Origin of the sequence: Microcoleus sp. B6-A1 (genome assembly GCF_036705085.1) — a bacterium.
Lineage (GTDB): Bacteria > Cyanobacteriota > Cyanobacteriia > Cyanobacteriales > Microcoleaceae > Microcoleus.
Genome location: NZ_JAUBTU010000040.1, coordinates 1 through 57,534 on the forward strand (window position 1 = coordinate 1; position 57,534 = coordinate 57,534).

The window sequence follows — 57,534 nt, forward strand, 5'->3', positions numbered from 1 at the left end:
TCATTATTATCTCCGATGATTCACTTTTACTTCCTCAATCCGCGTATGTGCCAGTTGGGGGTGCGGAATGTGGGTTAGATCCCGATTCAGTGCGCGTTGCCGAATTTCCTTCTGCTAGATCAATCAAAAAACACTGATTTGTCCGGCGTTGGTCGAGCACCCTTTTGAAAGCGTTCCCAAGACTGCTTTAACTGAGCCGGCGCCGGATATTCTTTATCGTAAACCACCAGCACATTCGTCAAATTCCGTCCCGGTGGCAATAAAATCTGCCCCTGATGAGCCAAACCCACCGAAGCGCCCCCGTCCAAATTCATCGCTTCAAAACAGCCGATTGCCTGCATAACTTTAGCTTCTGCTTCCAAAGACAAACTATCAAGAAAAGTCACCAAAAATAACTTATCTCTCGAAGCCGGAAAGCCGATCGCCGTTCTCGAACCCACGCCCAAAACACCAGCATCTTTAAAACCTTCCGACAAAGGAGACAGCCAAACTTTCCCCGCTTTAACCAATCTCGGCCCGCAAGTCAGAGAAAACCAATGTTGACTCCAATCCGGCTTACCTTCAATCCTAGCCGTCACCATTTCCAATTGATTTCCGGCTTTAATTCCCAAAGTCGTGCCGTAATTTTCCCATCGGCTGTATTTCTGAAACTTACCCGCCGCCACCATATTTCCCAGCACAGATTTCTGCTCATCTTTACCAAAAAAAGTCCCGTTAGCAACAACAGCAGCCCGGTAACGCGACACCATATTTTCAAAAGGTTCGTCGCCCCGCGTGACTTTAGAAGTATTTGCAAAGTCTGCATTATTAGCTAACCCAATTGTGAGATAAATTTCGGGGTCTGCGAGGTCAATAGTTGTGAGATAAAAACTTGCGCCAGCTACATTTTGGCTGCTGACTTGTACGGGTTTTGCTTGCTTAGCAGAACGTTTGATAATTTGAGGTTGAGACGGTTGCGTGACCGGAGAATTTTCGGGCGATTTTACAATAGGATTACTCGGCAGAGGTTGATTGGTTTTTGCCCATTTTACAATGGGATTGGTAGGGAGAGGTTGAGGAGTTTGATTTGATTGTATACTTGATAAAAAAGCGAGTGACTTTTGCCACAGTTGAGCCGCCAGAGTCAAGAAAGTATCTCGGTTTTGGGCGATCGCAAAATAGTCAGCCGCAACCCGCGCCAAAGCTATACCCGTTAAAAATAAAAAAGTGCGCCGCAGCATCGGGCGACAACCTTCAGACTGTTTGCGTTTAGACATAAAAAATCTCAGCTAGGATAGCGAACAGATACATTTAACCCGGTAAATTCAGGACTAAGCCAGAATTTGCCGTGTATGGCAAGATAGAGAAAGCTGCAAGCTTTTCTATCAGGGAGGTATCTCTCAAAGCTTTCAATAAAATATTGCAAGCGCCATTGAAATCTCTGTCCAGAGTGTGTCCGCATTCTGGACATTTAAAGATTTTAGACCCGTTTAATTTAGTGTGGATATGTCCACACTTTGAGCAAGTTTTCGATGTGTACTCTTCTGTTACGTCTACTACAAAGCCCCCATGTTTAGCGGCTTGATGCTTCAACATTTGTTTAAAACGATAATGACTCAAAGTTACCATCGCTCTAGCTGTTTTAGTTGCCAGTCTGCGCTTGCCTTTCTTGACCATTTGTTGCGTTTCAAAGGTCGGCAACAAAATTAATTTGTATTTGACTGTCAAATGTTTAGCAGCTTTTTTGTGCAATTCATTGACTAAGTTTTTAATCTTAATCCGAATTTTTGCTGCTGACTTTCTCAAGCAATACCTCAACCGCTTGAGTTGCCTTCCTTTGCTCAACCCTATACGTGACATTAATTTGTCTAGATGTCTTGCCAGTCGATAGATACGACCGATATCATTCTTTCCTATTTCGATAAATTCACTGCCGTCAAAGCCAGTAATAAAAGTTCTCACGCCGGGGTCTAAAGCAATAGCTAAATCGCTTTTAATCGCTTCTATTTTAGGTGCATCAACAGCATAGCAAATAAACCATTGCCCGTCGCTCAAGCTTAGTGTTGGTTCGTGTTGCATTTCTTCAAAAATAGGCTCCGATGCTTTAAAGCTTAACCCCTTAGTAGACAGCGGATAAAAAGTCCCGGATTTCCAATTACACTTTTGGAACCTGATAGTCTGAGATGCGTCGAAACGGCTTCTAAACTTTGCTATTCCTTTTGACTTCTTAGCTGCTTTATGTGCTTCAAAAGCTTGAAATACTGCCATTTGTCGCGGGTTGTAAGGTTGCTCTGATACCCAAGCAGGAGCCAAGTCCATTACTTTTTTTCTTAAGTCGTACTTGCCAATTCTTTCGTTTTTAACAATAGCAATTGCTTGGTTGTAACACCATCTACTTGCTGCAATCCAAGTCCTCCATTTCGCTGCTAGCCCGATTTCCGGGTAAACTCGGATCTTCTTTGATAGCAGATTTGTATTTTCGGAGTCCGTAGAGTCGGCAACTGAAGACGTGGATGATGGCAAGGATATCTTCAACCATTTCTCGCTCTGGAGACAATTCACTTCTACTGAGAACCATGAGTTCGCAATCGTTCTGCTCGCAGATCCATTTGATGAGGTCGCCACCAAACCGGCACAGTCTGTCTTGGTGTCCGACCACAACTGTTGAGATAGATCCTGACATGATTTGTCCCAAAAGGGCAAGCAGTGATTTTCTTTTGAAGTTGAGTCCGCCTCCGATATCTTTGAAGACTTTAGCTTGCGGGTAGAGACTTTGGAGGTAGCCAACTTGTCTTTCGAGGTCTTCTCGCTGTTTGTAGCTGCTGACTCTGGCATAGATAGCTGTGACTCGGTTGTGTTTTGTTCCGAGAACGCTGTCAATGTCGTAGCGGCGCTGGTTGGAGGGAGTTCTGATTGCTGATATTTTGTCGGCAAGCTCCCAGTTTCTAAGCGTTTTTTCTGAGACTTGCAGGATTTTGCAAGCTTCTCGCGGTGTGACATATTTGGTCATCGGTGGCGGTAGAATGTTCTTAATCTAAGTTACCACCATCTACCAGCATTTACCGGAAAATTCCGGAAAATTATTTATTTCACATTAACAGTTTTCTATGGCTGTGACTATAGCGGTTCTCGGAAAGATGAGGTATTCACCAATTAATTAAAAATTCCCCAATCCCCCAATCTAAAATCTAAAATCTAAAATCTAAAATCTAAACTTGTACCTCATCTATCTGAGAAAGGCTATATAATGGGCGATCGCCTGAATTCTGAAACTACCAGTAGCAAGGTGCGCGCTTACGCACCTTGCTACTAATTCAAAACTCACAACTATTTGCCTAGCCGGTATTCCGCATCCCCGCAGCAATTCCATTAATCGTCAGCAGAGCTCCCCGCAACAATTCACCCTTGCTGTAACGCGAGTGAATCACCCCCGGAACCCCGCCACTACCGTGCTGCCGCAAGCGTTTCAGCAACGAAACCTGCAACAAACCCAAAGGCACAATCGTCGCATTTCGCAACTGCACCGATCGCTGCAGCGATGGATCTTCGTCCAACAAACGTTGGTGTCCGGTAATCGTTAAAACCAAATCGCGAATCAAGTGAAATTCGGTCGCAATTTGATCGAATAAAGCCTTAAAACGCTCCTTATCAGCAGGCAAAGCTAACTCCTGCACGTAGTGTTCTGCAATCTGCAAATCCACCTTCGATAAAGTCATTTCCACCTTAGAAATTACCATTCTAAAAAACGGCCATTTCAAGTAGAAATACTGCAAAAGTTTCATGTGTTCTTCCGGTTCCTCTAGCAAAAACTCTTGCAAAGCTGTACCGACACCGTACCAAGAAGGAAGTAAAAAGCGGCTTTGAGTCCAGCTAAACACCCACGGAATTGCTCGCAAACCGCTGATGTCTTTTTTGCCACCGCGACGGGCCGGGCGAGAACTAATTTGCAACTGGCTGATTTCTTGAATCGGGGTAACTTGGTGGAAGAAATCGACTAAATCCGGCTGTTCGTAGATTAAATGGCGGTAGTGCGATCGCGATCGCGCCGATAACTCCTCCATAATCTCATTCCAAGGGTCGATGCCATCAAAACCAGTGTGCAGCAAACTCGCTTGAATTACCGCCGCCGCCACAGTTTCCAAATTGTAAAGCGCCAACTCCGGCAAAGAATATTTAGAAGCCAAAACCTCGCCTTGTTCGGTAATCTTAATTCGCCCGCTAATACTCTTTCCAGGCTGAGCCAAAATTGCCTTGTAAGCAGGCCCGCCGCCGCGCCCTACCGAACCGCCTCTGCCGTGAAAAATCCGCAACTCTACATTGTATTTTTCCGCAACCATTTGCAAAGCCTTTTGAGCTTTGTGAATTTCCCAATTGCTGCTGAGGAAACCCGAATCTTTATTGCTGTCGGAATATCCCAGCATCACCTCTTGCAATTTAATAATTTCGATTGGGCATTTGAGATTTTCTGCGTTTTTTTCCGCTACTTCCTGCGCGTATCCTCCTGTTAGCAAAGCCCGATAAAGCGGCAGTTCAAAGATTTGCTGCATAACTTCCGGCGCTTTTTTCAAATCTTCCACCGTTTCAAACAGGGGAACTACTTGAATGTTGCTAATTCCTGTCGCCGGATCGTAAAGTCCGGCTTCTTTTGCTAACAGCAAAACGGCCAGTAAATCGCTGACATCGTGGCTCATGCTAATCACGTAAGTTTCGCAAATTTCCGGGCCAAACTCCTGCTGCATTTGCCGCAATATTCGGAAGGTATTGATCGTCTCGCAAGTTTTGGGAGAAAATGGCAATTCTGCTGGAATTAAAGGGCGGCGAGTTTGCAGTTCCGTTGCCAGCCAAATAATTCGATCGCATTCCGACATTTGATTGTAAGGCTTGGGCAAAATTTGCAAGTATTCAGCAATTTCGCTCAAAGCCTCGGAGTGTACTGTTGACTCTTGGCGGATATCTAGGTAAGCCAAATTAAATCCGTAAATTTCTACTTGGCACAGCAGATTTTCCAAGTCCCGACAGCTCAAACCTGTTTCCACTAAATTGTGCTCGATGAGCTGCAGCTCGGTCAAAAACTCAGCGCCCGATCGATAAAGGCCCGTCATTCCGGGATGTTCTGACAAAGCTTCGCGCTCCCGCTGCAACTCGTCTCCTTTGTAGAGCCGCCAATTGCGATCGCGCGTATTTTCCAGTCGCTGCTGCACGTAGGCCAGCTTCAACCGATAGGGTTCTTGCCGATAGCGAATCGCCCACTGCTCGTAAACATCCGGGAATTCCGATTTGTCGCGATCGAGAGATTCCAGCAATTCCGGCAGCACGTCGCTCCAGTGCAGCGACAAACTCAAAAGTTCGTTCAGCCGTTTCACCGCGCTGATGTACTTCTCTAGCACTAAGTGGCGCTGATAGCAAGCCGTTTGCCAAGTAACTTTCGGAGTCACAGAAGGATTGCCGTCCCTGTCCGATCCCACCCAAGAACCGAACTTGCAAAAATTGTAACTAGGCGGTTTCAGATAAGGGTAAGAAGCGTGCAGAGCTTGCTTGAGGCGGTGGTAGAGTTCGGGAATAGCATCAAACAGAACTTCCTCGAAGTAGTGGAGAGTGTATTCCACTTCGTCAAGTACAGTCGGCTTGAACTGGTGCAGTTCGTCAGTGCGCCACCAGAGACGAATTTCTTCCATCAGTTGCTCTTGGAGAGCCGCCGCTTCCCAGCAAGACACCGGGTAGGGGCTTGGAGAGTCGGCCCCGATCACCTGAAATTTCTCGTCAACTTGGTCTAGCTGTTGGAGAATCTTCGCCATTCGTCGCTGCTTGGTGCGGATCGTGTGGCGAACAATTTCCGTCGGGTGAGCGGTGAATACCAAGCGGATGTCTAACTGATCGATCAAGCGCTGGATTTGCTGGCTGGGCACGTTCAAGCGCAGCAGCATCGGGAACAGTTGGTGAAAAGTGCCGGCATCTCGGGCGATCGTCTCGCCGCTGTCTGCACCGCGAGGAGCCATTTGGGCTGGGACTGGGCCTTCCCGGTGGCGCGGGCGATCGGGGGCATCAGTTGCTTGTCCTGGCAGCTTAGAAAACATCCGCCCACCAGCATCGTTGCTGCTAGCGTAAGCTAGCTGTTGGTCTCGCTGTTCGTAGTGCTGTTCGACAATGTTGATCAACTGAAAATACAGTGCAAAAGCCCTAGCGGCACGGATGGCGGCGTTGAGGTCGAGCTTTTCGATTAGCTGTACGACATTCGACTCGCGAAAGTGAGTGGCTTGTCCCTCGGCGGAATTGACTGATCGCATTTGTTGGAGCAAATCCACCAATTCCTGTCCGCACTCCTGTCGCAGCACCGATTCCCACAAGTCCTCTACAACTTTGAGGCGATTTCGCAGAAACAGGTCTGATTTTGAGTAAGCGGGAGAATGGGAAATAGATGTTGCATCAATAGCCTGTTCTGAAGACTGGAGGACTGAACTCATCGGGCTGTTCCTCAATAGCTGCGGGTGTCTGTGAAAATTGTATGGTTTAGTTTCGCCTAAAACACTTTTGTTTGCAGTCAAATCTGAGACAACTTATTGCAACGTAGAAAGTAGAAGGCACTTATGTACAAATTATAAGGAAAGATTAATTCTCAAACCACAGATTGTACCTATTGTCAAGCTTTCAGATCACTTGACTTGCGATTTGAGATTTTAGACGATCGGCGTGAGACGATCGGCCAGAAGTGAGTTGAGTCGCGCCAAGTCGAACAATTTGAGATTTACTCCAAAGAAGAATCTGGGAAGTTGAACTAGGGTCGAAAATTTTTATCTGTCCCCGACTCCTGTCGCGGGCTGGTATCCGTTTTTGGGCAGGGTCAATCGATTTGAGATTTGAGATTTTCGATTGACTTGCGCGAGATAAATGCTCTTTCTTGAGGATTTTCGATTTGAGATTTGGGATTGATTCCACGGATAAATCACGTGGCGGGTACCACCTTTGAAATTCCTGGTCACAAAATTTAACTTCTAGCTGCAGCATCCTTCCTTGGGCTTTCTAATCCTGTGATTGAGGAAAGTTGAGTACGGGAAGGCGCGAACCCCGAAAGACTTCTTCGCTTTCAACGCCGATCGACGCAACAAACTCAGCAGCAGCTTTAGCCACCACCAACCCGCCCAGCATGGGTAAGGCGACCAAGCTCAATAAAATGTCTGAGGGAACTGGCAACTTTGGACTGTTAGGTGTTTGAGTTTTGAGCAAGTCTTGGTTTTCCGACGGCATAAATTCCTCCTGTGTCAATCCGTAATCCTCAGTTTACAGGGCAAATAATCATCTTGACCGCTGTTTTCTGACTAATAACTTCTGAGATCAAAATGTGACATCCGACGAAAGATATCCTGCAAGCGATCGTCCCCCCGTAGACAAGTCTATAAATATCTTGTCGCGAGATCATAAGCTCGCACTCGGAAAAAACGCTTTGTATAAAATCGGGATACTCCCCGAAGGCGCTCGTGGGACTCTCTCCGCGGAGCATGGCGAAACCCCAGCACTACAGTCAGAAAATAATAGACATTTCCCGAAAAGCCAGTCTTGAACAGGCATTCTGCCTGTTCCACAAGAATTATGAGAGAGGTTTAATTATTATTCGGATGCAAACGGAAACGATATGACTAATGACGAATAACTTCTTGCTTGGCTTAATTTGGACTTATCTGTGCCAAAATGTCGAGGTATTATCAAAAAAATATTCCCCAACGACTCGAAGCCGAGGGGATACAAGGCAAGACACTAAGTCCAGCATGGCTTAAACCAGACAAAACGGTGAGGCTCGGCAAATCAAATAATTGTCTGTAAAATCTGTAACTGTGCTATTTCTAGAAAACAAAACCAGCTTTGGCAAAATTTAGAGTTTCATGTTGAATGCGAACGGGAGCATATTGGCAGACAATCGATCGAGCGCCTCGCAGTGGGCCGGGGAAGCTTTAGGGCTTCCCGAAGTTCAAGTACAAGCGCGTTTGCGGGGAAATCACCTGCACATTTTGTGCGAAGCAGCGCAGTGTCCGTCTCAAGAATTGGTGACGGCGAGATTTACCAACGCCCTCGAACACACTGATTTAACGCAACTGCTGCCCGATCGACCTAAAATTTACCAGTTGTTTCTGTGCGGCCGCAAAATCGGTTCCCGACAAAATGACTGGACAGTCCGGCTCGATTGCAGCAGTCCCAAGCGACAGCAACAGCCACAGCAACCGGAACCAAAAGTTGCCGAAGTGCCCCCGCCAGCGAGTTCCCCCGACGAACCGCCAGCAAGCCCTAAAAGAGGCGGATTTTTCGGCAAATTTAAGAATGACAACCAGAAACTCAAACAGACACCAAAACCAGTAGAAACAGCAGCCCACCCGCCGCAAGTACGGGAAGAACTGGATTTTGACGCCGACAGTCTGCCCATCGCCTCCCGCATTGAATACCCAGAAGCTTTTGAAACTTCCCCCGTGACGATCGACACTTCGGCTGCTGCGACGCGGGAAGCTTTTAGTTCCGCCGTTCCCCCGCAGCAGAAAGCCAACCGTGGCGCAGTGGCTTTGATTCAATCCCCCCAAGCTGACTCAGGCGAGGGCGATCCTGATGGAACATTAACGGTTTCGCCGGAAACCTTGGCGCGCCGGGGCTATCCAGATGCGATCGCCAGCTATCTCAGCGAAATCCTAGGGCCGATGGGAGTTTCGGTGAAAGTAAGCATTCGCGAAAAAGAACTCAAAACCAGCCGAGAAACCCTGCCGGTGAATGGGCCGGAAAATATCAAGCCCAAGGAACGCCGACTGCTGGTGCTGTGCGAGTCAGCTTACAGCCCAGACCCCTCATTGCTGGCCGAACCCATCGCCGGCAGGCTACGGAAACTGCAACTAGAGGATTTCCGGGAAGCCGTGATCGCCAGCCAAGTCAGCGGCGAAGCGAAGCCGGACTGGCTGCTGCGAGTGGATTTGACTTCGCCGGACAAAATTCTTAAGGAATGGGCCAGGTGGGGAGACGTACAGTCGATCGCCAAACTGCTAAATCAACACTTGGCTGCATCGAGAGTCGAAGTGCGAGCTACCCTCAAAGAAGCAACCCTCCATCTGTTTTGCAGCAAAACTGCCAAAAAAGGACAAAAGCCTAAAAGGCAAGAATACCCCGACAAGCAGCAAACCACCGACGCGATCGCCCCTTTGTTAGCCTCCTTTGCACCCCAAGGCATCCGCGCAGCTACAATCTACGGCGTAGAACCAGCCAAGGACTCTCAGGCGGCGCCGGAGTCCCCCGTGTGGATAGACTGGGTAGACTTGCCAGCAGCCCACCACCCCGACTTGGCTGCGAACGCTAGAACGCTGGCGATCGAGGGCGACCAATTGGCTTTGACTTTTTTATTGAACAGGTTGCTCAACCCCAATCTCAGACGCAAGCTGGAAACAGGAGGGATTCGGGCTGTCGTGCTGCAAAAAGCCAACGTGCTGCACGTCATGACAGAAGCTCTGACTTGCCCTTCTCAGTCGAAGATAGGCCAGCCGGTGGTCAAATTTTTGCGACAGTTACAAATTCCGGGAGTGGCAGGGGTGCGAGTCTACGGACGGCGCGCCGGCCAGAAACTGCCTCTGTGGCGCTACGCAATCGACCTCAGAACGGCTGTTGACGAGGAATCAGCGACGGCACCCGCACCGGTTCCCTCGCCAGTGGCGGTGTTGGAAAAAGAACCGGTGCCGGAGTTTGCGCCGGAGGAGGATGGGAGTTTTTCGGGTTTGGGCGACAATTTGGTGTTCGATGCTCCGATGCCCAACTCCTGGCGGCCGCGTTTCAAAATCAGACTCCCCGGATACAATCTGGGCGAGCAGTTAGTTCAAGCTGCCGTGCAACCGCTTGTCGCTTCGGGTTTGTTTGTTCCCAACGATGGTTTATCCACGAATGCTGCTGCGCCCGGTGGCGTGAGAGCCGATCGCGCCGCAGGCATGGCTGTGATTTGGGCGATCGCCGGCTGTCTGCTGACTTTCAATACCGATTGGCTCCTCGGTCTATTTCTGCAATCTGCGACGGTCAGTCAAGCTCCTAGCGTCTCGGAAGTTTGCAGCGGCCCAAATTGTCAAAATTCAGCTCCCAAGGCTTCTGGCGACGTTACAGCCCGACTTCCGAAGGAAACCCCGAACCCCGTTCCCGCTGCTGAGGAGGTGAATTTGCCTCAAACTCCGTTGCAGCCGTCCCCGGAAGCCAACCAGCAAGAGGCTTTCAATGGCTCTGGGTTTACGAAACCGGGAAATACTAGCGTTCCTGTAGCTGATGTTTCTGCTCCTCCGGTGTTCCCGACTTTGAGGAGCGAGCAGCTTGACGATCAGATAGCGCGCTATCAAGAGTACATTCACCTGCACAAAAAACCGCCGGATATTTTAATTGTCGGTAGTTCGAGGGCGCTGCGGGGCATCGACCCGGCGGTTTTGGAAACCGCTTTGGCAGCTTCGGGCTACCCGGGGCTGAGGGCTTACAATTTTGGGGTTAATGGAGCTACTCTCCAGGTTGTAGATTCGCTCATCCGCCGGATTTTGCCGCCGCAACAACTGCCAAAATTGCTGGTGTTGGCGGATGGGGCGAGGGCTCTCAACAGCGGGCGGCCGGATTTGACTTTTAACGCGATCGCTTCTTCGGAAGGTTACAGACAATTGAGCCGGGGTAGTTTTCTGATCCGCACCAATCAATTAGAATCCGAAACATCGAAGGAAAGCGCCAACAATCCGGTGGCGACTGCGACTGAATTGGTGAACAATTTGGGAGAAGCTCAAGCTAATGTTCAGCAATTGGTGAGTCAAAAGTTGGTTGATGGTTCTGCAACTTACAAAAAGCGCGATCGACTTAAAGGGTTTTTGCGATCGATCGTTAATCCCTCAGCCCCTGTGGCAACCGACAGCCCCCAAACTGTAGCCCTGGGTGAACAAACTACGGAAAATGCCCAGCCCACTGCTATGAGTAAACCAGTCAGCGAGTATCAACCAAATGGCTTTTTGCCGATCGATATACGCTTCAATCCCGAAACTTACTTTCAGAAGCACCCGAAAGTATCTGGTTATTACGACTCCGACTATCAAAATTTTAAATTGGTAGGCGAACAAGCTCTAGCACTCAAAAATCTGATCGAATTTACCAAAGTTCGCAACATCAATCTGGTGTTTGTTAATATGCCTCTGACTGAAGATTATTTAGACCCGGTGCGGACAGGTTACGAACAAGAATTCCGGCAATATATGCAAGAATTAGCAGCTCAAAGCGGACTAATTTTCCTAGATAAGAGTTTATTGTGGCCCCAGGCGCGGGAATCTTTTTCCGACCCCAGCCACCTCAACCGTTACGGTGCAGTTGCAGTTTCTAAGCGCTTGGCTCAAGATCCCATGATTCCCTGGCCGGCGAAACAGTAGTTATAATTTTTGAGTGGTGAGTTATTTTAGAAGTTAAATGCTCCCAACGTTGCGAGTGCGACGCGACTATCTCAAAACTATTCTTTCCTGCGGCTGGACACTGAAAATGAAAAGATTGATATTTCCTGAAAATAGCAAAAATACACAGATAAAAAAGCCTAGAAAAAATCTGCCTTTGATATTTTTTATATTATCTTTAGCATTTTTCTTTTTCAGTTTGTATAAAGGTTTCTTTTTACCTTTAGCTTTATCATCTGGGCCGCCCAGCAACGAACAAAGTAGCGAACAGCCAACTCTGGCACCCTTTGAAGAGGTTGTCAAAGACGCGAAAAAGTTAGAGGGACTATTTACTCTTTACCGCAATCAAGCAACTGATAAAGTATATCTGGAAATTAAACCGCAACAACTCGACAAAAAGTTCCTGTGCTTTGTGACATTGGCATCGGGTTTGGGGGAAGCTGGCATTTTGAGCGGAATGCCGATCGGCGATTTCTTGTTTCAACTGCGGCGCGTCCAAAATAACGTGCAGTTTGTGATACCAAATATAAATTTTCGCACAAGTCCGGGCGATCCGCAAGCAGGTTCGGTAGCACGGGGATTTAGCGAGTCGATTCTCTATTCTTTGCCTCTCAAAAGCATTCATCCGCAAAGACAAACTCTGCTAATCGATTTAGGCGATTTGCTGATGAGCGACAAACGCGATTTACCAGGGGTAAAAGCGATTTTGCCGATGCTTTTGGGCGCTTCGTACTCGATCGATGCAGATAAGTCTTCTTTTAAAGATGTTAAAGCGTTTCCGCTGAATGTGGAGATTGCTTCGGTCTATGGTTTTTCTAGCGATAATGACAGTGAGCTTAACTATTTACCTTCGATTCCTGACAGTCGGGCTTTTAACCTCCGCATTCACTACAGTTTCTCGGAAGTGCCGCTAAATAACGGCTACCGCCCCAGACTTGCGGACGAGCGAGTGGGCTATTTCCTTACAGCATATAAGGACTTTTCTGACAAGAGCAGCCGGGAGCCTTTTGTTCGCTATATCAATCGCTGGCATTTGCAAAAGCAAATCCCGACGGCGCCGATGTCGCCTCCGGTACAGCCGATCGTCTTTTGGATTGAAAATAATGTGCCTCCCGAATACCGAAACGCAATTCGCGAGGGAGTTTTGGAGTGGAACAAAGCTTTTGAAAAGGCAGGTTTTACTGAGGCAATTCAGGTCAAACAAATGCCGGACAATGCTAAATGGGACCCGGCTGACGTTCGCTACAATACTATCCGCTGGTCGAGTTCTTTTGAGCCTCAGTTTGCCGGCATCGGGCCGTCTCGTACTAACCCCTTGACGGGGGAAATTTTGGATGCTGACATTCTGTTGGATGCTAATGTTGTCCGGGAAATCAAACAGGGCTATCGGTCTTTGGTGGAACAAAATCGATCGCTATCTAAGAGTTTTCAAGGGCGAAACGGTTCTAATACCAATCCCTGTCAGTTCGGGATGTATTCTCGCTATTTGAATGTGCTAGAAAATGGGGATTTAGGAAAAAGCAGCGGGGACAATGCTCAAGGTGGAATGGCTGATGATTTGCCGACTTTGGTAGAAAGATACCAAGAGCAAAAGCGCTCGCCTTTATCGCGGTTGATGTCGAGTTCGGATATGTGTTTTGGGTTGGAATCGAGCCGCCAGTTTGCGATGGGGGCAATGTCGATGGATCTGTTGGAAAATGCAGCGCCTAGCAGTGGGGCGATTGACAATTATGTTAATCAATATATCAGATATTTGGCTGCGCACGAAGTCGGTCACACTCTTGGTTTGAGGCACAATTTTCACGGGAGTACGATGCTGCAACCGGAGGATTTGAACAATACTCAGGTAACTCGCACGCAAGGTATGATTTCGTCGGTGATGGATTATGTGCCGATTAATTTGGCACCCCAGGGAACTGTGCAGGGCGACTATTTTCCAACGATTGTAGGGCCTTACGACGATTGGGCGATCGAGTATGGTTACAAGGTGATTGGCGGCCGGGACCCCAACAGCGACTTACCAGCGCTGCAACAAATTGCCAGCCTCGCTGCCCAACCCCAATTAGCTTACGCGCCGGATGAGGATTCTGTTGATATTCTTGACCCCGCTGCAAATACCTTTGATCTCAGCGCCAATATGCTGAGGTATTCGCAATGGCAATTGGATAATGCTAGGGCGATGTGGCAGCGTTTGGAAAAGCGAATTCCGGTTGGGAAAGACGGTTATAACGAACTGCGGGTGATGTTTGATTCGGTGTTCGGGTATTATGTTCAGCAGGTGATGAATGCGACTTTGTATGTGGGGGGGCAGTCGTTTAATCGGATTCGCCCTGGAGATACTAATGGGAAGTTGCCGTTTGTGCCGATCGAACTTTCTGTGCAGCGAGAAGCATTAGCAACCCTTGAAAAGTACGTTTTTGCGCCGGATGCGTTTAGTTTTGCGCCGGAATTGCTGAATAAATTGGCGCCTTCGCGCTGGGAACACTGGGGAAGTCCGGCTTTGGTGTTTCCTCTAGATTACCCGATCGGCGATCGAATTACTTTTTTGCAGCGGTTTGTGTTGCGGGTTTTGCTATCTCCGATGCGTTTGGCGAGACTGCGGGATGCAGAGTTAAAATCCGCGCCGGAAACTGCTTTGAGGTTGCCGGAAGTGTTGAATACTGTGCAAAAGGATATCTGGCAAGAGGTTTTGCAGCCGGAAAAGAAGATGCAAATTTCAACTTTTCGGCGTTCTTTGCAGCGGGAACATTTAGCAATTTTGATCGGAATGGTGCTGCGAAAAACGAGTGTTCCAGAGGATGCGCGGAGTTTGGCTTGGTATGAGTTGCGGCAGTTGCGGGAGGGTTTGAGCAAGAGTATTCGGAATTTGGATCGGAATGCGGATGCTTATACGCGGGCTCATTTGGAGGAAACGCGCGATCGAATTTCTAAGGTTTTGAATTCGCAAATTCAGTCTAATTAATTTTATATAGGGCTTACGCATAGGGGCCCAGAAACCGGGTTTTTTACGAGAATATTTCGTTGCAACCCGCAGATTCGGTAAAAAACCCGGTTTCTTAGAATCTCAGTCAAGTTAAAATAATTAAGTAAAGAAACCAGGTTTTCGCATGATCGGTTTTGACTCAAACACGGAGGAGATTATCCAATGGCAACCACAAATCAACCCGTAGATCAATGGCGTGAAACGTTGGAGAAAATTCTCCAATACTATGCGGATCTTCCTTATACTTATGGGGAGGTGATTACCTATGTGGTGGTCAGCCGCGATTCCTTCGGAAAGCTTCGCTAACGCAACCATTTTATGCTGATACATGAAGGTTGGGAAAATCATCTGCGAGTTCATGGCTATGTGGTTCATGCCGAAATTCGCAATGACAAAATCTGGATTCATTATGATGGTATTGAAGACGGCATCACTGATGAACTCGTCGCCTCTGGCGTACCCAAAGATCGGATTGTTCTGGCTTTTCATCCACCGGAAGTCCGAGAGTACACTGGATATGCGATCGCATAGTTTCTCCTCCCTCTTGACGAAAATTTTAGATAATATCAGCTTGATAGCGTATATCGTACCTTAATAATTTTTTGGCAATATGGAGTACCTTACAGATAAGTTAGAAACACTAAACTTCTGTCATGGCAAGAATTTGAGCGATGGTTAATACCAACTGAGGAAAAGTTGGAGAAACAATAATGGCTTCTCCTTGATATCGCTGTGCCTGATATTCACCATCGATTAAGCGGTTGATAGTCACCGTAGACTGTTTTGGAGAACCAATATACTGAACGCCTCCCAACCCTGCATAATCAACGATCCAATACTCCAGGATTCCTAAAGTTTCATACTCATTCAATTTGATGCGGTAATCATCCCGCCAATTCGTACTGACAACTTCGATCACCAAGGGAGGTGGAATATAGGCAGCAGCAGAGGCAGAACTTTGACGCATTCTGACCCATTCTTCCTTGGCAAACACCACAATGTCGGCTTTACGACTCGATTCACTTTCACCCGGGGCAGCGTTCAATCTGACTTGTTTACTTTGTCGAGGAACGTAGGGAAGGTTCAAGGATTGGCAATGATCTACCAAGAGACGACATAAACCATCGACGACATCCTCATGTTTGGCTGTGGGTTCACTCAGGGGCATGGCAACTCCATTGACTAGCTCAAATGACCTGCCGGAGTCGTCATCCCAGTTGAGAAATTCCTCGAAGGAAAGGGTTTTTTGGGCGATCGCAACCATTGATATTAACCTTTTGCGTAGGTTGGCTCTCTGTTGTCTGTTTCCAGCTTAACGTGAGGTAGAGAGATAGATCGCTGCTCTTGTAGGGTGCGTTAACGAAGTATACCGTAAACTTTGACACCTCTTCTCGTTTTTACTGCCCGCGCCCTGGTTTGGAATCTACGAAACCTAATGCTTCTGTGTCGAGAAAACTGGCGATCGAAATGGCGATCGAAACTGCGATCGGATATTCAATTTCCGCAGCACGCGCGATCGGAGCCGCTTGAATTCGTTCTGGCAAGCGTCTCAAAATGACTTCGGCATCAGCAGGAGAAAGTTGTTGTTGAAGTTTGGCTTGCATGGCATTCACCTGTCAGTGTCTAAGCTTCCTTTTGCAGCCATTGATTTTAATGATAACAAGACTGGTGTGGGCGATCGCTCCTGGTTTTTAGTCGAAATTTGCGCTACAATAATAAATTAATCTGGCATATGACTTGGGCGAGGGTAGCTAGATGGTTAGCTGGATTCTAGAAGATGGTGTATTTGGCTGCTCTATGGCTCCACTTGCAACGGAGATTCGCAAGCAAGGACACAATGTTAAGATTGTTGACTATACCAGAGGCATAACAGACTATCAACGCTTCTTTCCCCAAACAGAGTGTGTCATCTTCTATGGGTCACTCTATATAGCTGAACAGATTATCAGTTGGGATTTGTCTTGGACACCAGGAATTATCGGGACTATTGAACATTATCATTGCACAGCCTATTATCCTCATCTTAAACCTTGGCTGTTGAATGCAGGGGGTTATATTTGGCCGCTATCAGAGTTGTCTTCCTCTGTGGTTGAAAAGCCTAAATTACTTTTCAACATTGAGGAGAGTAAACGTTTGTTTATCCGTCCCAACAGTCCACTTAAACCTTTTGCAGGTAGTCTGTATTCTCCTAGAGAAGTGACGGACTTAGACAGTTTTATGAAACGCCATTACCTCGAAGACCCGAACATTTTGGTGGTGGTTGCACCGGAACAGTCCATTGAAGCAGAATGGCGAGTGATTATTGCCGAAGGGCAAATCTTGTGTGCTTCTCAATATCGGCAGATTGAGAAACCTTACTATCAATCCGGAATGCCTGAGATTGTGCGACAAGTAGCAGAAGCGGTGGCGCAACAACAATGGCAGCCTGACCCAATTTGGGTTCTAGATCTTTGTTGTTCTGGTAATTTGGCTTACGTTCTAGAGATTAATTTTCTATCGTGTTCAGCCTTGTATCAGTGTGATTTGAGCTTAGTTGTGAGAGAAGCATCAGAGGCGGCCTGGAAGCGGTGGGTCCAGAAGCAGCAAGGGATATAATATTTGGCACCTTGCGATCGAACGTCAAAATTACCCGTTGCTCAATCGATCGAAACTCACACCGCGATATAATTCCTCGATCGCCACTTCAAGCTGAATACTCTGAAATATCGTCACCCAAAGCCTGCCTCAATCCCCACAACTACTTGCTTCCGGCAATAACTACGGTAGGGGGCGTTGACGAATTTGATCGCGCTCCACCACCGTAAACCGTTCCTCAAATTGCAATCCTTCGGTCTGTAATAAATTTAACAATATTGATGCTGGTTCTTCCGGCGTGTGAGGACGAAACCGCAAATAAATGACACCTCTTGGCGAGCGCAGCCGCAAGCGATAAATAAGTTCGCCGTAATCGCGATCGAACGTCAAAATCACCCGTTCCTCATCCGCTGCACGAGCCAGAACCTCGGAATCCTCAATACCTGGAGAATCCTCGGTAACAGAAGCGACTTCAAGCTGCGCTTGCCGTAGAATTCGTACACTGAGGAGTGGAAAATTTTCATTTGCCAGAAACCGCATTAACTTGCCTCAGCAAACAGTAAAGGCGTGTAAAATACGTCTTCTTTGAGGCACTCCGCCGCGAAAGCAAACACAGCTTGTAAAGATTCAGCATTAAGTGTTGGGTAGTTTTCTAGAATTTGTTGCTGCGTCCAACCTTCTGAAAATAACCCTAGAACGAACTCCACTGATATTCGTGTCCCCTTAATTACAGGCTTGCCAAGCAGAATTTTAGGATTTGAGTGAATGTGTGCTTTCCAGTTCATAGCCAGTGCGCCTCTATAGGGTTTTCATCTATTATCAGCATAGTTAAAATTATAAAATTTATGACCGCAGCAATATCTATTGACATTGGTACGCTCATTACACGCACTCCCGGACTGCATGGTGGATGTCCCCACATCGTCGTCGGTAAAGGCGTTACCATTCGCCGCATCCTAACCTGGTACAAGCGAGGATTGAATGCTGAAGAGATTTGCGATCGCATTTCTCATCTCACCCTCGCCGAAGTCTACGCCGCACTCACCTACTATCATGCCAACACCCAAGAAATTGAAACTTATTTGCTCAATCAAGCAGCAGAAGCCAAGGGTCTTGAAGCTTTGCACAGCAACTTTGGTAAATATGAAATGCTAAGATAATAAATCATACATCGCCCACAGAAAAATCTACAAGATAATCACTATCCTCAAACTGGGAAAGAGAAACTGATGTTTACCGGATAAATTTAGGGGGTGTAGGAGGAATATCGGCAATGAAGTAAAGTTTGGTAACAAGACTCAACACTTGTGCTCCTTAACTAAACTGTAAAGTTCGAGCTCTTCAAACTGCCCTCGGTGAAAAACACGCTGTTTTTGGCTACCTTCCTGCGTCATCCCCAGCTTTTCTAGCACCTTAGCCGAGGCTATATTCCGCCTGAGACAAGTTGCATAAATGCGATCGAGCTTTAATGTTTCAAATATTCAAGACTGATTTAGTGTAATTGATTCGTTTTTTTCTCAAAAATTATGTCTGCTAACACTGCAAAAAATCATTACTTCCGATTGGCATTGTTTTGGGCGTTTCTGGGTAGTTTGGGAAGCTTGGCGGTGTTCCCTTATGCCCTGTCTCTCAATCCGGCACTAAGTCAATTGCCTGCACCGCTACCTGTTGTGGCGATCGCCTCCGCCCTGCAAACCGGAATTTTTCTAATTCTCTTTTGTTGGATTGGGCTTCGCCTCGGTAACTCGATCGGACTTGATACCCCCATAGCTCGTGCTTTGGTATATCGACAGCCTTTCGCGCCAATATCTAAATCTGCCCTTAACACGGCGCTAATTGTAGGCTGCATCGGTGGAATCGTCCTGATTGGATTGAGTTTAGGGTTTGAACCTTGGATGCCGCCAATGGCTTCAACAACTGCGTTAAAAATTGACCTCTGGAAACGCATATTAGCTTCCTTCTACGGAGGCATCACCGAAGAACTCTTGCTGCGACTGTTCGGTATGACATTGATTGCGTGGCTACTTTGGAAGATTTTTGAGCGAGACAAACCGCAACCCTCTACATTGATTTTTTGGCTGGCAATTGTGGCGGCGGCAATATTGTTTGGTGTGGGTCATTTGCCTGCGGCTGCCAATCTCTGGGGACTAACCCCAATCGTGATTTTCCGAACCATTTTGCTCAATGCCCTCTTAGGGATTCCCTTTGGTTTTCTTTACTGGCGTTGGGGATTAGAATATGCTATGTTATCTCATTTTTTGGCCGACTTGGTACTGCACGGAATTGGAGGAAGTTAGCAGGAGATGGAAACAATGCAATGGTACAATGAACCTTTACAATGGCATGAGGATAACGATGTTATCCACATTACCGCCGACGCAAAGACTGACTTTTGGCGGCACACTCATTACGGATTCATTCGCGATAACGGCAACTTTTACTACCGTCAAGTCTCAGGCGACTTTACAGCCGAAGTCAAAATTACTGGTTGCTATCGATCGCTCTACGATCAAGCAGGATTGATGATTCGAGAGAGCGAAAATATCTGGCTCAAGTGCGGTATTGAGTTTGTTGAGGGAGTGCAAAACGTGAGTGCGGTTGTGACACGAGACTATTCCGATTGGTCTGTTATGCCGCTTGAAGTGCCGCCTGTTTCCCTGTGGCTGCGGGTAAAGCGCCGAGCTGAAACGGTGGAAGTGCTATACTCGTTGAATGGGTCAGACTATTCAATGATGCGACTGGCCTATTTAACTGAGTCACCAATCGTTCAAGTTGGGTTAATGTGTGCGGCTCCCCAAGGTGAAGGCTTTGCAGTCGAATTTGAAGGCTTTAAGCATAGTAAGCTGAGCTAATGTGGATGGTAAAAAAACCGATTTCGGCGCCACTCCATATATAAAATTAAAATTAGGGGTGAGTGCTTTTCACTTACCCCTGCCATTTTTTCTCTGCTTTTTAACAAACAAATTGCAGCAAGAAATCGCCACAAAAGAGGAGCAATTGCTACTAGATAGCCTTGTCGATACTCAGCGACAAAATCGTGAATACTCCCAGCAAATGACCTGCGCTCATGCAAGCCAGAAATGCTGGTACGCTAACATTGTTGAACAAAGACGGGAAGGGCAAAGGCATTTTTGGCCCGACGTGGGGATACCAAATTCGGCGGCTGAGAACTAGCAATGCTAAGATATTGCAAACAAACATCACTAGAGGCTTTTGCCAATTTCCTGATGCTGTGTCAGTCACAGTCGATGCTACTACTGCCAGTAAATTTGAGTTAATCATCGTTGATGCTCCTATTTTTCATAAATTATCAGAAATGCTCGATGAGATTTCTTGCCAAAAATACAGCAGGGGCGATCGCCTTTACGTAATAAATATCTGTTGCTATTAATATTAACCGCGCCAGCGACAGCGCCCCCACCCGTAATTATCTAATCACAGCAAGAAGTCTTTTAATGCCATTCAAAAGTAACGAAAGATACAAAGGGACAAAACCATACTCGCTGCCATTTGTAACTTTTAGCCTGTCGGGCAGTGGCGGCATTTCCTCACGCTGCCAGACAGGATAGACTGCTCGTCATTACTGAGCAATGTAGGTAGGCAGAAAGTGGAGAATGTCGCGCAGAACGCTATATCCAGCAGCATCCCAGAGCAAATAAGCTAAGAAACCGATCATCGCTAAGCGACCGTTCCAAAGTTCTGCTTGCGGGTTGAAGCCAAACAAAAAGGCATTCCGATCTTTGCCGTTGTAAGCATTAGCTGTAGGAGGCAGGTTAGTAGGACGAGTTTCCATGTTTTTACATTCCTTAACAATGTTCGCTTCTCATGGTAGCGGCCTAATTTCTGCTTTGCTATCTGTCTCTAGGCTCAAGATACACACAAGTCTAAAGGAGGATTTTGAAACGGAAAAAAAAGTGTTAACTTTTGTTTCGCGATATTTTTCAGCGATCGCCTGTATCTGTAGATACTAAATACAACTGCAAGTTGAGATTGCTGCTGTGAAAAGCCCGATCGCCCCGTAGCGACAAACAACGGCGCTGGTGACTCGACAATACTGAAGCCGCCAGCTCCTAGACGCAAGAAAATTTAGTAAATTTCAACTTAAAACCCGAACACGATCGCCCTTGAGTTAACTAAAATAGGAGATAAACAGATCGATCGGGAGAAACAGTTATCGAAACCATCTACGGCAATCTTCAGGGTTTAAAGTCCAGCCAGCTCAAGCAACTCGAAAAGCTTTACCACCAGCGACTACCGGGCGATCGCATCACCACTGCGGAATTCGCCCAGCGCGTCGCGGCCATCAGCACGGAAATAGACAAACCAATCTGCACCTACATCAACCGCCGCGGACAAGTAATTCGCGTCGGGGTGGGTTCACCCAGGCAAACGCAGATTGCGCCCCTAGAATTACCCCGGTATGGGGGAGGTCGCCTCAGCGGCATTCGCTGTATCGCCACCCACCTCAAGCCAGAAACCCCAAGCGAAGCAGCTCTCACCGCAATGGCTATTCAGCGCCTGGACGCCCTGGTTTGGCTGACACTGACGGGGGGAGGATTTCAGCGCCGCGGCGGTGGTGGGACTGGTTACATCCAAGAAGCTTATCTCGCTCACCTGATACCCCAGGGAGACCAGCCAAATTTTGAGTTCTCTGTTTTGAGCGCTCAGTTAGAACCAGATTCAACTGATGAAATAGAAGAGCCTTCAATTCCCAAGTCACTAATTCAAAATCCACACTTTCCCTGGAAAATATCAGAACCGCTGAATTTGGACGAACTCGCCGACCAAGACTTTCTGGATTTGGTGGAAGGACTCGAAGCAGAGTTTCAAGCAGAGTTTGTCGCTAAGCAGGTCGATGCAGACCAAGATAAAGTGCTGTTAGTAGGTGTCATGACTCAGCACATGACTCAGTTGGAGTTTGAGGACGGCCTGGCAGAAATCACGCGGCTGGTTGAAAGCGCCGGCGGTCAGGTACTGCAAACAGTGCGCCAAAAACGATCGCGCCCCCATCCGCAAACAGTCGTCGGCGAAGGCAAAGTTCAGGAAATTTCCCTCACCGCTCAGACGATTAGCGCTAACCTCGTTGTATTCGATCGCGACCTGTCCCCCGCACAAATACGGAACTTGGAAACTCAGATAGGTCTTCGCGTTGTCGATCGAACAGAGGTAATTCTCGACATCTTTGCCCAAAGAGCTCGATCGAGCGAGGGTAAATTGCAAGTCGAACTCGCTCAGCTAGAGTACGCCCTGCCCCGGCTCAGAGGTCGCGGTCAGGCAATGTCGAGACAGGGTGGCGGTATCGGTACCAGAGGCCCTGGGGAAACCAAACTAGAAACCGAACGCCGGACGATCGCCAAACGCATTTCTCGATTGCAGCAAGAAGTAAATCAACTGCTGGCGCACCGCTTCCGGCTGCGGCAGAATCGGCATCATCACGACGTACCCTCAGTGGCGATCGTCGGCTACACCAACGCGGGTAAATCGACTCTGCTCAACCTGCTCACAAATTCCGAAGTCTATGCCGCCGACCAGTTATTTGCCACCCTCGACCCCACAACTCGACGGTTGACCATTTCCGGCGTCACCGGGGAACCCCTGTCGATCGTCCTGACAGATACAGTGGGCTTTATTCGTGAACTGCCTCCCGCTTTGATCGACGCTTTCCGGGCTACCCTCGAAGAAGTCACTGACGCTGATGCTTTGCTGCATCTCGTCGATCTCTCCCATCCCGCGTGGCAGAGCCAAATTCGATCGGTGATGAATATTTTGACCGATATGCCCGTAACTCCCGGCCCAGCCCTTGTAGTTTTTAACAAAATTGATGCCGTGGATGGAGAGACTCTCGCCCTCGCCCGAGAAGAGTTTCCTCAAGCCGTATTTATTTCAGCGGCCAAAGGTTTGGGGATGGAAACTCTCCGCGACAGACTAGCTCAGCTCGTTCAATACGCCCTCTACCCTCGGTAAACACTTAAATATTCCTTTTGAATAGTTGACATGGGGGAATATACGTACATATACTGAGGACAGATCTAGTCGAACTATGAGATTATAAAAGAGTAGTCAGATTGTGCATGGCAAAGTACAATACAGCAGCTCTATTTTGCGATCGGTTAAATAAATAATTTCCGGAGGCCGCGGTCAAGGTCAAAACACTCTTTGTTAATGGCTGTAAGGGCTGTTGGTTCAGAGGTTGCAAAAAGATGTTGCTTCACTCTGGCCCAACCACGGTACGCGACGTAAAAGTGAAAGAGAATAATATTATTATGAAAGTGTTTGGGCACTCACCTCAAGCGCTATACTATCTTTTACAGACGTCGGCCAGAGAATACATCCATTTATTGATTGTAAGAACTCTAAAATCCTTGCCCGTCGTACAGCGCTAATCTCTAGGACTATTTCTATTTTTCGATTTTACCACTGTTTAACTAAATAGTTATGTGTACGCCACTGGCAAAACTAGCAATTGGACTCTCTGCCACAATGGCAACAGCGTTTTACTATCTAGCTGCCGCCCCTCCGGCTTCAGCAAAAGTAGATGTGTGTGGGCCTTTTAATTACTCTAGTGCCTGTCTCCCCGACCCGGAATCAACACCCCCCAGCCCGGAACCAACACCAACGCAACCAGACCCACCATTGGCGAGTCCGGGGAGTTTGTCCCAAATATACAGCACACCTTTGAGAAACGCATCATCAACTGCTATTCCTGAACCGGGTACTGCGATCGCAGTCCTACTGACAGGTGCAGGAATGATCTGTTCGTGCAGAAAGAGAAACAAGCAGGTTGGTCCGCAGCGCTAGGCAGGCTGATGACCAACCTGTTTGCCTTCAAAATGTCTCCGTTTTTTTAAGCGTGAGTATTTGTTTACTTAAATTTATATAAAAAATAACTTGACACCTAGCTTGTGCGCTGCAAATAGAGCCGGATGTTGAAGGAAGAAAGCTATAGCGACTTCAGTCAGGATAAAAAGAAGGAAGAAGACAAATGCACTTCCCGGCAAGGGTTTCAGCAATGAATAACTTCCGGTGCAAAAGAGCAGGTTGCTATATATAATAAAAATTAAAATATAAAAATAAAAATAAAAATAAGATTGGTTAAGATCAATCCTTCGGACAGTTTTTGAGAGCCTACCGTAGAATAAGGGTTTCAAGGCTCCTAGGCAAGTTCGCTAGCAACGAAAAATCCAGGGTTTCAGCCTAGGAACTAAAAACAGTCCGCACTATGGTTAAGATTACAATTAAAAAATATTGTTATTGCTTGAGCGTCCCATGACCCCTAAAGTAGAAATTTACACTTGGAGAACCTGCCCGTTTTGCATTCGTGCCAAAGCACTGCTGAAACGAAAAGGGGTTGATTTTACAGAGTACGCGATCGACGGAGATGAAGCAGCACGGGCTCAAATGAGCGATCGAGCCAACGGAGGACGCACCCTGCCCCAGATATTCATTAATGACCAACACATAGGCGGCTGCGACGACATCCACAGACTCGATACTCAAGGCCTGCTCGATCCGCTGCTAGCAGCAAAATGAGGCATTCCCTGTCGAATTTTCCGTTAGCCCAAATTTTCCTGCGACCCATTCTTAATTTTAATTGACAATGAAATTTGCATTCATCATCGATCCCCTCGCGCGACTAATTCCAGGACACGATACCAGCGTAGCGCTGATGGAAGCCGCTCAAGAGTTGGGTCACGAAGTGTGGGCAACTCAAGCCAACGAACTAAGCGTCATCGGCGGCAAAACTTGGGCAATGCTGAGTCGGGTAGCCCTCACCCCAGTAAAAGTGGTAGAGGGACGCTGGGAGGCGGCTGAGGCTTGGTACCAGGTAGAACAGCCTACTTTGCAGCCTCTGGAAGCAATGGACGCAGTATTTATGCGGACCGACCCCCCAGTCAACATTCCTTACCTCTACGCTACTTACCTTCTAGATGGCATCGATCCGGCTAAAACTTTGGTAGTTAACAGTCCCAAAGGATTGCGGGCGGCGAATGAAAAGATGTATGCTTTGCAATTTGAGGGAGCGATTCCTGAGACAATTGTTTCTCAAAACAAGCAGGTAATTCGGCACTTTGTCGAGAAAAAAGGAGCAGCAGTTCTTAAACCCTTGGGTGGCAAAGCTGGCGAGGGGATTTTGTTTTTGGAAGCGGACGATCGCAATCTTAACTCCCTGGTCGAAATTAGCACTCAACAAGGGCAAATTCCCGTGATGGTTCAGACTTATCTGCCGGAAGCCAAAGAGGGAGACAAGCGGATTATATTGTTAAACGGCAAGCCGATCGGTGCTATCAACCGCATTCCCACCGGAAATGAATTTCGCGGCAACATGGCCGTCGGCGGCCGAGTCGCAAAAACAGAAATTACCGATCGCGAACTGCAAATTTGCTCTCAGTTAGAACCCGTGCTGAAACGGGACGGACTGTACTTTGTCGGCATTGATATTATTGGCGGCTATCTCACAGAAGTTAATGTCACCAGCCCTACAGGGATCAGAGAAATTGACTTGTTTGACGGCGTTAATTTGGGCAAACAAGTGATTGAATGGGTAGTTAGTCATTAGTCAGTAGTCATTAGTCATTAGTCATTAGTTATGAGTTATTAGTTATTAGTTATTAGTTATTGGTCGCAGCTAACAACTAACAACTAACAACTAACAACTACCAACAGCCAACTATCAACAGCCAACAGCGAACAGTCAACAGTCAACAGTCAACAGTTAACAATTATTAAATTATGTCAAAAATTGGCGTTGCAGTAGTCGGTACAGGTTTCGGTCAAAAAGTACACATTCCCGGATTCCAGGCCCATCACCGGACAGAGGTTGTAGCTGTTTACCACCGGAATTTAGACAAAGCAAAGGATCTCGCCTCTACGCACAATATCCCCTACGCTTGCGACTCGATCACCGATATAGTAGCCATCCCAGAAGTAGCGGGAGTCAGCATTTCCACACCGCCCTTTTTGCATTATGAAATGGCAAAAACCGTCTTGGAAGCAGGCAAGCATTTATTATTAGAAAAACCCACAGCCCTGACAGCCAATGAAGCCAGGGAACTTTACCGATTGGCAAACAACGAATCTCAAACCGATTTTAAAAATGGTGGTTCGAGAGCAATTGCCACAATGGACTTTGAGTTTCGCTTCATCCCCGCATGGCAAATGCTAGCAGAATTATTGGCAGCAGAATATGTGGGAGAAAAGCGTTTAATTAAGATTGATTGGCTGGTTTCGAGCCGCGCTGATGCGAGTCGCCCCTGGAATTGGTACGCGCAAAAAGAGCGAGGCGGCGGCGTTTTGGGCGCGACAGGTTCTCACGTTTTTGATTATATTAGCTGGCTGTTCGGCGCGCCCCAGAGGCTTTCTGGGCAATTGATTACAGGAATTTCGCGGCGGCCAGATCCGAATGATTCGGGAAAATTAAAATTAGTTGATGCAGATGATTCTTGCACGTTGATGTTGGAATTAGCTGGGGGAACGCCTTGCCAAGTTTGTTTGAGTTCTGTTACTTATCAAGGGCGGGGACACTGGGTGGAAATATACGGGAGTAAGGGTACGTTGGTGTTGGGAAGCGACAACCAGCAAGATTACGTCCACGGATTTCGCTTGTGGGGTTCCCAAGGTGGAGAACCTTTAGCTGAAATCAAAATTCCTCAAAGATTGGAGTTTCCTCAAGTTTATCCAGACGGGAGAATTGCACCCTTTATTCGAGTAGTAGATAGGTGGGTTGAAGCAATAGATGCCCGTAAATCCTTGATACCGTCCCTCAGAGAAGGGGTTTACTCGCAGTTGTTGATGGATTTGACCCAGGAGTCGAATGCTACGGGGACTTGGGTAGATTTACCGAGTATTGATAAATTTTTGGGCACTAAGTAAAAACTCCCAAAGCAATCTCTCGCACTCGATCGCACCCCAAACCCGATAAACTACAAATAGAGAAACTCAATTTAACCCTATATCCAGAGTCGGTAGTTGTGAATGGCGCGCCCTGAAAGTCCTTGCCTCAGTATAGCGATCGCTCGCCTGAGAACCGCTGGGGCAAACCATTTTGCCACTTGGGTTCTACAAGCTCCCTATCCCAGCGGGTACGTTCACCACGATTGTATGTGGCCCGATACCCTATCCCAATCTTGGAAAGCTTGGCAGGAAATGTTTTCGCCCTCCGGGACAATTCACGAATTGCCCCTAAATCCTGATGGCAGTTTGGTCTCGCCAGAAAACAACCAGAATATACTGGCAGAAACTGAACAACGAATACCGACGCCCTCTGTGCCGCTCCACCTCGGTCAACGGGGGTGGGGCGACAAAGGGGATCAGCATCCGCCTCGGCCACCGGCAAGCTACAGCAGCCGCCTGATGCAGCATTTGGGGATTAATCTTTGGCAGTGGCTGTTTGAAGGGCCGATTCAGGGTAGTCTGCAGGAAAGTAAAGGTATCGCGATCGGGCAAAATCTACCCCTGCGAGTGCGCGTAGACTTGCGCGAACCGTATTTAATTGCTTTACCTTGGGAAATTATGCAGCCTCAAGCTGGTCAACCAGCAATTTCTCTGTCGCAGCAATTGCTTTTTAGCCGCACTACCAGCAATGTTGAACCTTTGCCACCCCTGCATCCTGCGGAGTCGCTCAACATTTTGCTAGTTTTGGGACAAGCAGAACCAGGCGGCGGTGCTAATTCTCAATTTTCCAACAATAATAACGGTCATTTGCAGTTGGGAGAAGAAGCACTCGCCCTAGCTGGCATTCTGGAAAGTGCTTTTCAAACCGACGACAGTGGCAAATATTTTGACATCAGCGTTCCGACTCGCGTCGATACTCTGATCGAACCTACTCCGGCGGAACTCATTTCTCGGCTGGAAACGCAAGCTTACAACATTCTGTTTTACGCCGGCCACGGGATACCGGGCCCCGATGGCGGTTTGCTGTTTTTGGGGCCGGAAACGGCGATTAATGGCACTGAACTAGCTCAGGTATTAGTTCGGTGTCGCGTGACTCTGGCGGTGTTTAATGCCTGCTGGGGAGCTCAGCCGGCGGTGGAGAGGCTGCACTCAACTAACGGCCAGCAACAGGCGATCGCCCGCAGCAGTTTGGCTGAGGTACTGATCCATCACGGGGTGCCTGCGGTGTTGGGGATGCGGGACTCGATCGCCGATCGCGAGGCCCTGAGTTTTATCCAAAGTTTTGCCCAAGCTTTGGCCGGACGGATGTCGATCGATCGCGCCGTCGCCGTCGCCAGACAGCAGTTACTGACGCTCTACAAGTTCAATCAACCGGCTTGGACCCTGCCTGTGCTGTATATGCACCCTGAGTTTGACGGTCAGCTAACTGAGCCGGTAGATGACCTGAAAACTGAGTTGCCTTTAAATTCTTCTACTTGGCTGGGACGGTTGCCGTCTTGTGCTTATTTGCGGGGGCGCGATCGACCCAATGGCAAATCCACCGACTCGAGCAATCAGGTTTGGCCCATTCGCGCGGGTATGGTTCGAGTCGGACGCTGGGAAGAAAACGACGTAGTGATTCGAGAACAGTGGGTTTCTCAAAAACACGCCGAGATTTTCTGTCGCAACACGATCGGAGATAGCCGGGAAGAACCTAGCTACTTCTTGCGCGATTTTTCTCGCTACGGGACTCTAGTTTTGGGATCTGAGGGATGGCAGAGAGTTCACCACCAAGAATTGCTGCTACGCAGCGGGACTCAGCTAAAATTTGGCAGTTCTCAAGGTCAGATTTTTGAGTTCACTATTGAGGTTCCTAAAACTTCGGGCTACAGTGAGACTGATTGCGGAACGAATTAAGGTGCGGGTGTAGCTAATGAAGACAAGCGGCGAGTAGCACAGCAAAGTTCTAGGCGTTAAGTCTCCAGTCTGAATTTAAGAGAGTTACTCACCACTGATAGCTCGGCACTAGCTCTTGGCACAGTCCCCCCTCTGTCTTTTCCTTTTCCCACTTAGGTATTACATCATGGCTACCCAATCTACTGATTCTGAATATTTTCGAGATTCTCAAACTCAGGCCCAGATGGAACTTCTCGCCACAATTGTTCAGACTGATGTTGCTTACCCCTGGAATCCTGCACAGCTTGAATCGGAATCTTATTTAACTGCCCTAGAGCAGGAATTTGCGCTATCTGATTCATTCAGCGACAGCGATATTGCCCTGAAGTCGCAAGTTTTATTTTCGCAATTAGAACAAGTTTGGCTGACGACTGCTCTGCAAAAGTCTTTGCGCGAGAAATTTGCTCGCGTTCCTCAAGATTTTTTGGCCAGCATCGCTCAAAGCGTGCAAAACGCCACTGTTAAGTGTCAATCTTTAGCTGACCAAATGGTAGAGTGCGTCTTAGATATTTTGCCTCAGTGGGCTGAGGAAGATTTGCAGGTGTTGGCACGTCCTTTGGCTTATGCCATGCGAGATGTTGATTCGGAAGGGGGGGAATTAGTCATGGCTACTACAAGACCTTGGGCTCACTTGTCGGAAATAGAACAAGCCAGAGTTAGTTTGGCTGTCGCCCGCTATGCAATCTCGCAATTAGAAATTGCTGATTAGTTTTTTGATGGCTGGGTTTTTGGGCAGCTATGGCGGTAATTTTTTTAAATTAATATAAAATTAATCTACCTTTAGTTAGATGTCAAATTCGTCTAATTGTTAAATCCTAGGGATTGCTATAGTTTGATATAGCAATCCTATTGGATTTTTAGACAAGATAATTTTTTTTGAACTATAGCAAGCGCGCCCGACGGTTAGGACTGGGATGTGGCAGCATTTTCAATCAGCTTTTTATGGGCGGCGTCGCAGAAACGGCCCACAAGAAATATTTTTTATGGTGGAACAGGCCCGAAAGCCTGTTGCTGACATTGCTGAAATCCTTGCCGAAGATTGCTTTTGACCCCCTCGCATCCAGGATAAAAGCCCCCGGATTCATCCGTCCAGAAATAAAAAACCTGTATCCGATGAAACTTGCCCCCCGAATTGATCCGTGGGGTTAATGCTAAAATCTAAAATCTAAAATCTAAAATCTAAAATCGATTGACTTCTCTCCTCGGTAACTAAAGCCTTATTTCTTCTTGCTTCTGCTATATTTTGCCAGGTTTGGACTCGCTAAGCAGTTTGGCAACAGCAAGCAAGATGAATTATCATACAATGGTCAGAATGTTAAAAAATGTAAATATACTAATGGGGGTGTGTCGGAATTTTCAACTGAATTAAAAAGTGGACAGCAGGAAACCCTTACTGTTGCATGCACGATCGGGACTTTAAAATTATTTTATGACAACTTCAAGATTTGATTTTCAAGACTTGAAACGCCGCTTTGGGCGGATTTCGCGGGTGCCGATGGCAACGCTAGTCGTGTTGGGGGTGGTTGCTTTCGCAGGTGCGATCGCCGCAGCCTGGTTTGGCAGTGAAGGTACAGTCAGCGGTATTTTTGCCACAATCAACACTTGGCAGCAAAACCCGCCTGTGTGGCTGCAAGTGCCTGCTACGAGCAAGATGTATTTGTTAGTGCCGACTTTTGTGCTGGTTTCGGCCGCTTTAGCTGCAATTAAAATTTCGCCTCAACCGCAGAAATGGTCGCGCGCTGTAGTAGTTGCAATAGTTCTGGCTTTAACCATTCGCTACGTTTTATGGCGATCGCTCGCTACTCTAAATTTAACCGATCCCCTCAACGGTATCTTTAGTTTGGGGCTGTTTTTCCTAGAAATGCTACTGGTATTCAACACCAGTATTCAATTGTATTTAATGCTGAGAATGAAAGACCGGCGTCGAGAAGCCGATCGCATGGCAGTTGCAGTGGAAGCTGGAAACTTCACCCCGCCCGTAGATATTTTTATCCCAACTTACAACGAACCGGCTTTCATTTTACGGCGCAGTGTAATCGGCTGTCAAGCCTTAGATTATCCCAACAAAAAAGTATATTTGCTCGACGATACCAAGCGGCATGAAATCAAGTTGCTAGCAAAAGAACTGGGATGCGAGTATATAACCAGACCCGATAATATTCACGCCAAAGCTGGAAACATCAATCATGCCACAGCCCTAACAAATGGAGAACTAATTGTAGTTTTCGATGCAGATTTTATTCCCACTAAAAACTTTTTAACTCGCACAGTTGGATTTTTTCAAAATCCAGAAATCGCCCTCGTTCAAACACCGCAAAGCTTTTACAACCACGACCCCATCTCCCGGAATTTAGGTTTAGAAAATGTGCTCGCGCCGGAAGAAGAAATCTTTTATCGGCAAATTGAAATCATCAAAGACAGCGCCGACAGCGTGGTTTGTTGCGGTACATCTTTTGTAGTGAGGCGAAGTGCTTTAGAAGCAGCCGGAGGCTTGGTCACAGATTCAATCTGCGAAGATTATTTTACCGGAATTCGGCTGTCAGCAACCGGATATCGCTTAGTTTATTTAGATGAAAAATTGAGTGCTGGTTTGGCGGCTGAAAGTATAGAGGCTCATCTAAATCAACGGCTACGCTGGGCGCGAGGCACGCTTCAGGCATTTTTTATTGATTCCAATCCTTTAACAATTCGCGGTCTCAGATTCGTACAAAGGCTGTCTCATTTGGAAGGATTGTTGCACTGGTTTACCAGTTTAACCAAGGTTTTATATCTGTTGATACCTTTAGCTTATTCATTTTTTGGAATAATTCCTTTGCGGGCAAGTGCGCGGGAATTGCTGTACTTTTTCCTGCCTTACTATTTGGTGCAACTGACTGTGTTTTCTTGGCTGAACCGCCGATCGGGATCGGCTTTGCTTTCGGATATTTATTCGTTCGTCCAGTGTATTCCTTTAGCGGTGACGGTGGTGAGTTCCATGCTGAATCCGTTTGGGAAAGGGTTTCAGGTGACGCCAAAAGGAATGGCGAGCGATCGCTTTCGTTTTAACTGGAATTTGGGATGGCCTTTGATTGTCTTGTTCGCAGCTACAGCAGTCAGTTTGTGGCACAATTTAAACATTAATTTAGTTAAAAATTTTGGCACCGTACAGTCAATATCAGAAAGTGCAGATTTGTCAAAAGGCATGGGTTTGGGATGGATTTGGAGCGCGTACAACCTGCTGATGCTGGGGATTGCCTTGCTGATTTTGGTGGATATTCCTAAGCCGGACATTTACGAATGGTTCAATTTACGCAGGGTTGTACAACTGAATATTGGCGGTAAAAGTTTTTGGGGTATAACAACTGTAATTTCGGAAAGTGGCGCGGAAGTTGCTTTGACACAGTGGCCAAGTTTTGCGGTGAAAAATAAAGGCAGTAAAGAGAGTTTTACAGCAGCAGAGATTTTGCCAAAATATGCCGTTCCGACAACTTTATCCCAGGGTAAAATAAAAGCGCTCCCTCGCAGTGCGACAGTCAAAGCAAGTATATCTGTAGGGGCGTCTGTTGTTGAGTTGGGCACTGAGCGTCGTTTGGCCAAAGGTTTGATTGATTGCGATTCGGCGACTTTGGAAATTATGGAAGAGAACTGTTTTATTCCTGTGGCTAAGATTGAGTTGGTGAGCGATAAATCTCTGTTGGAGTCGAGTTTTCGGGATGGAAAAGAGTGCAGTTTTGTGGAATTTCCCACTGTGCGAATTGCGTTCGATCGCCTGAACATTAGCCAGCACCGCTGTTTGATCGAAATGCTGTACTGTCGCCCGGGCCAGTGGCAGCGACAGGAAACTCCCGGAGAATGGCGCTCGCTGTGGCTGTTGTTGAGAATTGCTTTGAAACCGAGGGCTGTTTTTGAGAGGAATAGGGCAGTTAGACCGATCGCAGTTTCGCAACTTTAGATCGAGTTTCCATCCCGCGCGGCTTGCACCAAACCTTTATCGCGCCAACAAACAATCCCATCAAGCTGCCCCCGCCAAAGAACAATGGTACATTTTATAGCAACCGCCAAGACGGTTAGGACGTTGTTAGGAATGAGAATTAAATAACTTAGAATTTTGATGGTTCTTGTGGGATGGGCGTCCCGCCCGTCCAGAAAGGGCGGGCGGGACGCCCAACTCACAAACTTGTGTAAATTATTTAATTCGCGATCCTTAATGGCTGACACGATTGATTTTATTGCTTCTTCCTTCTTCCTTCTGCTATACATAGACAAATGACCAGAACTTGTTTTTTAATTAATCGGCACAAACTCGTAACCGTAACTGGTGCGATTTCCGGGTTTAACAGTTACTAATTGAACTGCGCGATTACGATCGCCCGAAGGTAAAAACCGAATCGGGCCCGATGCTCCTTTTGCCGAAAAATCTGACGCCGATAAAGCTTGTTGAATGCCTGTACGAGTCGGATTGCGCCCTAAACCAACAATTAACGCGATCGCCGCATCGTAGGCTAAAGCTGTGCGCCAACTTACTTCAGCATTCCAAAGTTGTTTGGATGTTTGGGGAAAGTTTGACTGCGGATCTGCGAGAATGTGCCAAGGAACAGCCAGCACCATATCTGTTGCTCCTGCGCCACCGATTTGCAGTGTTTTAGCAGTATAAGCACCGTCTCCCGCTAGTAATGGCAGCCGTTTGGCGTTTACTTGCACTACTTGCAAAGCTTGGTCGATCGTGGCTGAATTGGATGCTAACATAATAACTTCTGCTCCTTGGGCGATCGCAATTTTAACGCTCTCGGCAGCATTAAAATTGCCCTTAGCAAAGTCAAATTCGCCTACTATTTGTCCTCCATCTCCGTAAATAGCAGTAGTGAATTCACTTTTTAAAGATTTGCTATAATTGCTAGCAGAATTGAAAAATACAGCAGCTTTTTGCTTTTGCAATTTTCCCAGCATATAGCGGGAAAGAGCATTAGCCGCAAACCTATCGCTCGGCACTGTGCGAAATATATTGTTACCCACTCCTGAAAGCTGCACCGACGTACTTGTCGGAGAAATTGCTACTAATTGTTTTTGCTGGTAAATCTTGCTGGCTGCTAAGGTTGTATCTGAACCAAAATGCCCGATTACTCCTAAAATTTCCGAGTTATTTGCTAAAGCAGTGGCAATTTGGGCAGCAATTGCTGGGTTGTTGTCATCGTTAGCAATTAGCACTTTTAAGGGAGTACCGCTAATGCCGCCGCTTTGGTTGATTTCATTTTGAGCTTGAGCTACCCCCCGCATAATTTCTAGAGCAGCATTGATATCGCCACCAATGGGAACTGCGGCGGCAATTGTGTAGGATTTTTGGTTGCCAATACGGGCGTTGTTGAGGTAAATTAAGGCTTCTGGATCGTTGCGATTAGCTTGCAGGGAAGTTTCCATGTTGGCAATAGCTGCGCTGTAGTTGCCAGATGCGATCGCCTGTACTGCTGCTTGTTTGGTTGTTGTGGCTTGCTCTGGAAGTAACAGTTTTTGGCCAGCACTCAGACGCTGCTCAATGGCCAGCTCTGATTGCGGGGAATTCCCCGTCGGAGGCTTGGGAATTGTCTGATTTGGGGGTGATGAACCTCCGAGATTGATGCCGCCTCGGCTTGTCAGCCACCAAATACCTGCACCGGCTAGCCCGATCGTAATTAGGAGGGATAAGATGAGAACAGCAGTTTCATTTTTTTGTGACATAATTTTACATTTTTAGATTTTTGAAATAACGAAGTCATTACTCATTGTCATTAGTTATTAGGAGCAAGTAAAAAACATTGATCGAGGAGAACAAGTGATTTTAACTTGGCGATCCCGAATTGATGTAGGGTGCGTCAGATAGAGTGATTGTATCTATCAATTGATGCTCTCGGAGCTGAGGCACCCTGCAAGCCTAAAATCCAGTAGTCACTACTCCCTTATTATATGCGATCGCCCGGACATGATATAATTCAGTAACATTGGCATAGTCAAAATAGCGATCGCACTGTTTAGTCTGAATGCTTTCAAGGTGGTTCCATCAGAAAAGTGCAGGAATTTTTATAAGTTACGGCTTCAAAGATTAGTGAACCCTACCCTGCAAGAGCGCCACTTCCTCCATTCCAAATTTAGTTAAGCAGGCAAGAAATGATAACTGGTGGATTAGATAAAACGCTGAGTGTTGGAACAGAATTATACAATCTGAGGTGAGTAAACCTGAGAACTACCTTGAAAAACACCTAGGGGGCTAACTCTTCAGTCCTGTATTTAGTTACAAATTTTTACGTTAAAGTTGGGTATATATCATAAACCTTTCAAAAAAAGCTTTTCTTAATTATATCTTTATTTTTCTCCGCGAGTGGGAGTGGGAGGGAGGCTGTAACAGCAAAGGGTTGGGTAAAATAATTAAAGTTTGTTGAAATTTATAAAAATAGCTGCAATACTTTGTAATGTAAAGAGGAAAGTTGAAAAATATCTAAAGACAAACTAATTGGATTGCGATGTCGCTAAGGTAGTATATATGACGGTTTGTCACAGAAAAAGAGTGTTAAGCTCCGCTAAGCTCAGCAAAAGTAAAAGCTCGCTATTTCATTAAGTTCGATCGATAACAAAGGCTAAGGTAAAGTTCATGGCAAACTCAGTTTTAAATCAGCCAAACGCAGCAGGAGTGCAGTGGCAGCCAAAAGATATTATCCGCGGTCTAGTGTGGAAAATTGCGATCGCAACCTGGCTGTTAATGGCAGTAGGCAGCGCCACGCGAGTGATGAATGCGGGGCTCGCTTGCCCCGACTGGCCGCTGTGCTACGGTCAATTAATACCTGCAGCGCAAATGAATTTGCAGGTATTTCTGGAATGGTTTCACCGGTTGGACGCAGCAGCGATTGGCTTGAGCGCGATCGCACTTTTAGGACTATCTTTGTTTTACCGCAGCCGCCTGCCAAAATGGCTGCCTTGGGCGAGCGCCGGAGCACTATTTTTAATCGTTTTTCAAGGCGTCTTGGGCGGCTTGACAGTAACACAACTGCTGAGATTTGACATCGTTACCGCTCACTTGGGAACAGCTTTACTATTTTTTGGCGCCCTCCTAGTCATCGGTTTCATGCTGACTCCCTACGAAGCTACAGGAAATGTCGGCAAATTAGCTTGGGTAAGTTCGATCGCAGCATTGTTAGTTTACCTGCAAAGTTTGCTAGGAGCATTAGTAGGCTCTAGATGGGCACTGCACCAATGTTTGGACTCCTCAGAATTGTGCTCGGTAATGAACAGCCACATCGCCGGTATCGTACCAGCTACAGCAGCGACTTTAGCCGTAGCAGTCATGGCTTGGCGGCAGCCTGCACTGAGTCCAAACTTGCGAAAACTGGCTAACTGGGCGAGTGTTTGCCTCCTTGCTCAATTAGTTCTGGGATTAGCAACTTTCCGGCTGCACCTTCAGGTAGAACCGCTGACAGTCGCCCACCAAGCAGTCGGTGCTGCTTTGCTGGGAACCCTGATAGCTTTTAGTGTTTTAGCTTGGCGCGATCGAGTTTTATCAGCTTGAGAGTAATATTATGTCCGGTAGCATCGTTATTATTATAATCCAAGGTCTTGTAGGGGCGGGTTCACCATGATTCTCGATAAAAGCCAACAGTTTCATAAACCCGCCCCGCCCATACAAGCACCAATCAACCGGACACTCTCTAAAACGCAGATTTATCTATTCCTTGAGTAAGAGAGGGCTGATTTATCTCTCGTCGGTGGGGGCGGGTTTATTAATCCTTTTAGCTACTGCAGATATCTCTCGTAAAACCCGCCCCTACGAACCAATGACAACTAACTGACAACTGAAAACTAACAACTAATAACCGATGCAAGAAGTTCTTACAAACAATAGCCCCCGCCTCCACGAAAACTTTTCGCAAGTGGTGAAAAGTTACTATCAACTAACAAAACCCAGAATTATTTTACTGCTGCTAATCACCACCTCAGCAGGAATGTGGATGGCCGCCAAAGGAGAAGTCGATCCGCTATTGCTGGTATCAACTATTACTGGAGGCGCTTTAGCTTCTGCGTCGGCGAATACGATTAATTGTGTCTACGACAGCGACATCGACTATATCATGGAGCGCACCCGGTGGCGGCCGATTCCTTCGGGGCGTGTCAAGAAGCGCGATGCTTTGATATTTGCGATCGCCCTAGCTACAATATCCTTTACATTGCTCACAGTTGTTGCCAACTTATTAGCCGCATTGCTAGCAATGTCAGGCATCCTTTTCTATGTCCTAATTTATACCCACTGGCTGAAGCGTCACAGCGTGCAAAACATCGTCATCGGCGGTGCAGCAGGGGCGATTCCCCCGCTAGTTGGATGGGCTGCGGTTACGGGAGATTTGAGTTGGGGTGCGTGGCTGCTGTTTGGGATTATATTCCTGTGGACACCGCCGCATTTTTGGGCATTAGCAATGATGATTCGCGATGAATACAAGGAAGTAGGCGTGCCCATGTTACCGGTAATTGAGGGCGACGAAGAGACAGCCCGCCAAATTTGGATTTACACGCTATTGATGATTCCTGCAACTTTCCTGCTAGTTTATCCCCTGCATTTAGCGGGCGCGGTGTATGCGGGAACAGCTATTTTCCTCGGTGCTATTTTTGCCCAAAAAGCTTGGTTGCTGTTGCAGACTCCAGAGGATAAGATTGTTGCGCGATCGCTCTTCAAATACTCTATTCTGTATCTGATGCTATTGTGCGCGGGAATAGTGGTTGACAGTTTACCTGCGACTCATAATTTTACTACTGCTGTTGTACAAAATGTGCAAACTTTGATTAGTGCAGTTGTGATGTAGTAATCAGTTAAATTGCCATGATTAAAATGAAGCCCGCATCTTGCGGGTTTTGTTTATGGTAAAATAGTGGTAGTCATTCTCCCATCTGCGTTAATCAGCGTGCATCTGCGGTTAAAAAAGAGCGAATACCTATCCTGTCAATAACTGAGGATATTGTGATGACGTTACACGAGTATGATGTTGTTGCCTTGATCGCAGAAATTCAGGCAATCCATAAAGCAACCTATCAGACCATTTTGCTCAGACCGGGACAAGTTGGCACTATTCTTATGAGCTTTGACGATCGCGCTTATCTAGTAGATTTTGCGGATGCTCAAGGTAATACCTATGCAATGGAAACCATTCCCTCAGAAAAACTTATGCAACTTGTTTATGAGCCACTTCCTGTTTACGCCTAACCTACAAATAATACCTTGCTTCTAGACGCTTGGCTTCTGCTGCTTGATGGATCAAATCAGTTTCAATTTCTGCGGTGTTGGCATGATAGTAGGTGAGTGCGGCGTAGACTTCGGCGAGGGTGAGATGTCCGATGCGATCGCAAATCTCTTCAGCAGTCAATCCTCGCTTGTACCAGGTTACAATCCGACGAAGGGTAACGCCTTTACCGACGATGTGAGGACATCCACCATGCAGTCCGGGAGTGCGTGTAATGAGCGTACCAATGTCAATAGATACTGCTGTGGTCATAAACTATCGAAGTTTGAATGGACTGATCTCTATTACAGCATAGCGATCGCAGAATTCGCGGTGTGAGTTTTGGGCGATAAATGAAGTAAGCTAGAGACAAAGGTTTTAAACAATTTTAACCAATGCCAGCATCCGTTGCTTATCTGTTTGACAGAATCACAGTGAACCCCAGACAATGTGGCGATCGTCCCTGCATCCGGGGAAAGCGGATTCGAGTCATCGATATCCTAGAGTTGCTAGCTGCGGGTGAGCAAATTTTTGAGTTTCTCGAAGAATTGCCAGACTTGGAAGTTGACGATATTAAAGCTGCGCTTCTGTATGCAGTCCGCAAGCTCGACCATCCCGTTTTAGCCGCATGACAATTTGGTTGAATGCTCATTTATCGCCAGCCATTGCTGTGTGAATTACTGCTACTTTTGGTTAAATACATTAGCGATCGGCGGTATTTTTCTATTCTATTGGGTATTATACCGCAACTGCGATACAATTATAAGTTAGGCATACAGCTAATATTCTTTCCAAACAATGAAGCGCTCCTGGTAGTTTCTGTAAGGAATTAGGGCTTAGGGAAGCTTCTCAAGTCTAATAAATCCAAATTTGACTTTCACAAAAAAAATGGTTAGCGATCTTGACAACTTACTTTCAGAGATAGCAGAACTTAGTGGAAAGGAGATGCAAAATAAAAGAAATGAGTATGCACGAAAAATAATTCAATTTCAAAATCTTTCTAATTCAAATTTTTCGTCGCAAATTTTATTTGCCTCTACCAATACTCCGCAACAAAAGCAGTTTGTTGCGGCGTGTTTACTCCGGCTTCTTTGTCGCAATGAAAATGCGATTTGGGACGATTTAGATTTTCGCAACAAAACCTTTAATATTTTTGACGAACAGCTTTCCGAAATTTACCCAAGTCTAAAAATAGGAGAGAGAACAGAAACTCATGAGAAGCTTTCTCACCTCAAAGATATTGAGAGAAAAATGCTTGAGGAATTCAATGTAATTGTATCAAATCTGACAAGCCTAAAGCTTGCAGTTGAGTATCGCAACAACATCATGAAAACATTGAAAAAGCCCATAAATAAATTTTTTCTATATAATTTCATCGATGCTCCTCTTCTCTCTGGTGAAAGGCTGGATGAGCTATTTGAGGCCCTAAAGTCTTATGAAGAAACATCTGGTGTGGCTCGCATGGAAGTATTTCAAGATGTAAACAATATTTTTTCTATGTATATACATGATGTTGACCAATGCCATTCAGAGTTTGCTTCCCTTTGCCTAAGAAGCGCATTCAAGAAAATCCATAGTTTAATTTGTGATGATTTTGGCAAGAGTGACATTATAAAACCAGCAAATGTGAAGTTGTTGCATCCTGACCGAAAATATCCTTTTTATAAGATAAATGAGCGAATTGAACTGAAACTCGTTTTAAAGAATGAAGGCTTGGGATATGCGTTTGATGTCGAAATTGAAGTTGTGGATGCAGATGGATTGACAACAGAATTTAATCAGACTGTTGCAACAGAAATGAAGATTGAGAGCATCAATATAATTTTGCCAGTTGTAGTTTCACGTACTAAAACTGCAAATCCAAGCTTACTAATTCACTATTCATGGCGCAATTATGATAATCGTGAGGGTTTTGAAGAAGAACTATTTGAATTTGAATCCCAAAAAGAAGATATTGATTGGGATGGGTTGAAATTTAGAAGACCTTATAGCTTGCAAGCCGTTGAGACAGAAGAAGAACTTGTTGGTCGAAAAGAACTGGTAGCAAATATATATGCCAACTTGATTTCAGATACTATTCAATCAGTTATGATATTTGGACAAAAAAGAGTTGGCAAGACATCCATAGCGAAAGCAATAGCTAATAAAATTCAGAAGGAAATAGATTTTGTTCCTATCTTTGTCAAAGTTGGCGATTTAGATAAAACCTCTCCCAGGAACTTTATCAAAACCCTCGGTGAGGCAATTGTAGAAGAGACGCAATATCATAATCAATTAAGTAAATCGGGAATTGATAAACCTGTTTTCGACGAAGTTTTATCTCCTCCACTTGCTACCTATTTTAAACGCATAAAAAGGCTTTTTTCTAAACTTAAATTCATTATTATTATTGATGAATTTGATGAAATACCTAGTGAGCTGTATCGTTATACAGACATTGGCAATACGTTTTTTCACAACATTAGGAGTTTAAGTCAAGAGGGAACTCAAATTGGCTTTATACTCATTGGCGGAGAAAATATGCAAATTATCCGTGAATCCACTGATAGATTAAATCTTTTTCACCCTGTTCAGGTTGATTACTTTGACAAGGAAAGATTCTTTGGAGACTTCAAAGAACTGATAAGGTATCCTGTCCAAGATATACTTGAGTTTAGTGATGGATCAATCGATGAGATATACAGACTAACTGAAGGGAATCCATTTTTCACAAAATTTGTCTGTGATAAATTATTCAAGCAAGCTTGTGACAAAAAGGATTCATATATTTCAATTGATGAAGCTAAAGAGGCAATAGCTAGTTCCATAGAATCACTTGATACGATAAATGTTAATCACTTTTGGATTGATGGCATTTGGGAAGAGCAATGTGAAAGAAGAGATCAAACCCAAACTCAAAGAAGAAAGTTTTTAATAGCATATGCGGAGATCAAGCGTTGTAGCGGAAGAGTTAGACGGCAAGAAATTCTTAAGTCTCGGATTCTAACTGATGTTGCAACTGAGGCTATGATTGAGAACTTTATTAACAGAGGTATTCTTTTAGATGATGAAGGAGATTTTCGCTTAAAACCTGAGCTATTCGATGAATGGCTTGTTCAAAGAGGTAGTCAATTACTTACTAGCAGTTTATCGGATGCTAATGCTCTTGAAGAGTTAAAGAGTAAAGAAGATAAGGCATTTGTAACAGACAGAGAAATTATTGGTTTAACTAAGAATTGGGATTTATATCGAAGCACAGAAATCACGCCTTCTCATGTACGCGCTTGGCTAGATCAATTTTCGGATAATCTAGAGCGTCGTCTCATGTTTAAATTACTGGAGAATGTCACATTTTACAGTGAAATTAAAATTCGAGAAAAACTCAGAATTATTCACAAATTCACAAAAAAAGATATAACTTTCTCTATTAAGGAGGATCAAAGACGTAGCCGTGAAGTCTTGTTGAGTAGTTTTGACAATCCCGCAAAAAGTAGTTCTTCATATGCACGTATGTATGCCGCTGAAAATAAGGTTATTAGTAGTCATGTGGCTTCATTAGAAGATATTCCTAAAAGCTTAGATCAAGACCATGAGAAAAGAATTTCTGCAATAGTGTTTATTGATGACATAATAGCATCAGGTGGATCTATCATTGATGGCATTGAGAAGCTAAATCTAATATGTGGGAAGACCATAGAGGGAAGGAACATTAAAGTTGTTATAGCCACTATCTGTGGTCTTGAATCAGGAAGAGAAGCTATAGAAAGAACGGTGGAATCAAAAATACCCTTTAAAGTTGAAATATATATATGTGATACTCTTGATGACTCTAATCGTTGCTTTACTGATAACTCATTAGTTTTCGATGATGAGGGAGAAAGGCGGAGAGCAAAAGAAATCGCACATAAATATGGTGTAAAGCTACAGAAAAAAGGTCCTCTTGGCTTTGATGGAGGGCAATTGCTAGTTGTATTTAAGGATACCTGTCCTAATAACTCACTTCCGATATTGTGGTGCCATGTTGAATCTTCATGGACACCATTGTTTAGAAGACATTAAAATCTTGATTTGAGTAGACATCAATTGAGTTTATATGCCTAACACTGCGTTGGTGCGGACGGTTCGGTGGGTGTTCGAGATTATCTGCCGCCGCACAACTTTACCGTTAGACTGCTAAATCTGAGTTGGGTAGTGGCTTGAATGTATCTACAGCACTTTCCAGGTAAGTGAAGTACAGAGAAACCGGGTTTCTTGAATAAAACCGATTTCTGGCGAGAAATCCAGAAGAAACCGGGTTTCTGGGGTGTACTTCATCAACCTGGAATCCGCTGTATCAAATTCCAACTAACAGGTGAATGCCATGCAAGCCAAACTTCAAGAACAACTTTCTCCTGCTGATGCTGCAGTCATTTTGAGACGCTTGCCAGAACCAATTCAAGTGGCTCCGATCGCGCGTGCTGCCGAAATTGAATATCCGATCGCCATTTCGATCGCCATTTCGATCGCCAATTTTCTCGACACAGAAGCATTAGGTTTCGTAAATTGCAAACCAGGACGCGGGCAGTAAAATCGAGAAGTCCCAGGCGATGAAGTTCGAGATAAGGTGAAAGCCCGATCGCTAAAATGATGAATAGATTTTGCTGCCAAGATAACCATGACCACCATCACCCTCAACCTCTCTCCCGAACTCGAACACCAGATCCGCACTGAAGCATCTCGACAGGGCGTTGAACCCGATCGCTACATTCTCAACACCCTGCAAGAACGCCTCCAGCCTAGACTTCCAACCACCCAACCTACAGAAGCCGACTTGCTGCAACAAATTAACATCGGCTTTAGTGCACAAACCTGGGAAGAATACCATGCCCTCATCGCCAAGCGTCATGCCGAAACCCTGACTCCCGAAGAACACAAGCAACTGATCCAAATGAGCGATCGCCTTGAACAACTCAATGTTGCCCGCATTCAAGCCTTAATTCAACTCGCAACCTTCCGCAACCAACCTCTGACGGAGCTCATGCAAACCCTCGGCATCCATCCTCATCCCGATATCGTTGATTATGCCTGAATCCCGCCTCACACAGCAGCAACGAAAATTCATTAAACAACGCGCCAATGGTTGCTGCGAGTATTGTCTCAGTCAAGCTAAATTCTCTCCAGACCCCTTCTCCATTGAACACATTATCCCTCGCTCCAAAGGTGGCACCAGTGATTTGGATAATCTGGCGATCGCAGCTCATGGGTGCAACAACTTCAAATACAGTCAATCGATTTTAGATTTTAGATTTTAGATTTTAGATTTTAGATTGACCCCACGAATAAATGCGGGGGCAATAAGTGATTTTCGATTTTCGATTTGGGATTGATTCCACGGATAAATCACGTGGCGGGTACCACCTTTGAAATTCTTGGTCATAGTGAGGAGATCGACCCCATTACAGGTAGCTCTGTGCCACTTTATCATCCTCGACAGGATAACTGAAGCGAACACTTTACTTGGAGCCGCGATTCGACTCAAATGTTGGGTTTAACACCGACTGGACGCGCTACCATCGATCGGCTGCAACTCAACCGAGAAGGAGTAGTCAATCTTCGAGGAGTCCTGCATTCTATCGCTCTACATCCACCTCACAATGATTCGTAATTGAATATCCGATCGCAGCGGCGATCGAAATTGCGATCGCCCTAATCTCGACACACGTTACACCAACGCCCCTAACGCTTTCAATGTCGATTTCTGAGCATTCCTCAATCCCGTTGCCCCTTGAATATTCATACCTTCAAACAGCCGATCGCCCATCAACGTCCTAATACAGCCACCAGTTGCTACATCCCACACTTTAATGGTGCGAATGATAAATTAGGTCTTTTGGGCAATGATATAAACATGATTTTCAGGATACTGGTCATATTCGAGATGGCGGCAGGTGCAATGATGCTCAACCAGAATTTGCAGGAAAGTATCTACACCCAAAGTGCTGTAATCAAAGTCTTGACCTTGAAATGCTCCCGAAACCTCGCTGCTTGTATGTCCGCCGCCACAAGTGAACAGGAGCACTCCATTGGGTTCAAGCGCATCGCATAGCTTTTGTATCACAGGCGCTTGCTTGTTGATTGGCAGATGAAACGTGCTATCCCACGCTGCAATCAGGCTGTAAAGTTTCGGCGGCAGCCAATCACAAATGTCTTCCCGGTAAAACGTGATTTCTGGATGTAGCCGCTGGGCTAAATCGATCATTTCCCTAGAAATATCAAGTCCTTCAGGCTGAAATCCATGCTTGGATAAACTGTTAATAAAACGTCCGCTGCTTCCACACCCGACATCAAGTGCTGCGTGCTGCTTAGAAGTAAATTTGATCGCCCGTTCTAATTGGGCAATCCCGTAGGTTGAATCTTGATGCTGAGTTTGCCACCATTGGGCAATTCGGTCGTAGCGGGCCGATGTATCATTTGGCTCCATAGAGTGACCTCATAAGTGTCGCGAATTAAATAATTTACACAAGTTTGTAGGGAGTAGGGGTTGGGCACTCTTAGCCCGCCCTTTCTGGACGGGCGGGACGCCCATCCCACAAGAAGCATCAAAATTATAAGTTATTTAATTCTCATTCCTAAGTGTCGATCGAGATTTTCAGGACAATTAAAATCTTTCTCCACGGTACACCCAGACTACACGATCACCCCTAACCCTCTCAAGGTCGCTTTTTGAGCGTTTGTTAATCCCGCCCGGCCTTGAATATTCATTACATCTTGAACACTACCAAACTTTTTAATGTTTCAATTTCGGGCTGTCAGTGGGAAAGTGGCGATTTCAGTTGCCGATTCTGGGAGAGGGGGGCGTAGACAAAGATAAGTTAGCGGCCCTAACAGCGGAACTAGAGACACTGCCCAAAAAATGCGATCGTCCGAGAGTCCACGGCGTGCCATGTCGTCTCCCAAAAGTGAGGGAAATATTACAGCCATCAAGCAACAATCCCAAGTTATTAAATGTACAAAAGGAATTGACTGCCACTGCTTGACATAATCTCCCCAATCTCCATTTAACCAAGCCCAAGCTAACAGCCAGATAGTAGTTAATAAAAGTACAATCCCTGTCCAGCGGGAGTCTGATATTTTGATCAACATATCTTTGCGACCGGAAAATTGTGGCTGGGGCTGGCGGAGGAGTAAGTAGGGAATTAAGCCGATGATACCGGCGCCGTTGGAAGCGATGAAAGCAGGCCCAGCGGATATATTTTGGGTTTTCTCATCAATGAATAGGAAGCAAGCGTAGACCATCGGCCACACTCCCATGAGAGCGAATATGGTAACAAGGTAGGGGTTGATTCCTTCTAGCTGGAATTTGAGCATTTTTTCCATAACTGTTAGCGTTCCGGGCTGATCGAGAGGAGCTAGCAGCAAGGTGTAGGCAATAAATGTTGCCCACAGCAACCCCAGAAACAGTTTTGTTTTCATCATATATAACGAGTAGTGGAAGCCGACTAAAGTAAATTATGGTAAAGTAGCCGCCGAGTTAGCGCCGTCTATCTTAGGTAATAAGCAGTTCGATTGGAACAGCGGCGGGAAACCCCGTTTTAGTTCGGGGATGAAATGCTCTACAGCAGCCGATCCTTACTTTAGGCAGACGCAGGAGCCGCGTCAGGAGAGATACATTTTAAAGAATCGGTTGTTTTTATTACAAAACCCCCCTTAGAAAAGGAGTTTCAGCGGTGAAATTAATATCTGTAGAGGAATTCAAAGCACTGGTACAACAATCTCCTGGATTGTGCGTATCAATTTATATGCCAGTCGCTCAAGGAACAGAAATTCAACAAAATCCGATTCGGTTCAAAAATTTAATCAGAGAGGCTGAAGACCAAATAGTAGAGTACGGATTTGACAAAAAAGAAGCTGCCCAATTGCTAGAGCCAGTCCGAGCAGAAATTGACCAGGAAAACTTTTGGGAAAATCAAAGCAACCTGCTGGCGATTTTTGTCGGTTCGGGATTTTTCCGCTACTATACCTGTCCGGTGAATTTTGACGAATTAGTGGTTGTGAGCGACAATTTTCACGTCAAACCGCTGATGCCTATGCTGACAGGAAATAATTTATTTTATGTTTTAGCTCTCAGTAAAAAGGAAGTGAGGCTGATTCGGTGTACGGCTTACAGTGCTCGGGAAGTTGAAGTTGAAAACTTGCCGAAAAGCCTTGAGGAGGCTTTGCGATATGACCCGACTGCTAAAGATGGTCAGTTTCGGATTGCTACTTCAAAAGGAGGCACTAATAATTCTTTTCAGCAGCCGGGAAGTTTTCACGGTCAAGGAAGTCCAGACCGAGATGAACCCCAGCAGGAAATATTGCAGTATTTCCACATAATTGATGCGGCGCTGCACGAATATTTGCGAAATAAAAAAGCTCCTTTAGTGTTAGCTGGAGTGGAATATTTGCTCCCGCTTTACCGAGAAGCCAATACCTACCCGCATTTACTTGAAGAAGGAATTACAGGCAGTCAGAAACTTCTCAAGCCGGAAGAGTTGCGGGCCGAAGCTTTGCCGCTGGTGGAACCTTTGTTTTTGCAGGCTCAGTCAGAGGCGATCGCACAATACCACGATCTCACAGGAAGCGATAAAATTTCTGCTGATTTGAAAGAAGCTGTTTCGGCTGCTTATTTTGGACGAGTCGATCGACTATTTGTTGCTCTTGGCGTTCAGCAGTGGGGTAGTTTTAATCCCGATACGAACTCGGTACAAATCCACCCAGAGGCAGAATTGGGCGACGAAGATTTGTTGAATGCTGCAGCAATTCAAACTATTCTCAACGGCGGAACTGTTTACGCTATGCCGCCGGAACAAGTGCCGGCCGAGGCGCCTTTAGCTGCTATTTTCCGCTATTAATTTACCCGGTTTAAACCAATGGAATCTACTTCAATGACAAATTCCGACAAACAAAACCAAACTAACACCAGCGATACGGAACGCTGGGCATCTTTAATAGGGGGCGGGGCGCTGGTGCTTTTTGGTTTGTCGCAGCGTTCACTCAGAGGTGCTTTGCTGGCGGCTGCGGGCGGCGGTTTAGCGGCGCGCGGACTGGGGGTTGTGGAGGGTTTGCAGTCGGCTGCCGATCCGAATCAAAGCATTAAAGTTGAAAAGACGGTGACGATCGACAAACCGGCTGATGAATTGTACCGTTTATGGCGCAATTTTGAAAATTTGCCTCGGTTTATGAAGCATCTCAAACACGTTACTGTCATCGATGAAAAACGTTCTCACTGGATTGCCAGCGCGCCGATGGGCAATAGTGTGGAATGGGATGCCGAGATTGTCCGCGAAGAAGAAAATCGCTTAATTGCTTGGGCGTCTGTGGAAGGATCTGATGTTGACAATTCGGGTTTTGTGCGCTTTCAACCGGCACCCGCAGGACGCGGTACTGAGGTAAAAGTTGTGATCGAATACAATCCTCCGGGCGGTGCAATTGGTGCTGGTGCTGCTAAACTATTTGGCGAAGCTCCCGAACAGCAAATTGCCAATGATTTACGTCGCTTTAAGCAGTTGATGGAAGCTGGGGAAATAGCGACTACGGAAGGTCAATCTTCGGGCCGCAAGTAAGTTAGATGGTGTCTCCGGATCTAACTAACATCTTGCACTATTCTCAGAACAGGCAAGATGCCTGTTCCACAAAGAATTAATTTATTGTGGGGAGTAGGGGTTGGGGAGGAGATCCCGCCCATCAAAAACTTATTGAACAGGGTGCAAGATGTCAGATATAACTAACATCTTGCACCATTCTCAGAACAGGCAAGATGCCTGTTCCACAAAGAATTAATTTATTGTGGGGTGGGCATCCTGCCCGCCCATAAAAAGCTTATGGAAAATGGTGCAAGATGTCAGATCTAACCATCTTTGTTGTTTACCTGATTAGCTGATGTCATCTCAAGTGATTTTCGGAAATGCGGGCGCTGAAGGTGCAAGTCGGGGCGGTTGGTTTGCGGGTCATTTTATTACCCCTGAAAACGACGCGCGATCGACTTCTGTTTTAGAGGTAAAATGGGGCACTCACCCCGCCGGAGATTGTAGGACTCAGTGGGCGGTAAATGCGGCAGCCACGACGCTTTCTATCCTGGTAAAAGGGCGGTTTCGCCTACAATTTCCCGAACAAGAAATCTTGCTTTCTCGCGAAGGAGATTATGCTCTCTGGCTGCCGGGAGTGCCTCATTATTGGTCTGCCGAGGAGGAGTCGGTAATCGTGACTGTGCGGTGGCCTTCCCTACCGGGAGATAGTTCGGGAATTAAGAATTAACTTTAATTTCGGGAACCAAAACGCGGCCGCTATAACCTGCGCGCTGGTAGCGATTGATCGCCTCGGATGCGATCGCACCCGCTTTCCCACTCTCCACCAAGGCTACGCAAGCACCGCCAAAACCTCCGCCCGTCAGCCTTGCGCCGAAGACTCCGGGGATTGACTGCAAGATTGCCGCCAGCGTGTCTACTGCCGGCACCGAAACTTCGTAGTCGTCGCGCTGACTGGCATGGGAAGCATTCATTAACTCGCCAAAACGTTTTGCTGGCAAAGATTTTACCGCTTCGAGTACGCGGTTGTTTTCAGTAACTACGTGCCGCGCTCGTCTTCTGAGGGGTTCCGGCAATACTTCGACAGCTTGAGGATCGGCGATATCCCTGAGAGCTTTAACTCCCAATATCCGCGCGGATTCCTCACACTCGGCGCGTCGCTGGTTGTAGCCGCTTCCTGCTGCCAGTTCGTGGCTTTCGCCACTGTCAATTATTAAAATTTCTGTGTTTGTGGGAAAAGGTATCGGGCGGCATTCGAGGCTGCGGGTGTCGATCAATAGCATGGTGTTGGTGTCTGCTAAACTCGACGCCATTTGATCCATGATGCCGCAGTTCAAGCCGGCATATCGGATTTCGACTTGCTGTCCGATTTGAGCTAGCCGCACGTCGTCTAGGGGGAGGTTCAGCAGCGCGCGCAGTCCTCTGAGGGTTGCTATTTCTAAAGCGGCGCTGCTGGACAAACCGGCTCCGATCGGCACAGTCGAGGTAATGTAGAGATTTATTGGCGGTACTTTGTATCCTTCTTTTTCTACAAGTCTGAGGCAGCCACAGATATAACTGACGAATTTTTGCGGTATGGTATCGTCGTCTGAAAAATTTATGAGTTCGTCATATTCTGCTGAATAAACATGGTGTCGATCGTCACTGCTGAAGCCGATTTGTACTGTTGTGCGCTGGGGAATCGCAGTTGGAAGTACAAATCCATCGTTGTAGTCTGTGTGTTCGCCCAGCAGGTTTACTCTTCCGGGTGCGCTGGCTGTGGTTTGGGGTAATGTACCAAATACTCGTTGGAATTTCATTTTTGGGGAATTGGTAATTGGTTCTTGGTTATTTGTTATTGGTTATTTGGAAAAACAGCTATCCGTGTATCCGTGCCTTCCGTGTCGTGCTGTTGGGAATTGGGAAAAAATTAATTTATTTTTTATCGTTTATCCTTTTATAGTGCCCATGTTTTTTGGTTAATTCAACCCCTGTTAACAAAAATAAACATGACCGTAGGTTAGGAAAAGATATAGAGCTGTGATAGAATGACAGGCTAAGATTTCTCCAAAAATTCAAAAAATGCGATCGACCAGACCCCGGAAACAGTTTGCTCAACATTGGCTCAAAAGCGAGAAAGCCTTAGATAAGATTGTGAAAGCGGCTTCTTTGGATCGCGATCGTGTCCTGGAAATTGGGCCGGGCACGGGGATTTTGACTCGGCGTTTGCTGCCTGCGGCTGAGTCTGTTGTTGCTGTGGAGATCGATCGAGATTTGTGTCTCAAGCTAGCCAAACAACTCGGCAAAACCGACAATTTTTTACTCCTACAAGGCGACATCCTGGAAATGGACTTAGAGGCGGAACTAACGGCATTTCCCAAATTCCAAAATCCGAATAAAGTTGTTGCCAATATTCCTTATAATATTACTGGCCCGATTCTGCAAAAACTGCTGGGAACGATATCTGTTCCTGCGGCTAAACCCTTCGATGCGATCGTGCTATTAGTGCAGAAAGAAGTCGCCCAAAGGCTTTACGCTAAACCGGGTTCGACAGCTTTTGGCGCGCTGTCGGTGCGGGTGCAGTATTTAGCAGAATGCGAGTTAATTTGCGATGTGCCGTCTAAAGACTTTTTTCCGCCGCCAAAAGTCGATTCTGCCGTGGTGCGGCTGCTTCCCAGACAGATAGAAACTGCGGCGGTTAATCCGCGCTATTTGGAGAATTTAGTTAAGTTGGGATTTGGTAGCAAGCGCAAGATGCTGCGAAATAATTTGAAAGGGGCTGTGGATTTAGATAAACTCGTTCAATTGCTAGAAGAGTTACAGATCAATCCTCAATCTCGCGCTGAAGATTTAAGCGTGGAGCAATGGGTAAAGTTGAGCAATAATCTTATGTGCGAGGTTTGAAGTTCAGGATTGTGTTAGATACCCGAATTATTAAATAATTCGGAGATATGGGTGTTTTTTTTTATCAAGACTTTTACCTGTGACTACTAACAGTTGAATTTAGGTTTTCTGGGGTTTCTGAAAGGTTTCTTGCAGGCTAATCGGAATTTTAATAATAAATTCTGCACCTTTCCCGGGTGCAGAAATACACTGCAATTCGCCTTGATGTCTTACTGTGATAATTTGATAGCCAATAGATAATCCTAATCCCGTGCCTTTGCCTACTGGTTTAGTGGTAAAAAATGGATTAAATAACTGGTTTTTCACCGATTCGATTATTTCTGGCCCGTTGTTGCTAATTCGGATTTCTACCACTTCACTGTCTAAAAGTTTAGTAGAAATTTTGATGACGGGGCGATTAGCTTCATTGGCTGCAATCGACTGGCTGTGACTGTCATCTTCTAAAGCATCAATAGCATTAGCCAGGATATTCATAAACACTTGATTTAGCTGTCCTGGATAGCACTCTATTTGGGGTAAATTGCCATATTCTTTGATAATTTGAATTTTCCCTAAGCCCGGCTTAGCATTCAATCTGCTTTGCAAAATCATCAGTGTGCTGTCAATTCCTTCGTGAACATCGGCTAATTTCATATCGGCTTCGTCATGGCGCGAAAAAACTCGCAGCGACTTGACAATACCGAGAATGCGCTCGGCCCCGTTTTTCATAGAAATTAATATTTTTGGTAGGTCATAGATAATAAAATCTAAATCTACAGACTGGAGTTTTTCTTTAAGTGTGGGTAGGGGATTCGGATACTGCTCTTGATAGATATTCACCAATTCTAGCAAACTATCGGCATACTCGCGAGCGTGAGTAACATTCGCGTAAATAAAGTTAATCGGATTGTTGATTTCATGAGCAACTCCAGCGACCAATTGCCCCAAAGATGACATTTTTTCGCTTTGAATTAGCTTTGATTGAGCCTGCTGCAATTCAGACAAGGCTTGTTCGAGCTGTTGAGTTTGAGACTTTAACTCTGCGGTGCGTTCCTCAACTCGAATTTCTAATTCTTCTTTAGATTTTTTTAGTGCAGCTTCTGCTAATTGCCGCTCGACAATTTCCGATGCTAGGAGTCGGTTTGCCAATTCTAACTGTTGAGTTTGAAACTTTAACTCTGCGGTGCGTTCCTCAACTCGAATTTCTAATTCTTCTTTGGCTTTTTTTAGTGCAGCTTCGGCTAATTGGCGATCAACAATTTCAGCTTCTAGGAGTCGGTTGGCGGATTCTAACTGTGCGGGACTGGGAAGTGCTAGGGCTTGAGGGATTAAGTCTACCAAAAGTATGGCTGTAGCAAATGAAATAAGGGCAGTAATTGCTTTCATTGTTCCTGAAAGCCAATAGGTAGGATGCCAAAGTGTCCAGAGTTCAAATATGTGAGTGATGCCACAGGCGACGATAAAGGCTCCAAACAGGGCAAAGATCCAATCAAAGGGCAAATCTTCGCGTTTGGAAATAAAATAAATCAGTGTAATCGGGATAGAGAAATACGCGAGTGCAATGATAGAATCTGAGGCAACGTGAAGCCAGACTAACGGGGTATGCCAGAGATAGCAGTGGCCGTGAGGAATAAATGACCCGGAAGTAAAAAAAGTTTTCCACATTTCCTGCATAATATTTCCTTTGAGTTGTGAGAAAATGGACTCTGACTGGTGTCAATTAATTTCAACCAGGGGTTTCTTTCACCTGCGGCTTAATCACCTATGCGTTCATATTCTCTGCTAGCTTCCGCAAAAATCAATCTGTATCTGGAAATCATAGGCGATCGCCCCGACGGATTTCACGAACTGGCGATGGTACTTCAAAGCATAGATTTAGCCGATCGAATTGACTTGCGCGCGATCGGTACGGACACGATTCGCGTGCGCTGCGATCACCCACAAGTCCCTCCTGATAAGAATAACCTGGCCTACCGGGCGGCGGATTTGTTGGCGAAGCAATTCCCCGATGCTTTGGCGAAATACGGCGGAGTCGAGATTGTTATTCACAAGCAGATTCCGGTGGCGGCGGGGCTCGCCGGTGGTTCTGCAAATGCGGCTGCGGTTTTAGTCGGGATGGATTTGCTGTGGCAATTGGGACTTACTCAGTCGGAGTTGCAAGAGTTGGGGGGAACTTTGGGTTCGGATGTGCCTTTTTGCATTGCTGGAGGTACGGCTTTGGCAACTGGTCGCGGGGATCAACTGTCGCCACTGCCTGATTTGGGGGGCTTTTCTGTGGTGTTGGCCAAGTACCGTAACCTCAGTCTTTCTACCGCATGGGCGTATCAAACTTATCGGCAGCAGTTCAGTAGTTCCTATTGTGCAGCGGCAGATTTGGAGTGCCGCCGGCAACGGCTGCATTCGGGCCCGATGGTGGGGGCGATCGCCCAAAAAGATCGATCGAAAATTGGTCAATTGCTGCACAACGATTTAGAAAAAGTTGCTTTGCCTGTGTACCCGCAGGTGTTGCAGTTGCGGGAGGCTTTTGAGTCGGCGGGGGCTTTGGGAACGATGATGTCGGGTTCCGGGCCGACGGTGTTTGCGCTGGCCGAGTCTTCAGAGCAGGCTCAGCAGGTTTTGGAACGGGTTAAAAGTGCGATCGCTTCTCCCGATTTGGATTTTTGGGTAGCACAGTTTAGCAATACTGGGATTCGGATTTTTTCGGAGGGAAATGATGTAAAAGCGCCGATTCCGAGGGTGTAACTCGAAGAGGGTGGGATCGCGCTCGCCTGTTAAACCTGTCTAACAGGCTATGGGTCAAGATGAATCTAACTTTTCGCAGAGTGTATGGAGATCGAAGAACTGATAAAATGTCTTCAACAGAGATTTTAGTTTTGGTAAATTAACCAAAAATCTAAAATCTAAAATCTAAAATCTAAAATCGCAATGACTGATTTAACTAATCCAAATTCTACTTCTAAACCTCTGAGTTCGGCTGGAGATGCAACCTCTGCATCTTCGACGCAGCCGACGATTTTGCGGTGCGTGATTGGTTCGCTGATCGCGGGCGGGTTTGCGGCGGCTTTGTACGCGCTAACTTTGTCTATAGTCCAAACTTTTGCAAATTCCCCCATTCATTCTGACAATGTGACGGCGATTAATATTGGCGCGGCTGTGCGAACTTTAGTCATGGGGATTGTGGCTTTGGGCGCGGGTGTTTTTGCTTTTGCGTCTTTGGGTTTGATGCTGCTGGCTTTGCAACTTTTGATTCAAAAGTTCGTGAAAAAACCCACAGGTTGAAGTCTACAGGTTGAAACCATCGGGATACACAAACTCTCCTCCGCAAGGCAAAGACTGAATAGTAAAATCGAAGCAATGGAATTATTTACGATCGGACACTCCAATCTGAGTATTGAAGCGTTTGTTTTGCTGCTGCAACAACACGGAATTACGGCGGTTGCGGACGTGCGATCCCATCCGTTTAGCCGCTATTTACCTCATTTTAATAAATCCGAAATTACAGCTTATCTGTCAAATGTCGGCATTCAATATGTTTTTTTAGGCAAAGAGTTGGGCGCGAGACCGGAGGATTTAAGCTGTTACGATACTAGCGGTAAAGCGTTGTACGATCGCATAGCAGCAACTCCTCTATTTTCCGCAGGAATTCAGCGCTTACTCAAAGGCGCAGCCAACTATAAAATCTGTTTAATGTGTGCCGAAAAAGACCCGATTACTTGTCATAGAACTATTTTAGTTTGCCACAAGTTGAAAGATTTTAATTTACAGATTAATCATATTCTGTCCGATGGCAATTTAGAATCGCACCAAGATTTAGAAGAAAGACTTTTGAGCAAGTTTAACAAAGGAAAAAAAAATAATGAGCCAATTCAGCTAAGCTTGTTTGAATTAGAGCCTCAAGTTAAACAGGAAATAGTTGATTTAGAAACAGCTTATTATCGTCACGGATTGGACATCGCTTATGTCACAAAAGAAAGCAATTAATTTATTTACAATTGGTTTCACTCAAAAAAGTGCGGAGGAGTTTTTTGGGATTTTGATGCAAGCGGGAGTCCGCAGGGTTATAGATACGCGGCTGAATAATGTGTCGCAGTTGGCGGGTTTTGCTAAGCGGAAAGATTTAGAGTATTTTTTGCGAACAATTGGCAATATTGAGTACGTTCACATTCGGGATTTAGCGCCGACTCAAGATATTTTGGATGATTATAAAAAGAAAAAGGGAGATTGGGAGGTTTATGAACAGAAGTTTTTGGGCTTAATGGGCGATCGACAAATTGAACACAAGGTTTCATCGGATATTATGGACTGTGCGTGTCTGCTTTGTAGCGAACCAAAACCTCATAATTGTCACCGCCGCTTAGTTGCTGAATATCTCAGCGATAAGTGGAAAAATGTCACCATTAATCATCTGTAATTTAGGGAAAATACTGTATCATTGTGGGATGAATCTAAAATCTAAAATCTAAAATCTAAAATCGAATGACTCGGATAATTTGTCTCGCTAATTCCTGGAAACGCGGCGACAGGTGCATCGCCGGAATTAATGAGGTTAAAGGTAAGTGGGTGCGTCCAGTTTCTGACTTACCCGATGGTCAGATTCCTAAAGAAATGCGGCAGATAAATAGACTTGAACCCGCGTTGTTAGATGTTCTAGAAATTCCTCTGGCGAAGACGGGGCCAGACTTTGGGTTTGAGTGTGAAAATCTTTCTGTTTTACCGGGAAAATGGCGGCAAGTTGGGAAGGTTCCGCCAGCATATTTGTTGAAATATTGCAATAGTCAAGCATATATTTTACACAACGATTTGCGATATGTTACGGTAGAGTATATGCAGTCTTTGCCAAAAGGCGATCGCGTAACTTTGCAATTAGTCAAAGCAGTAAGATTTACGGTACAAAAGCTAAGTCAAAGATTTGAAGGTGGTAATAAATGGGAAGGATCTATTGTCACGCAGCATGGTCAAAGATTGGCTGCAACAATTACCGATCCAGTGTTTATTAGAAAGTTAGAATTGGGGTATCTACCGCAAAAAGCTTGTTTGGTAACAGTGAGTTTGAGTATGCCTTGGCGGCCCGATGATTGGGAGGGAGATGACCCTTGTTGGAAGTTGATTGCCGGTGTGATAGAGTTGTCGGAAGATGTTGTTGATGATGAAATTTAGTTTTTACCAAAATGGGCGATCGATTATTTATTTCTTTTTATTGACCGCAAAAACTCTGTTCGTGCTATAATTCTGCGGGACTATAGCAGAAAGGGGTGCTTTTTTATGAAAGCAGAGTTTTATTTTGACTGTCACAAATATATTTGCAGTTTAGTTCAAGTGGATTTTGTCAAAGAATTAAAAATTAAAAATCATCAAGGTTTTGTTTTGGCTGTTAAGCAAGGACAAAAGATTGGACTTTTGGGAAAAAGTCGCCATAATGCTAAACAAGTTGATGTATCTAAGCCACATTTTTATAATGTAATTAAAGCGGCTATGAGCGCTTTGGAATTAGAAACTAAAAATGAGGTGATATTAGATAGAAATCGAACTCTTGCTGATGCTGAAGAAATGATTCAGCAGCAAAACCGAGAAATTCGCCTTCTCAACGAACAGATTAGAATGCTTGCGACTAAGGTTGAGGAATTGTCAAGGGAAAAGCAGCAGTTATCAATGCAGCTAGTAGAGAAGGAAATCAGAGAAAATGAAATTAGTCAAGAAATTGATGATTTTCCTGCTTTCGAGGAAGATTTAGTGGTGGCGGAAATTGAGCAGGAGCTTGAAGAAACTGAAATTAGTAAAAAAATCGAAGAATTGTCGGTTCCAGCTTCTGGGTTGGACGTGCAGTTAATAGAAAATCTACCGGATTATGAGGGAATTGATGAAAAGAAACAAATGACCGAAAGCGATGTTAAAAGTGTCACTGTAGAAATTAGAGAAGAAGTAGAATTTCAAGGAGGCGAAACAGAAATTAAGCGACTGCCTAAAAGAGGTTCCCAGAGAAGGATGAGAAAGAAATAATGATGATATATCTTTTCTAGAGTGTGAGGCGCTATTTATAGCGAAAATGTGCGCCATATACACGCTAAATATAGAGTTGATGCGTATCTATTGTGCATCTTTTATTCCTCGCTATGTGGCAAATTTTCTCTAATTCTTGTCGGAAACCAACTGACGGCTGCTATTTGTCCGATCGCCCTGCTTTGTTCAATAAATCCGGGTACTTCTGCGATCGCCAAAAATGGAAAAGCTAAACTTTGAGCAGCACGATCGTATTTTCCCTCTACAAGCTGATATAGTTCTAAGGTTTGCCCGCGCTATCTCCAAAGTTCGGGAACGCCAAGGGAAGAATAGATTGTGAACTTATTTAGATAATAATTTGTGTAGTGAGACTCTACACCCAAATCCGGCGGCGGGTCTGTTTCTAAGTCAAAATTTTTGCTTCTGACTAAAGCTTAATTCTGGATTTAGAAACAGGTATCCGGTTCGATTTCTAGAAGCGGATTTTTACCGGATAAGATTAGGGTGTAGAGGAGGAATATAGGGAATAATATAAAGTTTTGTGACAATTTTCCACACTTGTGCTATTTGCCACATTTGTTCCTGCGAGATATCCTGCGCCCAAATATGATATAAAGCCAATCGGATTAAATGGGGATTTCCACCCACAAAATGTATTAGTTTCTCTACATCCTGTATTGGCAAATTCAATCCATGCCGAAGTGCTAAATCTTGCACTTGAGGGCTGGTAAAATCAGGTATTTCAACTGACAGCCCTAGATTAAATGGGGATTCATTGATATTGAGGGGAATATAAACTTCTGTCGAGTGTACTACTACTAACCGAAGTTGCTGCCAGATATTACTACTGCGATCGCCATACTTTCCTTTTTCGTACCAAGCTCGCAGCAGACCAAAAAAGTCAGAGGCAATTTCGGGGTGAGTGAAAACGCGATCGACATCATCTAAGGCGAGTACCAGCGGTGAATCGATTTGAGCTAATAAATAATTCTCAAAATAATCTGTGGTGTTATAATTGCTACCAAACATCTCATCCCAATAGTCTGCTAGTTTGTTCGGTAGCTTCAAGCTCCGACTCACGCAAGCACAAAACCATTGCAAGAATCGATCCAGATTGGTGAATACTTTTTCATCAGCCAGCTTGAGATTCAACACCACTGTTTGATAGCCCT

At 45.8% G+C, this 57,534-nt stretch carries 57 protein-coding genes (1 of these 57 only partly in view); 36 read left to right on the forward strand and 21 right to left on the reverse strand.

Going from position 1 to position 57,534, the window contains the following annotated elements; genetic code table 11:
• Positions 1–119: 119 nt before the first annotated feature.
• From QUB11_RS16405 to QUB11_RS16425, 5 genes are all read right to left on the reverse strand, one after another.
• Complete coding sequence (locus tag QUB11_RS16405) at positions 120–1,256, reverse strand: phosphodiester glycosidase family protein (protein ID WP_333204640.1); 1,137 nt, start codon at positions 1,254–1,256, stop codon at positions 120–122.
• A 34-nt stretch (positions 1,257–1,290) separates the two neighbouring features.
• Positions 1,291–2,448: a transposase gene (locus tag QUB11_RS16410; RefSeq protein WP_333204739.1), complete on the reverse strand. Its 1,158-nt coding sequence runs from the start codon at positions 2,446–2,448 to the stop codon at positions 1,291–1,293.
• Positions 2,372–2,989 (reverse strand): IS607 family transposase, encoded by a 618-nt coding sequence (locus QUB11_RS16415; RefSeq protein ID WP_333204642.1) that lies wholly within the window; start codon positions 2,987–2,989, stop codon positions 2,372–2,374. The genes QUB11_RS16410 and QUB11_RS16415 overlap by 77 nt, the downstream gene beginning before the upstream one ends.
• Before the next feature lie 325 nt (positions 2,990–3,314).
• A complete protein-coding gene (gene ppc, locus QUB11_RS16420) occupies positions 3,315–6,440 on the reverse strand; it encodes a phosphoenolpyruvate carboxylase (RefSeq protein ID WP_333204644.1) in 3,126 nt (1,041 codons plus the stop codon).
• 556 nt (positions 6,441–6,996) lie between these two features.
• Positions 6,997–7,239, reverse strand: coding sequence for a hypothetical protein (locus QUB11_RS16425; RefSeq protein ID WP_333204646.1), 243 nt, complete (start codon positions 7,237–7,239; stop codon positions 6,997–6,999).
• A 614-nt stretch (positions 7,240–7,853) separates the two neighbouring features.
• On the opposite strand from QUB11_RS16425, the gene QUB11_RS16430 reads away from it, so the two are divergent.
• The 4 genes from QUB11_RS16430 to QUB11_RS16445 all read left to right on the forward strand — a co-directional run bounded on the left by QUB11_RS16430 (position 7,854) and on the right by QUB11_RS16445 (position 14,904).
• Positions 7,854–11,372 (forward strand): hypothetical protein, encoded by a 3,519-nt coding sequence (locus QUB11_RS16430; RefSeq protein ID WP_333391196.1) that lies wholly within the window; start codon positions 7,854–7,856, stop codon positions 11,370–11,372.
• Positions 11,373–11,478: 106 nt separating this feature from the next.
• A complete protein-coding gene (locus QUB11_RS16435) occupies positions 11,479–14,352 on the forward strand; it encodes a zinc-dependent metalloprotease (RefSeq protein ID WP_445300779.1) in 2,874 nt (957 codons plus the stop codon).
• 183 nt (positions 14,353–14,535) lie between these two features.
• A complete protein-coding gene (locus QUB11_RS16440; protein WP_333204652.1) occupies positions 14,536–14,679 on the forward strand; it encodes a hypothetical protein in 144 nt (47 codons plus the stop codon).
• 12 nt (positions 14,680–14,691) lie between these two features.
• Positions 14,692–14,904 carry a XisI protein gene (locus tag QUB11_RS16445; protein ID WP_333204654.1) on the forward strand — a complete coding sequence of 71 codons (213 nt, stop codon included), beginning with the start codon at positions 14,692–14,694 and terminating at the stop codon, positions 14,902–14,904.
• A 109-nt stretch (positions 14,905–15,013) separates the two neighbouring features.
• On the opposite strand, the gene QUB11_RS16450 is transcribed toward QUB11_RS16445, so the two are convergent.
• Entirely contained in the window at positions 15,014–15,637 is a 624-nt protein-coding gene (locus QUB11_RS16450) for a Uma2 family endonuclease (protein WP_333204656.1), read from the reverse strand.
• 133 nt (positions 15,638–15,770) lie between these two features.
• A complete protein-coding gene (locus QUB11_RS16455; protein ID WP_333204658.1) occupies positions 15,771–15,977 on the reverse strand; it encodes a hypothetical protein in 207 nt (68 codons plus the stop codon).
• Positions 15,978–16,128: 151 nt separating this feature from the next.
• On the opposite strand from QUB11_RS16455, the gene QUB11_RS16460 reads away from it, so the two are divergent.
• Complete coding sequence (locus tag QUB11_RS16460) at positions 16,129–16,968, forward strand: ATP-grasp domain-containing protein (protein WP_333204660.1); 840 nt, start codon at positions 16,129–16,131, stop codon at positions 16,966–16,968.
• 162 nt (positions 16,969–17,130) lie between these two features.
• Here the strand turns inward: QUB11_RS16460 and QUB11_RS16465 are convergent, their stop codons facing one another.
• Together QUB11_RS16465 and QUB11_RS16470 are read right to left on the reverse strand one after the other, a co-directional pair.
• Positions 17,131–17,487, reverse strand: a complete 357-nt coding sequence (locus tag QUB11_RS16465) for a DUF5615 family PIN-like protein (RefSeq protein ID WP_333204662.1) — start codon at positions 17,485–17,487, stop codon at positions 17,131–17,133.
• Positions 17,487–17,732, reverse strand: coding sequence for a DUF433 domain-containing protein (locus tag QUB11_RS16470; protein WP_333154900.1), 246 nt, complete (start codon positions 17,730–17,732; stop codon positions 17,487–17,489). The genes QUB11_RS16465 and QUB11_RS16470 overlap by 1 nt, the downstream gene beginning before the upstream one ends.
• Positions 17,733–17,792: 60 nt before the next feature.
• On the opposite strand from QUB11_RS16470, the gene QUB11_RS16475 reads away from it, so the two are divergent.
• Complete coding sequence (locus QUB11_RS16475; protein ID WP_333204664.1) at positions 17,793–18,107, forward strand: DUF433 domain-containing protein; 315 nt, start codon at positions 17,793–17,795, stop codon at positions 18,105–18,107.
• A 138-nt stretch (positions 18,108–18,245) separates the two neighbouring features.
• Here the strand turns inward: QUB11_RS16475 and QUB11_RS31295 are convergent, their stop codons facing one another.
• The gene (locus tag QUB11_RS31295) at positions 18,246–18,428 is read right to left on the reverse strand and encodes a GNAT family N-acetyltransferase (protein ID WP_445300780.1); all 183 of its coding nucleotides are present in this window, start codon (positions 18,426–18,428) and stop codon (positions 18,246–18,248) included.
• A gap of 45 nt (positions 18,429–18,473) precedes the next feature.
• On the opposite strand from QUB11_RS31295, the gene QUB11_RS16480 reads away from it, so the two are divergent.
• Together QUB11_RS16480 and QUB11_RS16485 are read left to right on the forward strand one after the other, a co-directional pair.
• Positions 18,474–19,244, forward strand: a complete 771-nt coding sequence (locus QUB11_RS16480) for a CPBP family intramembrane glutamic endopeptidase (RefSeq protein WP_333204666.1) — start codon at positions 18,474–18,476, stop codon at positions 19,242–19,244.
• A gap of 15 nt (positions 19,245–19,259) precedes the next feature.
• Entirely contained in the window at positions 19,260–19,799 is a 540-nt protein-coding gene (locus QUB11_RS16485; protein ID WP_333204668.1) for a DUF1349 domain-containing protein, read from the forward strand.
• A gap of 151 nt (positions 19,800–19,950) precedes the next feature.
• On the opposite strand, the gene QUB11_RS16490 is transcribed toward QUB11_RS16485, so the two are convergent.
• Positions 19,951–20,229: a Photosystem I reaction center subunit PsaK gene (locus tag QUB11_RS16490; RefSeq protein WP_333204669.1), complete on the reverse strand. Its 279-nt coding sequence runs from the start codon at positions 20,227–20,229 to the stop codon at positions 19,951–19,953.
• Between the two features lie 298 nt (positions 20,230–20,527).
• Entirely contained in the window at positions 20,528–20,740 is a 213-nt protein-coding gene (locus QUB11_RS16495; RefSeq protein ID WP_333041855.1) for a chlorophyll a/b-binding protein, read from the reverse strand.
• A gap of 578 nt (positions 20,741–21,318) precedes the next feature.
• On the opposite strand from QUB11_RS16495, the gene hflX reads away from it, so the two are divergent.
• The 9 genes from hflX (at position 21,319) to QUB11_RS16540 (ending at position 32,704) form a co-directional block, all read left to right on the forward strand.
• Positions 21,319–22,911: a GTPase HflX gene (hflX, locus tag QUB11_RS16500; RefSeq protein ID WP_333257124.1), complete on the forward strand. Its 1,593-nt coding sequence runs from the start codon at positions 21,319–21,321 to the stop codon at positions 22,909–22,911.
• Between the two features lie 471 nt (positions 22,912–23,382).
• Positions 23,383–23,745: a PEP-CTERM sorting domain-containing protein gene (locus tag QUB11_RS16505; RefSeq protein WP_333204671.1), complete on the forward strand. Its 363-nt coding sequence runs from the start codon at positions 23,383–23,385 to the stop codon at positions 23,743–23,745.
• Positions 23,746–24,213: 468 nt separating this feature from the next.
• Entirely contained in the window at positions 24,214–24,477 is a 264-nt protein-coding gene (grxC, locus tag QUB11_RS16510; protein ID WP_333141250.1) for a glutaredoxin 3, read from the forward strand.
• A gap of 67 nt (positions 24,478–24,544) precedes the next feature.
• The gene (gene gshB, locus QUB11_RS16515) at positions 24,545–25,504 is read left to right on the forward strand and encodes a glutathione synthase (RefSeq protein ID WP_333204673.1); all 960 of its coding nucleotides are present in this window, start codon (positions 24,545–24,547) and stop codon (positions 25,502–25,504) included.
• A 173-nt stretch (positions 25,505–25,677) separates the two neighbouring features.
• Positions 25,678–26,817 (forward strand): Gfo/Idh/MocA family oxidoreductase, encoded by a 1,140-nt coding sequence (locus tag QUB11_RS16520; protein WP_333204675.1) that lies wholly within the window; start codon positions 25,678–25,680, stop codon positions 26,815–26,817.
• 102 nt (positions 26,818–26,919) lie between these two features.
• On the forward strand, positions 26,920–28,734 hold the full coding sequence (locus tag QUB11_RS16525; RefSeq protein ID WP_333204677.1) for a CHAT domain-containing protein: 1,815 nt from the start codon (positions 26,920–26,922) through the stop codon (positions 28,732–28,734).
• A 166-nt stretch (positions 28,735–28,900) separates the two neighbouring features.
• Positions 28,901–29,482 (forward strand): hypothetical protein, encoded by a 582-nt coding sequence (locus QUB11_RS16530; RefSeq protein WP_333056703.1) that lies wholly within the window; start codon positions 28,901–28,903, stop codon positions 29,480–29,482.
• Positions 29,483–29,649: 167 nt separating this feature from the next.
• Complete coding sequence (locus QUB11_RS16535; RefSeq protein WP_333204679.1) at positions 29,650–29,922, forward strand: hypothetical protein; 273 nt, start codon at positions 29,650–29,652, stop codon at positions 29,920–29,922.
• Between the two features lie 280 nt (positions 29,923–30,202).
• Positions 30,203–32,704, forward strand: coding sequence for a glycosyltransferase family 2 protein (locus QUB11_RS16540; protein ID WP_333204681.1), 2,502 nt, complete (start codon positions 30,203–30,205; stop codon positions 32,702–32,704).
• Here QUB11_RS16540 and QUB11_RS16545 read toward each other — a convergent pair.
• Together QUB11_RS16545 and QUB11_RS16550 are read right to left on the reverse strand one after the other, a co-directional pair.
• On the reverse strand, positions 32,701–32,970 hold the full coding sequence (locus tag QUB11_RS16545; RefSeq protein WP_333204682.1) for a hypothetical protein: 270 nt from the start codon (positions 32,968–32,970) through the stop codon (positions 32,701–32,703). The genes QUB11_RS16540 and QUB11_RS16545 overlap by 4 nt on opposite strands.
• 66 nt (positions 32,971–33,036) lie before the next feature.
• Positions 33,037–34,464 (reverse strand): ABC transporter substrate-binding protein, encoded by a 1,428-nt coding sequence (locus tag QUB11_RS16550; RefSeq protein WP_333204684.1) that lies wholly within the window; start codon positions 34,462–34,464, stop codon positions 33,037–33,039.
• A gap of 907 nt (positions 34,465–35,371) precedes the next feature.
• On the opposite strand from QUB11_RS16550, the gene QUB11_RS16555 reads away from it, so the two are divergent.
• The 3 genes from QUB11_RS16555 (at position 35,372) to QUB11_RS16565 (ending at position 37,966) form a co-directional block, all read left to right on the forward strand.
• On the forward strand, positions 35,372–36,283 hold the full coding sequence (locus tag QUB11_RS16555) for a heme A synthase (protein ID WP_333204686.1): 912 nt from the start codon (positions 35,372–35,374) through the stop codon (positions 36,281–36,283).
• A 307-nt stretch (positions 36,284–36,590) separates the two neighbouring features.
• A complete protein-coding gene (locus QUB11_RS16560) occupies positions 36,591–37,568 on the forward strand; it encodes a heme o synthase (protein WP_333204688.1) in 978 nt (325 codons plus the stop codon).
• 158 nt (positions 37,569–37,726) lie between these two features.
• Positions 37,727–37,966 carry a DUF4926 domain-containing protein gene (locus tag QUB11_RS16565; protein ID WP_333204690.1) on the forward strand — a complete coding sequence of 80 codons (240 nt, stop codon included), beginning with the start codon at positions 37,727–37,729 and terminating at the stop codon, positions 37,964–37,966.
• 1 nt (position 37,967) lies between these two features.
• Here QUB11_RS16565 and QUB11_RS16570 read toward each other — a convergent pair whose 3' ends face one another.
• Positions 37,968–38,255 carry a DUF433 domain-containing protein gene (locus QUB11_RS16570; RefSeq protein ID WP_333204692.1) on the reverse strand — a complete coding sequence of 96 codons (288 nt, stop codon included), beginning with the start codon at positions 38,253–38,255 and terminating at the stop codon, positions 37,968–37,970.
• Positions 38,256–38,377: 122 nt separating this feature from the next.
• On the opposite strand from QUB11_RS16570, the gene QUB11_RS16575 reads away from it, so the two are divergent.
• The 6 genes from QUB11_RS16575 to QUB11_RS16600 all read left to right on the forward strand — a co-directional run bounded on the left by QUB11_RS16575 (position 38,378) and on the right by QUB11_RS16600 (position 43,605).
• A complete protein-coding gene (locus QUB11_RS16575; RefSeq protein WP_333204694.1) occupies positions 38,378–38,614 on the forward strand; it encodes a DUF433 domain-containing protein in 237 nt (78 codons plus the stop codon).
• Between the two features lie 256 nt (positions 38,615–38,870).
• Entirely contained in the window at positions 38,871–42,020 is a 3,150-nt protein-coding gene (locus tag QUB11_RS16580) for a phosphoribosyltransferase-like protein (RefSeq protein WP_333204696.1), read from the forward strand.
• A 301-nt stretch (positions 42,021–42,321) separates the two neighbouring features.
• Positions 42,322–42,528 carry a hypothetical protein gene (locus tag QUB11_RS16585; protein WP_333204698.1) on the forward strand — a complete coding sequence of 69 codons (207 nt, stop codon included), beginning with the start codon at positions 42,322–42,324 and terminating at the stop codon, positions 42,526–42,528.
• An 87-nt stretch (positions 42,529–42,615) separates the two neighbouring features.
• The gene (locus tag QUB11_RS16590) at positions 42,616–43,029 is read left to right on the forward strand and encodes a hypothetical protein (protein ID WP_333204700.1); all 414 of its coding nucleotides are present in this window, start codon (positions 42,616–42,618) and stop codon (positions 43,027–43,029) included.
• Positions 43,022–43,252 (forward strand): HNH endonuclease signature motif containing protein, encoded by a 231-nt coding sequence (locus QUB11_RS16595; RefSeq protein WP_333204702.1) that lies wholly within the window; start codon positions 43,022–43,024, stop codon positions 43,250–43,252. Before QUB11_RS16590 ends, QUB11_RS16595 begins: the two co-directional genes overlap by 8 nt.
• Positions 43,253–43,479: 227 nt before the next feature.
• Positions 43,480–43,605 (forward strand): hypothetical protein, encoded by a 126-nt coding sequence (locus QUB11_RS16600; RefSeq protein WP_333391198.1) that lies wholly within the window; start codon positions 43,480–43,482, stop codon positions 43,603–43,605.
• A gap of 57 nt (positions 43,606–43,662) precedes the next feature.
• Here the strand turns inward: QUB11_RS16600 and QUB11_RS16605 are convergent, their stop codons facing one another.
• From QUB11_RS16605 to QUB11_RS16615, 3 genes are all read right to left on the reverse strand, one after another.
• A complete protein-coding gene (locus QUB11_RS16605) occupies positions 43,663–43,800 on the reverse strand; it encodes a hypothetical protein (protein WP_333204704.1) in 138 nt (45 codons plus the stop codon).
• Positions 43,801–43,821: 21 nt separating this feature from the next.
• Positions 43,822–44,421, reverse strand: a complete 600-nt coding sequence (locus QUB11_RS16610) for a class I SAM-dependent methyltransferase (RefSeq protein WP_333204705.1) — start codon at positions 44,419–44,421, stop codon at positions 43,822–43,824.
• Between the two features lie 314 nt (positions 44,422–44,735).
• Positions 44,736–45,416 carry a DUF2834 domain-containing protein gene (locus tag QUB11_RS16615; RefSeq protein WP_333204707.1) on the reverse strand — a complete coding sequence of 227 codons (681 nt, stop codon included), beginning with the start codon at positions 45,414–45,416 and terminating at the stop codon, positions 44,736–44,738.
• A gap of 251 nt (positions 45,417–45,667) precedes the next feature.
• Here QUB11_RS16615 and QUB11_RS16620 point away from each other — a divergent pair, with 251 nt between their 5' ends.
• From QUB11_RS16620 to QUB11_RS16630, 3 genes are all read left to right on the forward strand, one after another.
• Positions 45,668–46,831 (forward strand): baeRF3 domain-containing protein, encoded by a 1,164-nt coding sequence (locus QUB11_RS16620; RefSeq protein WP_333204709.1) that lies wholly within the window; start codon positions 45,668–45,670, stop codon positions 46,829–46,831.
• Positions 46,832–46,849: 18 nt separating this feature from the next.
• Complete coding sequence (locus QUB11_RS16625; protein ID WP_333204711.1) at positions 46,850–47,542, forward strand: SRPBCC family protein; 693 nt, start codon at positions 46,850–46,852, stop codon at positions 47,540–47,542.
• A 316-nt stretch (positions 47,543–47,858) separates the two neighbouring features.
• Complete coding sequence (locus QUB11_RS16630; protein ID WP_333204713.1) at positions 47,859–48,233, forward strand: signal peptidase I; 375 nt, start codon at positions 47,859–47,861, stop codon at positions 48,231–48,233.
• Here QUB11_RS16630 and galK read toward each other — a convergent pair.
• Positions 48,223–49,302: a galactokinase gene (galK, locus tag QUB11_RS16635; protein WP_333204715.1), complete on the reverse strand. Its 1,080-nt coding sequence runs from the start codon at positions 49,300–49,302 to the stop codon at positions 48,223–48,225. The genes QUB11_RS16630 and galK overlap by 11 nt on opposite strands.
• A gap of 262 nt (positions 49,303–49,564) precedes the next feature.
• Here galK and rsmA point away from each other — a divergent pair, with 262 nt between their 5' ends.
• A complete protein-coding gene (rsmA, locus tag QUB11_RS16640) occupies positions 49,565–50,386 on the forward strand; it encodes a 16S rRNA (adenine(1518)-N(6)/adenine(1519)-N(6))-dimethyltransferase RsmA (protein WP_333204717.1) in 822 nt (273 codons plus the stop codon).
• Between the two features lie 99 nt (positions 50,387–50,485).
• Here rsmA and QUB11_RS16645 read toward each other — a convergent pair whose 3' ends face one another.
• Positions 50,486–52,039 carry an ATP-binding protein gene (locus QUB11_RS16645; protein ID WP_333204719.1) on the reverse strand — a complete coding sequence of 518 codons (1,554 nt, stop codon included), beginning with the start codon at positions 52,037–52,039 and terminating at the stop codon, positions 50,486–50,488.
• Positions 52,040–52,129: 90 nt separating this feature from the next.
• Here QUB11_RS16645 and ispE point away from each other — a divergent pair, with 90 nt between their 5' ends.
• The 6 genes from ispE (at position 52,130) to QUB11_RS16675 (ending at position 56,362) form a co-directional block, all read left to right on the forward strand.
• Positions 52,130–53,107: a 4-(cytidine 5'-diphospho)-2-C-methyl-D-erythritol kinase gene (ispE, locus tag QUB11_RS16650; protein ID WP_333204721.1), complete on the forward strand. Its 978-nt coding sequence runs from the start codon at positions 52,130–52,132 to the stop codon at positions 53,105–53,107.
• Between the two features lie 183 nt (positions 53,108–53,290).
• Positions 53,291–53,644, forward strand: coding sequence for a DUF3082 domain-containing protein (locus QUB11_RS16655; protein ID WP_333204723.1), 354 nt, complete (start codon positions 53,291–53,293; stop codon positions 53,642–53,644).
• Positions 53,645–53,719: 75 nt separating this feature from the next.
• Complete coding sequence (locus QUB11_RS16660) at positions 53,720–54,346, forward strand: DUF488 domain-containing protein (RefSeq protein ID WP_333204725.1); 627 nt, start codon at positions 53,720–53,722, stop codon at positions 54,344–54,346.
• On the forward strand, positions 54,324–54,776 hold the full coding sequence (locus QUB11_RS16665; RefSeq protein ID WP_333204727.1) for a DUF488 domain-containing protein: 453 nt from the start codon (positions 54,324–54,326) through the stop codon (positions 54,774–54,776). Before QUB11_RS16660 ends, QUB11_RS16665 begins: the two co-directional genes overlap by 23 nt.
• A 65-nt stretch (positions 54,777–54,841) precedes the next feature.
• A complete protein-coding gene (locus QUB11_RS16670) occupies positions 54,842–55,522 on the forward strand; it encodes a dual OB domain-containing protein (RefSeq protein WP_333204729.1) in 681 nt (226 codons plus the stop codon).
• Between the two features lie 105 nt (positions 55,523–55,627).
• Positions 55,628–56,362, forward strand: a complete 735-nt coding sequence (locus QUB11_RS16675; protein ID WP_333204731.1) for a hypothetical protein — start codon at positions 55,628–55,630, stop codon at positions 56,360–56,362.
• A gap of 486 nt (positions 56,363–56,848) precedes the next feature.
• Here QUB11_RS16675 and QUB11_RS16680 read toward each other — a convergent pair whose 3' ends face one another.
• Positions 56,849–57,534 carry the 3' portion of an AAA-like domain-containing protein gene (locus tag QUB11_RS16680; RefSeq protein WP_333204733.1) on the reverse strand. The gene runs 490 nt beyond the window's last position, so the window shows 686 of its 1,176 coding nt (coding positions 491–1,176); the start codon falls outside the window, past its right edge; the stop codon is at positions 56,849–56,851.

Bases quoted from the DNA above. Each gene is read 5' to 3' on its own strand.
- QUB11_RS16435 (WP_445300779.1), top strand. From the start codon at position 11,479: ATGAAAAGATTGATATTTCCTGAAAATAGCAAAAATACACAGATAAAA.
- QUB11_RS16460 (WP_333204660.1), top strand. From the start codon at position 16,129: ATGGTTAGCTGGATTCTAGAAGATGGTGTATTTGGCTGCTCTATGGCT.
- QUB11_RS16475 (WP_333204664.1), top strand. From the start codon at position 17,793: ATGACCGCAGCAATATCTATTGACATTGGTACGCTCATTACACGCACT.
- QUB11_RS16490 (WP_333204669.1), bottom strand. From the start codon at position 20,229: ATGATTAACTCAAATTTACTGGCAGTAGTAGCATCGACTGTGACTGAC.
- QUB11_RS16440 (WP_333204652.1), top strand. From the start codon at position 14,536: ATGGCAACCACAAATCAACCCGTAGATCAATGGCGTGAAACGTTGGAG.
- QUB11_RS16560 (WP_333204688.1), top strand. From the start codon at position 36,591: ATGCAAGAAGTTCTTACAAACAATAGCCCCCGCCTCCACGAAAACTTT.
- QUB11_RS16495 (WP_333041855.1), bottom strand. From the start codon at position 20,740: ATGGAAACTCGTCCTACTAACCTGCCTCCTACAGCTAATGCTTACAAC.
- galK (WP_333204715.1), bottom strand. From the start codon at position 49,302: ATGAAATTCCAACGAGTATTTGGTACATTACCCCAAACCACAGCCAGC.
- QUB11_RS16575 (WP_333204694.1), top strand. From the start codon at position 38,378: ATGCCAGCATCCGTTGCTTATCTGTTTGACAGAATCACAGTGAACCCC.
- QUB11_RS16565 (WP_333204690.1), top strand. From the start codon at position 37,727: ATGACGTTACACGAGTATGATGTTGTTGCCTTGATCGCAGAAATTCAG.
- QUB11_RS16555 (WP_333204686.1), top strand. From the start codon at position 35,372: ATGGCAAACTCAGTTTTAAATCAGCCAAACGCAGCAGGAGTGCAGTGG.
- QUB11_RS16450 (WP_333204656.1), bottom strand. From the start codon at position 15,637: ATGGTTGCGATCGCCCAAAAAACCCTTTCCTTCGAGGAATTTCTCAAC.
- QUB11_RS16470 (WP_333154900.1), bottom strand. From the start codon at position 17,732: ATGAACTGGAAAGCACACATTCACTCAAATCCTAAAATTCTGCTTGGC.
- QUB11_RS16465 (WP_333204662.1), bottom strand. From the start codon at position 17,487: ATGCGGTTTCTGGCAAATGAAAATTTTCCACTCCTCAGTGTACGAATT.
- rsmA (WP_333204717.1), top strand. From the start codon at position 49,565: ATGCGATCGACCAGACCCCGGAAACAGTTTGCTCAACATTGGCTCAAA.
- QUB11_RS16600 (WP_333391198.1), top strand. From the start codon at position 43,480: ATGTTGGGTTTAACACCGACTGGACGCGCTACCATCGATCGGCTGCAA.
- QUB11_RS16675 (WP_333204731.1), top strand. From the start codon at position 55,628: ATGAAAGCAGAGTTTTATTTTGACTGTCACAAATATATTTGCAGTTTA.
- QUB11_RS16625 (WP_333204711.1), top strand. From the start codon at position 46,850: ATGGAATCTACTTCAATGACAAATTCCGACAAACAAAACCAAACTAAC.
- QUB11_RS16530 (WP_333056703.1), top strand. From the start codon at position 28,901: ATGGCTACCCAATCTACTGATTCTGAATATTTTCGAGATTCTCAAACT.
- QUB11_RS16520 (WP_333204675.1), top strand. From the start codon at position 25,678: ATGTCAAAAATTGGCGTTGCAGTAGTCGGTACAGGTTTCGGTCAAAAA.
- QUB11_RS16445 (WP_333204654.1), top strand. From the start codon at position 14,692: ATGCTGATACATGAAGGTTGGGAAAATCATCTGCGAGTTCATGGCTAT.
- QUB11_RS16580 (WP_333204696.1), top strand. From the start codon at position 38,871: ATGGTTAGCGATCTTGACAACTTACTTTCAGAGATAGCAGAACTTAGT.
- QUB11_RS16405 (WP_333204640.1), bottom strand. From the start codon at position 1,256: ATGTCTAAACGCAAACAGTCTGAAGGTTGTCGCCCGATGCTGCGGCGC.
- QUB11_RS16615 (WP_333204707.1), bottom strand. From the start codon at position 45,416: ATGATGAAAACAAAACTGTTTCTGGGGTTGCTGTGGGCAACATTTATT.
- ppc (WP_333204644.1), bottom strand. From the start codon at position 6,440: ATGAGTTCAGTCCTCCAGTCTTCAGAACAGGCTATTGATGCAACATCT.
- QUB11_RS16540 (WP_333204681.1), top strand. From the start codon at position 30,203: ATGACAACTTCAAGATTTGATTTTCAAGACTTGAAACGCCGCTTTGGG.
- QUB11_RS16485 (WP_333204668.1), top strand. From the start codon at position 19,260: ATGCAATGGTACAATGAACCTTTACAATGGCATGAGGATAACGATGTT.
- QUB11_RS16665 (WP_333204727.1), top strand. From the start codon at position 54,324: ATGTCACAAAAGAAAGCAATTAATTTATTTACAATTGGTTTCACTCAA.
- grxC (WP_333141250.1), top strand. From the start codon at position 24,214: ATGACCCCTAAAGTAGAAATTTACACTTGGAGAACCTGCCCGTTTTGC.
- QUB11_RS16660 (WP_333204725.1), top strand. From the start codon at position 53,720: ATGGAATTATTTACGATCGGACACTCCAATCTGAGTATTGAAGCGTTT.
- QUB11_RS16455 (WP_333204658.1), bottom strand. From the start codon at position 15,977: ATGCAAGCCAAACTTCAACAACAACTTTCTCCTGCTGATGCCGAAGTC.
- QUB11_RS16590 (WP_333204700.1), top strand. From the start codon at position 42,616: ATGACCACCATCACCCTCAACCTCTCTCCCGAACTCGAACACCAGATC.
- QUB11_RS16610 (WP_333204705.1), bottom strand. From the start codon at position 44,421: ATGGAGCCAAATGATACATCGGCCCGCTACGACCGAATTGCCCAATGG.
- QUB11_RS16505 (WP_333204671.1), top strand. From the start codon at position 23,383: ATGTGTACGCCACTGGCAAAACTAGCAATTGGACTCTCTGCCACAATG.
- QUB11_RS16595 (WP_333204702.1), top strand. From the start codon at position 43,022: ATGCCTGAATCCCGCCTCACACAGCAGCAACGAAAATTCATTAAACAA.
- gshB (WP_333204673.1), top strand. From the start codon at position 24,545: ATGAAATTTGCATTCATCATCGATCCCCTCGCGCGACTAATTCCAGGA.
- QUB11_RS16585 (WP_333204698.1), top strand. From the start codon at position 42,322: ATGCAAGCCAAACTTCAAGAACAACTTTCTCCTGCTGATGCTGCAGTC.
- QUB11_RS16550 (WP_333204684.1), bottom strand. From the start codon at position 34,464: ATGTCACAAAAAAATGAAACTGCTGTTCTCATCTTATCCCTCCTAATT.
- QUB11_RS16670 (WP_333204729.1), top strand. From the start codon at position 54,842: ATGACTCGGATAATTTGTCTCGCTAATTCCTGGAAACGCGGCGACAGG.
- QUB11_RS16655 (WP_333204723.1), top strand. From the start codon at position 53,291: ATGACTGATTTAACTAATCCAAATTCTACTTCTAAACCTCTGAGTTCG.
- QUB11_RS16415 (WP_333204642.1), bottom strand. From the start codon at position 2,989: ATGACCAAATATGTCACACCGCGAGAAGCTTGCAAAATCCTGCAAGTC.
- ispE (WP_333204721.1), top strand. From the start codon at position 52,130: ATGCGTTCATATTCTCTGCTAGCTTCCGCAAAAATCAATCTGTATCTG.
- QUB11_RS16525 (WP_333204677.1), top strand. From the start codon at position 26,920: ATGGCGCGCCCTGAAAGTCCTTGCCTCAGTATAGCGATCGCTCGCCTG.
- QUB11_RS16630 (WP_333204713.1), top strand. From the start codon at position 47,859: ATGTCATCTCAAGTGATTTTCGGAAATGCGGGCGCTGAAGGTGCAAGT.
- QUB11_RS16645 (WP_333204719.1), bottom strand. From the start codon at position 52,039: ATGCAGGAAATGTGGAAAACTTTTTTTACTTCCGGGTCATTTATTCCT.
- QUB11_RS16480 (WP_333204666.1), top strand. From the start codon at position 18,474: ATGTCTGCTAACACTGCAAAAAATCATTACTTCCGATTGGCATTGTTT.
- QUB11_RS16430 (WP_333391196.1), top strand. From the start codon at position 7,854: ATGTTGAATGCGAACGGGAGCATATTGGCAGACAATCGATCGAGCGCC.
- QUB11_RS16570 (WP_333204692.1), bottom strand. From the start codon at position 38,255: ATGACCACAGCAGTATCTATTGACATTGGTACGCTCATTACACGCACT.